The sequence below is a fragment of the Ekhidna sp. genome (assembly GCF_039960695.1).
Taxonomy (GTDB): domain Bacteria; phylum Bacteroidota; class Bacteroidia; order Cytophagales; family Cyclobacteriaceae; genus Ekhidna.
On the sequence record NZ_JBDVKP010000020.1, the window covers coordinates 576,711 to 634,381 of the forward strand.

Consider the following 57,671-nt stretch of genomic DNA (forward strand, 5'->3'; position numbering starts at 1 on the left):
CACGATCAAGCGATTGTGGAGGGGGATGTGGAGAAGTTGGTGGGGAGGTTGGAATAGAATTACCCATTTGATATATCATTTGAACGTAGCAACCTCTACCGACTGAATGTTCTATTCAGATGCAGTAAATTCATGATCCAATGAAAAAAAACCACTCGTCTAAAATTACTTAATATTTGGTGATATAGTTTGAATCTCATTTGGACTTGCTGTAGAAGTTGATGAGTGGGATGTCTACGGCAATTGTAAATCCCCACCGCCAGGTACTAGATTCTATTACACTTTCAATACCATTGGTTGAAATGCCGTTTGCATCTGTTATGGTTTGACTCACCTTAATACTCCTCAGCTGAGGCCCTCTTTGAGCTCCAACGCCAACAGATATAGGAATTTTCGGAATCCCATACATGATGTAGGCGCCAGGTGCCAGTATATTTTGCAGGGTAATTTCAGGAAGTTGATCCACTGTATAGGTTGCGGTTGCGGTTAATTCTTCATTCATTCCCATGGTTGCTGGATCATCAACTTGAATTGTTTCCGGACTGGATGTAACTGGGTTCTGAAACCGGTAACTGACGATTGCGCCTAAATCTATTAATGTAACAAATAAACTGATTGATCCTTCTCCTAAAAAATAACCCTTACTAACAGCAACACCTACTGGAGCAGTAATTCCCCTGGTCCATTCTTCTTCTTTTTCTTTTAAAATATCTGGTGTGTTGTGCAAAGTCTCCTCAGCATAGAAAGCTCCAACATATGCGTTCAATGAAATATTGGTTTTGGTCTTCTTTTTAATTGATGCGCTTCCCACGGGCAAGACAATTGCCTCAATAGCTTCATGAACATCCTCTGAACTTTCAGCCTGAGCGACAGTTGCCATAAATGAACCATACCTCAGGAAGGTGTTTTGAAAGTCGGGATTTCCTATTCCCATCTCTTCAAGAAAAACTCGAATATCCAATATGGCTGCAGAATAGTTTTCAGATGCAAAATCTTGATAAATGTTCCCTGCTAATCGGGCCTTTTTCATAAAATCATCTATACTGCTTGTATTATTAAGGGAAAGCCCTAACCCCGAAAGGCTTGCAGAGTTATCGATAAATGATATTAGGTTGTCATAAAAAGTATAGTAATCAGAAACTCTTGGCTTACCTCCGGATTTTTTGAGATTATTAAAGTTATCCACTACTGAATTGACTTTTGCAATATCACTGGCAAAGCTTTTAACATAAGCTTCGATGGGGGCAATACCAACGGTGGCGTAGTTGTCTAAAATTTCTCTGAAGGTCTGATCTGGGCCTGTTGTGAATTTGAAGGTAATAGTTGCGGAATCATCCGATTGATAGAGCAGTCCTAAGTATATTTTAAACGTTATTGGGTCCGCAACAAATTCTTTTAGCTCCTTTGCTGAGACCCAAACCTTGTTCTCATCTTCACTTAATAGACTCTGCGAGATAAAATTAGACAGTTTCACAACCGCCTTAAGATTCGAGAATTGGGGATCGGATAACCGATTAAAGTCAGTACTTTCCGAAATAATAGAAATGATTTCGGCTGGATTAGTTCCTTGTTTAAGCTCATCAACAAGTAAGAATGCTACTTTTAAAGAATAACCAGGATCACTTCTAAAAAAAGTTACATAATTTCCGATCCGGGTTTTACAGTTTGAATCGCTACAATCAGCATCTGTAAGCATTTCTAGTTTAGGAATGTTAATATGAAGAACTTCAATATCTTTAAGAAACGCCTCTCTCAGCGTATTTAAATAACCAGAAAATTCAAATGATTCTATAACGTTAAATGTTAGTGATGTACTTGGAAACAAAATTTTGAATTCGGGATACTTCTTAAAACTGTTGGAAAATTTTTCAAAAAAGGTAACACTAAGTTCTTGTTTGCTCCTTTGGACAAGAAAACTGGCGAGCCCATCTGCGAAATTTGTAACGTTTAAGCCGCCAATCGATTTTATAAATCCACCTGCTCCTGAAACCTGGGATGATGAGGCAGAACGATCCGGTGGAAGCCCAATAAACTTATTCAATCTTAGAGATCTTCGTATCTGAACATAATTGCTCCCATTCGAATATTTTTTCAGAATATCCGCCGCCTCTATGTGAGCTCCTATTGGAAATATTAGTTTTCCAACCGAGTCAATAGGATTAAGATTCCTAAGCTTAATGGCATCAATGTATGCATTTTGCCCAAAGCCTAATTGAGCTATAAACAGAAGTAAAAATGGTAGTTTACGCATGATTAAAGATGTCTTGAGGACTAATAATTTTATTTGTCGAATTTTTTGTGATCAATTTTATCAACTTTGAGTTATCTCTGCCATTCGATTTTTGCAAAGCTAGTGCCGCTATTCCAGCCACATATGCGGTAGCTTGACTTGAACCAGATTGATGTTTATACTTCTTGTTTAGAAAAGTTGACTTGATGTTGTCTCCTGGAGCAAAAACATCCGTTGCCGATTCTGCTACCGTATCGAGAAGGTGATTTCCATTCTTATCCAGACCTCCTACCACTAGTATTTCGCATTCCGAAGAATAACGAGCAGGAAAGTCTATTTCTAGATGATTTGAATCTATTTTGTTTCCAGCAGCACAGACCAATAGGATTTCATTTTCGATTGCAAGCATAACTGCTCTTTTAAGCTCGTTGCTTCCTAACTGAAACCCTTTACTAATTGAGATTATATCTACGTCTTTTGAAATCCCCCAATTAATCCCCTTTGCCAACAAATCAGGATGATCTCCCATGTCGCCTGTAATCTTTCCAAAGTATAAATCAATCTCTGGAGCTATCCCCAAAACTCCAATCCTATTGTGACTGGCCTTGATTATTCCAGTAACATGTGTACCATGACCTGTCATGTCCATCGTCCCATTAAAGCTATTAGAAACATCAATAATGTTCTCCGGATAAATATTCAGGTCCGGATGTGGAATGGAAAGACCTGTATCCAAAACGGCCAGTTTGATACCTGACCCTCTATAGCCACTTTTCCAAAATACATCAACATTAAAATCATTGAGCCACCAATATTCCTCTGAACCAATTCCATTTGAAGACTGGTTTGATTCAAACCCACCACTCCAGTACCAATCCCCGTTCTTATCCTTGTACCAGATACTATTACCATCTATATCTTCACCATCGTTTTTGGTTTCTATCACCTCTATAGAAAACCCTTTGTGCAGGGTTCCTTTCAGATTGGAATTCCCATTTCTCTTGGCTTCACCGGATCGGATGTGAACGTCTTTGGTGGCTTTTACTTTCATCATCCCACAGGTTTTGGTTTGCTAATCTGATTTTGCCCTTTCTTTTCTTCCTCGAGTGTTTTTCCAGCAGCCCGTAGTGCAGTGAGCTTGTTTAAAACACCAAACCAAAAAGGCGCACCTAATGAAATAGCAAAGCCTGTAATTATCCATCCTAAGATTGCGGTAAGCCACGCTCTAATTTCCGCCGCACTTATTGTTTTCACATACCAAAATGGAAAGTTCCAGCCGCCACTGTAACTATAATACTCGTTTGGAAATACATCCCATCCAATGCCAAGGAGATTGGTGGTGGGATCAATTTTATTTTTATAATAATCGTCTATTTTTTTCCTTAAGATAGAATCTTCCTCAGTATTCTTCAGCGTATCATTTGCTACATATTCAGTCGCATGATTAACCAATTTTTCCCTCAAATCTGGATTGTTGGATAGCGACTGATAAATCCTGACAGAGTCCACATTTAGGATAATAGCTATTGCTATGCTTACACCTAATGTTATCCTTTTTATATGTCTATTGAACCAGCCTTGACCTCTCTCTACGGTTTCGTTAAACCAGCCCTCCAGCTTTGCTCCAAATTCGTTGATATCTTCTTCGGTTTCTTTGGCAAAAGTCATAAGGACAGCTTTGGTTTCATTCCCCATCATTGGAAGTCCCTCAATAGCTTCAGAAATTGATTCTTTATCCAGTTTTGATAATTTCCCAAGTTTGCTAGAGTCTCCACCGGTTCGAATGATATCCAAGACAGTTTTGGCAAACTTGGCACTACTTATATAGGAAGGCTTCTTGCCATCCTTGCCTAGATACTTGATAAGAGGGAATTTGTAAAATACATCAGAAGGATTCTCAGATTCTGAATCCGATACATTCTCAAGTTTATCATCATCTAAGGCTCTGGCTATTATCTTTTTTAGATTTTCAGCTCTCAAGCTCATTTTCGAAGAGATGTACTCCACAACAAGAGTGACTAATGTGCTAAACAATAAATACACAAAAACAAGGCCTATGACAATCTCAAGTGTTTCTAATCCTGCCATTCTTACTCATTTAAAATAGATGTTATCAAATCCCTGGTTTTTGATCCGTAAACTCCATCGATTATGAGCCTTGCATTTGTTTGGAGTAACCTTATTGCATATTCTGTTTTTTTGCCAAATACCCCATCGACAGTGCCTACAGGATAGTTGATCATATTCAGGGCTTCTTGTAATTGTTTTACTGACTCACCAGTATCTCCCTTTTTCAAGGAACCATCGGGAAGTTCTACCAATTGTGAGGATTGCAGCTTTCGAAATCCAAGTACTGTCTCAGACCGATAGGCAGAAATACTCACTTGATTTCCCTGATTTCCACCAAGGCAATAAACTCTGGAACCATCTTTTGAATAACCCATAAAGAATCCAACATGGCCTTTCCAGCTTTCGGGTGATTCTCTCCAGAAAACTACCACATCCCCTGGCTCAGGGTTGGAAGTAGGAGTTCCAATATGCATCCATGATCGAGCATTTGCCTTTTTCGATCGTTTCAAATTACATTTCATAACCACCCAGCATACGAAAATGGAGCACCAGGGTGTTTCGTCATCATCTACCCAACCAAATCCTGATTCCTCAGCATATTTAAGAATCGTTTCATTATGTTCAGCTCCGGAAATCTCTTTAACTCCTAGTTGTCCAAATGCCAATTTCAATAAGTTGCTCATCTTAATTTAGTCTTAAGTTACATCCCCAACCACTCCTCAATCTTTCCCTTGTTCATTTCAAAAAGCTGCTGGCCAAATGATTTCAGGTTGGCCATATTCTCTGGCGTTGCACAGTCCATGTCCGGATCAATGTTGGTTTCCTTCAGGTCACCATCTATGCGTAGGTATTGATCTGGATTATCGATCGTGCCGTAAATTTTATTTAACTGGTAGTGCGTTACTTCAGATGCACCAGACATCATGATGTCTATCACGGGCTGCACCCATTCGGCCATGCCCCACTTTTTTGCTTTTTTATATGGATATGACTTGCGCGTGTACCCTGTGCCAATAGAAAGGATCTTCATATCTTTTGCAGTAGCTTCATCCCCATTCACTTCGAAGATATTTCGGCCTTCAGCATAGGCAACCAGGGCAGGATTATTCACGAATACACCACCATCTATCAACGTGAAGGCGCTACCTTTTTCTGACATGATCTGCTCACACTCGAAATAAGTAGGAGCAGCAGAAGTAGCTCGTGCTACATCTTTTACTTTGAAATTGTAGTCAGGATTCTTTTGAGCTTTGTGCTGACCAAAAAAATGACCCTTGCGATGGGTAATGTCATAGGAAGTAACGATACAAGGCTTGAGCAAATCTTTAAGCCAAGCGTTTCCAAAGTAATCTTGCAGCGCATCTTCGATTCCGTTTGCAGGATATTTTTCATCCAGAATGCCTCCAGCGGTTCGTACTTTATGAAAGAATGGAACATCGAAGATATCTTCTCCTCTTTTGAAATAAAGGCCAACAACTTCCTCTGAAGAAAACTTAGGTGTGTCTGGTGCGCTCGGATTTTCTAAAAGGAATGCACATGCTAGGATTCCCCCAGTGCTTGTACCTGCCACTAAGTCAAAGTCCTTGGCAACCTGAACGCCAAATTCATTTTCGATTTCTACCAGTATTTGACCAGGAATAATTCCGCGTATACCTCCTCCATCAATGGATAAGACTTTTTTTAGTGGTGACATTAAGGTCTTGATTTGGTGAACTTTCTAATAAAGGTCACCATCCCGTTTACTAAAAACAATACCTATTGCGGGGTATTCTAGGAGAATAAGAAGAATCTTATTGGATATTTTGAATAAAAGTGATTCCGTTTACTAAAATATTATCAAATGATAATGTTTTAGTGCTTATTAACCTTCACTTTTTTGTATCCAAAGAATGCTAATAATAGAGCCAATGCTACAAATGCTAGTCGGGATATTTTTTTCATAACTGTGGTGTTTTAAATGCTTTATAAAGTTCGGTAGTTCCGCCTCTGAATATCAATACCCTAAATGTGGTAATCTTTCTATATAGGTGCTTTTTTAACGAACCTATTCCCAGTTATATCGAAAGCTAGAAGTGTTGCTTTAGAAATAGATGAGCATTTTCAAAGCAAATGCCGCGAGCCGCTTTTTCTACTTCTTCACTACTTGTGAGGTGATATCGAGCACCGTCCAGGACATGCAAACCTTCTAGTTTACCAATCAAGTCTCTCTCAAAATCATCAAATAACAATGAGTTACCATAATCTTGAGTTGGATCTATATAGCCTTCAAAATCGGTTCCAAGAGTGAAGTAGCTCCAACATTTGGACTTCTGAGTGGAGTCAAGTTTCTCATCTTCCAGGATAACGTCAACCATCGTTTTTAGATTGTTCCAAATCAGATCAATGCTATTGACCTTGTCTTTTTTGTCACCGAGTATTCTCTGATCGAAACAAATCCCAATCAGCCCACTTGTCTTAGCAGCCCATATAACATCTTCACCGCAAGCGTTGATATTCCATGGATAGAATCCATCTTTCAGGTCACGATCATTTTCCTGATGTGAATAATCTATTGTTTCTTGTAGTGTGCTCCACCCGCTATAGGCAACATGGCTAAGTATTACTGGTATTGTATCTCCTTTATCCATTGCTGGTGTTACAATTCGATCGTAGTACCATTTGCGTGTTTGCGCAGCAGTATGTTTCAGATCAATAAGGATTCTGCGCCCTAACGATACGTCTTTTTCTAACATGGAATTAAGTCCAAGGAGTAATCTGATGGCTTGCTCACCTTCCGGTCTAATGTCGCCATTCATTCCGTCGGTCTGATCAGATAGTACGCGAAGTGCATCTGGTATACTGTGCGCGTGACCACCCAAATAGTTATTGAAATGATGTGCAAAGGTGATAAAGAACACAGGCTGAGGCCATTTTTTTAGTTCCATGATACGTTCCTCTACCTTCGAAAGGTTTGTGTCCGTCCCGAGTGCATGCATCCCTTCTATAGTCAGAACCATTGCAATTTCATTGTTTTCAAGTGTCGATTTCACCTCTGAGTAATCAGAACAGATCACATATTTGCCTGTTGCATCTAATGACTCAGAATATTTCTTTCGCATCTTTTTGGTACTCTTAAAGACTCGTTTAATTCCGGGAATATAAATTTCATTTCGAGTGGCTTGCTTGCTTTTGCTTGCCAAAAAGTCACGTTCTTTAATTAACTCTTCATAATAATCATACTTCTTGGAAATAAAGTACTTAATTCTACGAATGGGCATTCGCATAAGTAAAGATTGCAAAAAGGCCCTTGCTATCTTTAATATGGTTGGTGCGCCAGTGATAAAAGCGAACATCGTCTGAAACCATGTGATGGGGTTCAAAAAGCCCAAACCAGATGTTGCCAGCACATCCAGAATTCTGATTAATTTATTTTGATCTATTTGTCCCCCTTTATAAAACCCTTTTTCAAATGGATAAAGAGAGGCAAAGACCAACTTGGTTTCACCATTCCAGAGTTTTACGGGATCACATTGAGAATAGCTAAACGCTCGCTTTCCTTTTTCCTGTTTCTTGAAATTACTGAGAACTACATTCCAGGGATTGTATTTTTTTTGTTTCTTTTCGTATTTGGTATGACGCATCCAGTGAAAGGCACGAGAGTGCGGATGACAATGCAAGTCAGCGTATTTTTTCATGATAGTGAGTAAGATGAAGGGTTAAAGTTCATCATTCCCACCTTCAATCTCAATACCCTAAAGTTGGTAAGTTTTCTACCCAAAAATTTTCTTTGACTTTTTCTTTACTCGATATCCAAATGTGATCATGACAGGAGGATACAGCATGTAAATGAATCCTGCAAACCCAAAATTGAGCGCACCATGTCCGAAAGGGTGAAGAAACGCGATCATCGTAGAAAGAAAAGGGATTGAACTCATCAATAAATTTTGCCACAGGCTCACTCGAGTAGCGAAAATCTCATATTCATTCAGCTTAAGATCCTCTCTTCTGTTGTATGCATGTCTATATAGCCAGGTCATTGCCAGGAAAATGAATGTGGCACCAGCACCATAGGCTGTCATCAGCAAAGTCATATTATCACTATTCATGTTACCTCCAAAGTCATCCATGAAGTTGTCCGGCATTCCGAATATCAATCCTGAATAAAGCTCCACAAGAAAGCGAGCTAGAAACTTAAGCGGATATATATATATGAGCACCAGAAATAGCAAGAACGTATTTACTGTTACTGTTTTGGTGTTTTGAAGTCCATACCTCAGAAAAAACACATAGTGTTGATACCAGATTACTACTATTAAAACAATACATATAAAAGACGGTATGATATCATGAATAGACCTCCTAAGCTCGGTGAACGTTTCTGGAACCGTGGAAGACAACACAACTAATGTGAATGCCACTGCAAAAACTGCATCGCTAAAGGTCTCAATTCTGGTTTGATCCAACCCTCTGTATCGAAAGTTTGGATCTAGACCAACAAGCATGTCTTTCAAGTCCCTCATAATGTTACAATTAGGTACTCAATGATAACCATTCATCTACAAAATAGCCCCTTGGTAGAAAATAAAAAGGTCAGAACTGTGTCTGGCGTTTGTGATTCTACTGGAAACCAAACTCTCAAAAACTATATGAACTACAACAAAAAACTACTTGGAATGCTAGTCCTATCGCTAATCAGCTTTACCGGACTTGCGCAGTTAAGCACACCACCAGGAGGTGGAAGCCAACGAGCATATGTAAGACAACATGTTGGTGGTGTAGGCACAGTCGAAATTGATTATAGTAGCCCCGGCGCTAGAGGACGTACAATTTATGGCACTGTAGTGCCCTACGGATTTAACAATCTTGGATTTGGACTAAGTTCAGCAGACAATCCCTCACCATGGCGTGCCGGAGCTGACCAAAATACAACTTTCACTTTTTCACATGCTGTGAAAATTGGCGGTAAAGAGCTCCCTGCCGGAAAATATGGATTTTTCGTTGCGCCTGCTGAAGATGGCCCTTGGACAGTTATTTTTTCGAAAGACAACAACCATTGGGGAAGTTTCTTTTATCAGGAAGCTAACGATGCACTGAGAACTGAAGTAGAAGCGGAAGATGCAAGCTTTCATGAATGGCTTACTTACGAGTTTATAGACCGTCAGAATACCTCAACAACTGTTGCTTTGATTTGGGGTGATAAAAAGCTACCTGTTAAGATAGAGCTTGCAAATCCGATTGAGGCGCACATGAGTCAACTTAAAGCTGAGCTTAACAATCAGGCGGGATTCAGCTTCCAAAACTACGGCACCGCTGCAAGATACGCATCTAGTGTGGGTGAACACGAACAAGCCATTCAATGGGCCGACGCAGCTATTAATGCACCATTTTTCGGACAGAAAAACTGGGGGACAATGTCAACAAAAGGAGCTGTACTTACAGCGGCAGGCAGAGCAGATGAAGCACAAATTGTAATGGACGAAGCGATCAAACTCCCAGGAGCAAATGCTGGAGCAATCCATCAATACGGGCGCCAATTAATCGCTGCAGGGAAAGCAGAAAAAGCACTCGAGATTTTCAAGTATAATCAAAAAACCAATAATGGTGCATGGCCGACTAACTATGGATTAGCAAGAGGTTATTCTGCTGTCGGCAACTATAAGCAAGCACTTAAATACTTGAAACTTGCTAAAAATAATATCCCCGCTGGAGATACCCTTAATGGTCCAATCATAGACCAGAATATCGCTAAACTCGAAAAAGGGGAAGACATCAATTAATTATTAATGATCTGACACTAAGCCCACCTAGGTGGGCTTTTTTATTACTATTAAACTCCGATTACCTAATATTCGTAATAAACACTCTCACTAAAGTAAATATCCATGCGACGAACAATCTCAATTTTTACCCTCGTTCTCTTTGCATTGACCACTCTGGCCAAAGATCCGGGAATGAAAAAAGGTACTCCGAACATTGTCTCTCTTTCAGTTTTGGAGTTTAACGAAGACGGCATTTTGTTTATTGGTGACTCAAAAGGAGGAGCTATTTATGCTGTAGATCTTAACGATAAGCAAGCAAGCAGTAACCAGGAAGCCTTAAATATGATTGATCTCGAAGATCAACTTGCTGGCATGCTCGGAACTACGGTTGACAATATCATGATCCATGATATGGCAGTAAATCCGATCTCACAAAACATTTATCTAAGTGTCTCAAGAGGACGTGCCAAGTGGACATCCAGATGGGAAGCACCTAATGACTTGGTTGACGCAGACATCCTGATTAAAGTATCTCCATCTGGAAAAATGTCAGAGGCAAAGCTAGAAAACGTAGAATTTTCAAGCGTCTCTATTCCCAACCCAGTGGATGCAAGTGTAGAACACCGATGGAAAAAAGGAGCAAAGCTTAGATCAGACGCAATTACCGATATCGCTTTTGACGATGGGAAAGTATACATCTCCGGTCTCTCCAACGAAGAATTTCGAGCGGCTCTCTGGACTGCCTCATACCCCTTTAATGAAAATGTGAATGCCAATACTCTGGAGATTTTCCATGGTGCACATGGGAAATGGGAAACAGCCTCTCCAATCAGAGCCTTTCTACCTTATCAGCTCAATAATCAAAAACAATTACTTGCAGCATACCTCTGTACCCCATTGGTAACGATTGATGCTCAAAAACTTGAAGGTAGTAAACACGTAAAAGGCCGCACTGTAGCAGAATTTGGCTCAGGAAATTTCCCAATAGACATGGTCTTATATCAAAATAACGGCAAAGACTACATTTTAATGTCGAATAGCGCGTTGCCTCTTCTTCTCTTTGACCCAGAAAATGTGGCCAAATTCGAAGGCGAGATTACAGAAGAAGTACAAGGTTACCTTGCTGGCGTCGAATACACACCTCGTTCAGGAAGTGGAGTACAACAGCTTGCTGATTTCAACGCAAAATATATTCTAGCTACTCAGAGACTACCAAACGGTAAGCTTGTATTAACTTCACTATCAAAAGAGTGGCTTTATCCATGAAAAAAATAATACCTGAAGTTTTTAAAGGAGGCACTTATTGCCTCCTTTGTTTTTTGTTGGCAATTAATTTCGCTCATGCTCAAAGTTTCTTTTCAGCTCAGACTTTGCCGAAATCTGCCAACTACGGAACAATAACCACACGCCTGGTACCTGAAGACATTGTCGCATTGATTCAAAGACAAAACTTCACTTTTGAAGAATGGTCTTCCTTCTATCATGTGAAAACCAATCCAAACGGACCAGCCGTTCTGGGATCTTATAAAATCGTAGATAACCACCTCGCATTCTCACCAAAGTTTTTACCTGATTCCAAGGTTCAATACATCATTACGTTCTCCTATCCTAAACTTGCTGTATTGCTATCAAGTCAGCTTAGCGAACAGGCAGTCTATAGCGATATCGTATCTTTTGTGCCTCCCAAAACAACCAGACCTGAAATTACTTCAGTGATTCCAAATTTGGAGATTGTACCTGCGAACCTATTGAGATTCTACGTATATTTTTCAGCTCCAATGGGGTTAGAAAATCCTTATGACTTTATCACCATTGAGGATTCCAATGGAAAAGTACTGGTGGATCCATTTGTAATTGTTCCGGAAGGTCTTTGGAATATCGACAGAACCAGGTTGACATTGCTTCTTCATCCGGGACGGATCAAACAAGGTGTAGGGCCAAATATGACTGAAGGAGACATTTTAAGAGCCGGTAACGATTATACCTTAAAAATCAATTCCATATGGAAAGGCGCAAGTGGTGAGCCTCTGAAAGAAAGTTTTTCACGAGCGATCAACGCAACAAATCCACTTAGAAAAGCAATCAACGTGAATCTATGGGCACTAAAGGCGGAACAAAAGCAAATTGGAATACTAACAATCGTGACGGACCATCCTTTGGATCAACCGCTAGCAAAGAGGATGTTATACATTGTCAACAAGGAAGGTAAAATTCTTCCTTCACAGGTAGAGTTTACAAGTCCTGAAGAAGTTAAAATCCTATGGCGACCTGACGGATCTAAAGAATTAGAACTCCATATCGACCATAGATTAGAGGACGTTTGTGGCAATACTCCACTATATGCGTTTGATCTGGAAGAAGGAACAAGAAGTGAGCCAGCTGACGAAATCATGCTGACATTTTTTGTTAATTAGAAACCATTTTATAAAAACGTTTTTTGCTATAAAAAAATAAAATTAGTAATTTAATGATCTAAAGGGTAGAATTATTCACGTTCTCATAGAAGGAGATTACTCTTAATGATCACTGATAACATCAATTTTTCGGTTCATCTCGTTTTTGATAAGTTCAAATATTACGGGCAACTGATTTCAACCTTAATCAGTAAATATCAATGGTTTGTACTTTCACTGGTTTTGTGCTTGATTATCTTTTTTATAGATAAAGAATTGCCCTTGGGCATCGCCGGTGGCGTCCCCTATGTTTTCCCTTTAACCTTATGTTATTTCACAAAACAACGGAAAATTGTTTTTTTCACCTGTGTGTTTGCTATTCTACTAATTGGTCTTGGGTATTTACAATCACCAACCGCGGGAGTAGATATCTTTATTCCACTTATTAATAGATTTTTAGCCTCATTTACGATAGTCTTCATTGCATATTTTATTAACCACAGCATTGATAAAAATATGTTGATAGAACAATTGCGCAAGAGTGAAATTAAAATTTCCAAACTACATAAACTACCGCACGCCTTTGCCCATGTTCAAGTTCTGCGCAATAGTGAAAATGAGATTAGTGACTTATTCTATCTAAGTGTAAATGACGATTATGCTCAATATTTTGGATTCCACTCAAAGAGTCATATCGAAAACAAAAGATATACTGAAATATTCCAACTAAAAGAGTTAAAAAAACATTGGATTCAGCATTTTGATCAAGTGATAAATTCTGGAAGCAAGGAAAGTTTTCTTGAATATTCAAAGGAAAGTGAGCGATGGTTTGATATCCATTGTCTATCTCCAGCCAATGAAGAGCTCATAGTTCTTTTTCAGGATGTCACTGAATACAAAAGTCATGAAGCTAAAATCAACAAGCTGAATGAAAAACTGCAGACCTCTAACCGTGAGCTAGAAGCCTTTTCCTATTCTGTATCGCATGACTTGAGAGCCCCGCTAAGGGCAATCAATGGTTTTGCCAAAGCATTAGAATCTACTACAGCTTATAGTTCGGATAAGCAAACTCATCATTACATCAATAGGATAAATGAAAATGGAATGAGAATGGGCCAATTGATCGACGACTTATTACAATTTAGTCGGTTAAGCAGGGAATCAATTGTGCTGAAAGAAATTGACGTAACGTCTATGGTAAAAAATATTGTCGACACCTATCATAGTAAACAAAAAAAGAATATCTCAATTGGACGCCTTCCGGTTGTAAAAGGTGATTTAAATCTTTTACAGCAAGTTTTCATTAACTTAATTTCTAATGCCATAAAATTTTCCTCAAAAATTAAAACCCCTCAAATTGAAGTAACTGGAATTGAACTGGATGATAAAGTAACAATTATCATTTCAGATAATGGTGTGGGTTTCGATATGGCTCACAAAGACAAGCTCTTTAAGGTTTTTGAAAGGCTTCACCATCAAGATGATTTTAAAGGAACAGGCGTAGGTCTTGCGCTGTGCAAGAAGATTATAGATAAAATTGGTGGTGAAATTTGGGCAAAAAGCGACCTTGGTAAAGGAGCCAGTTTTTTTGTGCAATTAAAAAAATAGTTTATGAACCCTGTAAAAATTGTATTGATAGAAGACAATAAAGACGATGCCGAGCTAACCATGTTATCACTCAAATCAGCAAGTGTAAATAATGAAATTGAATGGTTAAGAGATGGAGAAGAAGCTATCCAATATTTAGATAAGCTTTCTACACAATCTCCATATAACCAAGATCATCCTCATTTAATACTTCTCGACTTGAAAATGCCAAAGATAGGTGGGCTGGAAGTTTTAAAGCATGCAAAAAAACACGACGCTATTCGTCACATTCCGGTAGTTGTCATGACTTCTTCAGCCGAGATGACAGACTTAGAAGAATGTTATAATTATGGTGCAAATAGCTATGTTGTAAAACCAATTCAATTTGATGACTTCACAAAAAAAATTACTGAAATTGGGCTCTATTGGACATTGACAAATATGTCCTTATCTCGATGAGAGAGAGTATTGTTTCATTGTGACTGTATAATTTGATCTCGTACTTCCTATCCCCATTAAGATCATCTTCAATCCCATTGTCTTGTTGATCAATTGATCCAAAGAAGTTGAAAAATAGAGCATAAAAAAAGGGAGCACCTTCGTACTCCCATAGCCGATCCCAATGTGCTGGTTGGATCGAACTTTCGATCCGACAAATGTCGAATCTAATCACCGCCTAATTTACTCGCCTGTAAATGTAGACAGCTAATATAACCAATAACTGACATTTTTCATTCTCTCAGCTAGATTTTATTCATTAAAAGTTTGTTGTCAACTTCATTAACAGAGATGGCCCATGTTGCGTTAATTTGCCAACAATGATGAAATCGTTAGCATGTATTCTTTTGCTCTCACAGCTCCTCGTCTTTGGTACACTAGACCGTATCAAAAAAGCGATGGAAAAGAAAGAATATTCAAAAGCATATGAGCTTATCTTGAAAGGCTATGAAAAAGAACCTACCAATCCCGGCGTGCCGTATCTTCATGCAAAGTTGCTCTTTGATAAATCTTACAATAAATATCATTTAGATAGCGCCAGGATAACTATCGAATTGGCCAAGGCAAAGTTTAACACTGCGCCAAAGGAGCTCAAAGAAGAAGTCATTGAAGAAGGAATCACTCTCGAAAAAATCAATCAACTTCATGAGCAAATAAGAGATAGCGCATTTAAAATTACACTAAATAAGCTCTCCATAAGTACGGCACATATCTTCCAGGAAAAGTTTCCCAATTCAATATATTCAGATCTCCTCAATTACAAAGTTGATAGCATCGAATTTCGGACGGCGCGAACATCGAACACAAAAAGTGACATGGTAAGGTTTATTGAAGCTCATCCTACTTCCATATTCAAACCTCAAGCAGATTCAATTTTAGATGGTATGCGATTTCGAGACTTAGAGGCCAAGGGTAGCCTAAAAGACTATTATTCTTTTCATAAAAAGTACCCTTTTTCCAGGCATAAAGTCACGGTCGAAGATTACATCTTGAGGAATTCTACAGCGGCCCATTTGAAAGAAAAGTATGTCGAATTCATAAACTTTGCTGAAACAGAATCCCTCAGGAAAAAGGCCGCAGATGTGCTCTATTACCTCTCTGAAAGTCAAGATTATACTTTTCATCCGAATCAAGATTCCCTTAACAAAATCATGCTGTTGGCACAAATAGAACTTTATCCTGTGATTCAAAATGGTTTTTTTGGATTTTATGACAGGCAAGGGAAATCGCAAATTGATCCATTGTATGCTGAGATCGCAACGGATTACAAATGCGAAATCACCAAGGATGATTGGGTCTTTGTTAAAGATGAAAACAGCGGACTGATTCTCACTAAGAATGGCAAAGTGGTTTTAAAAGGCATCGATGGATATCGTAGCGTGAGCAAAGATGTAGGTTTGGTAGAACGTGACAATGATTGGTATCTGTATCACAAAAGTGGGTTCAAAATTCTGGAAGGACCTGTAGAAGAAGCTGAGATAATTGACCATAAATGGGTGAAAGTGAAAAGTGGAAATAAGTGGGGGCTTTTCACTTTTATGGGCCTGCAAGTAGCAGAAATACTTTACGATGACATATTCAGAATGGAATCATTTTGGATATTCAAGAAAAATAATCTGCTGGCGGTTTATACAGAAGCACTGATTCTTTCTGAAATTGAAGACAGAGGAGTTTCTTTGGAATTCAAATTCGATGACATTGAATTAGTTGATAAGACCACACTTATTGGGTTTAAAGGAGAAAGAGAATGTCTGCTCGACTCCACACTCAATTTTCTCATCCCATGGGGAAATTATGAGATTTATCCTGACGAGGCTGGGTGGTATCTCAAATCCGCCATGGGTTATCGCTTGTACAATGAATCAAAAGAGGATTTAATGGATCGTCATTTTTCATACCTTGAATCCAATGATGGATGGCTCACACTGAAAACCGAACAAGATTGGATGCTACTGCCGCGAAAAGGAGCTCTTTTACCTACAAGAGCATACGATTCTATCAAATTAGTGAATGACCATGCTGCCGTTCTTGTAAAGGATCAAAAAATGGTACTTCAATTCATTTCGGGTGAAAAAATTGATTTAAGCGACAGACATATCCGAACCTTCCAAAATAGGCCTACATTTCTTAGTCTATCTTATGGAGAAACAATGTCCATCTATAATCAGAACGGCCAAATAGTCGTCTCAGGTAATTTTGAAAATGCCACATTCTCCGGTGACTCGCTGATCAAAGTTCAAATAAGAGGTAAGCAAGGATTACTGCATATGAATGGTGACTGGATTTTAAATCCCGTATTCAATACAATCGATGAAAAAGATGGACTGATCTTAACATTGATCGATGGAAAAATCGGTTGCTATGATCCCAAGATAAATGAGCTCATAAGCACTGAGTACGAAGCTCGCGTAGAACGTTTAAGGGATTATTACCTAGCAAAAAAAGGCGGTAAATATGGTGTCATTGATCATCTGAATAATGAGATTGTTTCATTTGAATATGATGAAATCAACTATTGGAATGATACGACTTACATGGTGAAAAAAGGAAGTGAGTTCTTCATAATTGATAAATATGAAGAACCGGTATATGAGGCTGTTGAAAGCCTACGTCTTTTAGTTAAAAACAATGATCACTCGGTTTATCGGTTCATAAAAAACGGTAAATATGGGTTGGTAAGTAATCGTCACGGAAAATTACTCGCACCAGAGTTCACAGATATCTTTAATATCGGCTCTGAAGAAGAACCGTTGATCTTTGCTGATCAGCACCTAGACAAGGCTGGATTTCATGTAGTCAGCTATGTAAGTGAAAAAGGTGATTTAGTTCTTTCGAAGGCATACACTCGAACGGAGTTTGATGGAATCTTATGCGATGAGTGATGAATATAACTTCATCACTTGCTTGATAACTGATTGTTTACCATCATTTACAATGGTATAATCAGCCAGCGGAATTTTTTTCTCATCACTCATTTGTTTGTCAATGATGGCGCGAACATCTTCACGTGAACGATAAGAATCTCGCCGAATTACACGCTGAATCCTCACTTCTAGCGGAGCAGTAACTAGAATGGTCTTATCAAGTGATTTGTACGAACCTGTTTCAAACAGGAGAGCTGCTTCTTTAAGTAAAATCGGCGCATCTTTATTTGCCTTTTTCCATTGTTCCACATCATTAGCAACTGTAGGATGTACTAGCTGATTTAATTGTTCAAGCATCGTTTGATCTTTGAAAGCAATCCCTGCAATATGCTGTCTATCAAGTCTCCCATTTTCATACGCTTCATCACCAAACAACCTTTTGATTGAGCTCACAAGCTGGCCATCATTCGTCATCAACCATTTCGCTCTATCGTCCGCATAATATGTAACAGCACCAAGTATTTCAAAAACTTTACAGACAGTAGACTTACCGGAGCCAATTCCTCCTGTGACTCCCACTATGAGAGGTTGGCTATTCATAGGTGATAGACAAGGAGTCGGGGATAGTTTCTACTTCAATTATATTTTCAGGATGATAGATGATAATTGCTGGTGCTGTCGAATCCGCCTTGTTAATCAGATTGTAATCAACAACTATTTTAAAGTCGGTAGAAAAATATTCTTCACGTAACTCTTGCTGTACGACAAATCGCACGGTAATATTTGGGTTAGTGACATAAACAGAAGAATCTGTAGGAAAATTTTGCAGTTCCGCAAGTGTCGCTAACTCCAGTTGGTCAAATCGATCAACTTCAAACTTCACATTTACTGTAGGTGGGTTTGATCTAATATCCCATCCTTCCGGAAGACCCATCTTAACAAATCGATCGAAGGATTTGTCAATTTCCTCCGCCTCTAATTTTATTACATATTCAGAGCTAAGCGTGTCAATAAAACTGGTAGGGCCAAAAATAGTAGCTGTATCCGGATTTAAGCTAATTGAAGAAATGATTCGATAATTTGCATCCATACTAACACTCAAAGAATCAATTTTGAGATTAACTTTTTTAGAGACCTTCCTGTCAATATCAATAAAAAGCGTATCTGTGAATAAGAAGTTAATTCGAAATTCATTGAGCTGATCTGTGATAATCGGCAAAATTGTTGGGCGTGTCAGATACCTGATAGCCGCTGGATTATCCAATTCGATAGTAATCGGATCACTCCCAAACCAAAATGAATCTCTGAAAAGATCCCAGCCTCCACCAGACACATCAATGTCTACATATTGTGGTAAGGGTTTAATTGCGATCAAACTATCCTGATCGTACACAAACTCAATGGGGTATTGAATACGATAGTTATAATCTTTTCCCAACGCACTAAAAAACCAAAAGGTAGTAGCTCCCAAAAATGAGAGTAGCACTACCTTCCAGTTTCCTAAAATTTTGGGCATGGCCATATTGTTGGCTTATTTTTTTTCTTTCTTCTCGCTATCCGTATTCAATCGCTTACTTGCTTCTAATGAAATAGATGCTTTCTCAACTAATAATTTAGTTCCTCTATCCACATCAACAAGGACTGTGGTATCAGATACTTCTACGATTTTACCGTGGATTCCACCTACGGTAACTACCATCTCACCTTTCTTAATTTCCAGAAGATACTTCTTTGTTTCCTTTTGCTTTCGTTGCTGAGGTCGAATGAAGAAGAAATAGAAAATGGCGATCATACCTATGATCGGTAAAAATGAGGTGAAGTCACTGCCGCCACCTGCTTGTAGTAAAACTGTGTTCATGTTATTATTTTGAAATAAAAAACCCCTGACATTCCGAAATGGAAATCAGGGGCAATGTTAATAAAATTTGATGTGCTAATTAGGGAATTATTCTCCCTCCTTTACCACATTCGCTTTAATTTGAACTCTTTGTGTGGTTGGCCATGTGTTTGTTGTAAGTGTTACAGTTTTATTCTGAACACCTGGCTTGTTTTTACTGTTGAATCTAACTTTAATTTGTCCAGTTTCTCCTACAGCGATTGGCGTCTTCGGCCATTCTGGTACCGTGCAACCACAAGTAGCACTTGCATTAGATATGATTAATGGAGCCTCTCCATTATTAACAAAAGAGAAAGTGTGTTCTACCACATCTCCATCTTTAATGGTTCCGAAATCGTGAAGTTTTTCTTCAAACTGGATTGACGGAAGTGGTCCTTCTGGCTTTTCTGCTGGTGCTGCTGGTGTTGGATTATTAACCGCAACAGGCTGAGCAGTAGGATTTGCTCTTGCGACACCACCTTTTCCTTCAAGTGCTGCTACTTTTCCTTCCAGCTTAGTAATTCTGGACTCTAATTCACTATTGCCACAGCCAACCATTCCAGCTGCCACAATCACTCCTAATAAGATTTTTGCTATTTTCATGTGTGTTATTGTTTAATTATCACATGGAATTCACATGATTTAATCATGCGCATTCACTACTCTACTATTTTAACAATTTGGAATACAAATCTAAGGAAGATATAGTTTCAATGTTCCTAATGAAATGTTAATGGGTGTTAGTTTTTCTTAATCTGGCTAATCAACCCGTTGACGTCATCCAAAAGACGTTCAGCTTTGTCTTTAGCATCTTTTACAATCTTTTCGCCTTGATTCTTAGCATCATTATTGAAAACCGCTTTTCCTTCTGCTACCTCATCCACAAAACCTTCAAGCTGTTTTTTCAATTTGTCTAATTGGAAAGTAAGCTTGTCTCGTGTGTTTGTTCCTTTGTCGGGCGCATAAAGGATGCCTAGTACGCCACCTGTCACCACGCCTAATAGAAATGCAAAAAAAGAACCCCCTGATCTGCTCATAATACTTGTATTTACTTGTTATCGATAAGGCCTCTACCGCTCTTACGAATTTTACCACTCGAAGTTAGCTCGTTTGATAGTACATCCAAAACACCGTTTATAAATTGTTTGCTTTTGGGCGTACTATATATCTTGGAGATTTCAATTGCTTCATTGATTGTTACTTTCACTGGTATACTTGGTGAATTCATCATTTCCACGAGAGCGATCTTCAGGATAACTCTATCAGTCAATGCAATGCGATCTACATCCCAATTCATTGTTTTGCTTTGAATGATCTCTTCCAAAAATTCATTCTGATTAATCGTATCCATAAATAATCGCTCCAAGAACTTAAAGTCTTCCTCACCATTCTTAGTCAACTCTGCTAATTCAAATTCCTCACCATCTTGTAATGCCTTGATGGTCTTTACTACCATACTTTTTACAATCGGCTGATTTTCCACCCATTGCAAATGATTGATTTCGAGGAAGGAGGCGATCGCTTCATTTTTGAAAACAACTCGCTTGAAAAGTTCTAAGACAATATCATTTTCTGGAAGATCAGCAAGTTTTTTGCCTCCAAAAAAGTGTTGAAGTGGTTCAGATGTTCTTATCTGGTCACGATACCATGATTTGATTTCCTGATGCTCATTGTCCCAGGAAGCACTGGATTTAGCCGCTTCTTTCTGGAGGAGTTCCGATTCTTTGAGCTGTCTTATAAGGTCATTCCCAATAAAAGGGTAGTCCTTTTTTTCCTTGGCTAAGTAAGCTTTATCTTCTTTTTCTTGGTCCAGCTTTTCTCGCTGTTCAATTTCAATAGGCAGTAAAAGAAGCTTGATGTAAGTATCCTGAAGTCTCTCAGCCTCTTTCATCATTTCATTCTTTCTAACTCTTGCTTCTTTCTGAATTAAGTTTTCATACTCGAGGAGTGCTTCATTGACATTGGTTATTACCTCTTCTTCAACTCCTTCTGCTTTGCCAACTTTACCCGCCAATATATTTTCATTGAAAAGCTTCACCGATTGTTTTTTACGCTCTTCAAAGAGGGCTTTGTCTGCAAAGTCATGCTTTGCAGGATCTAGTGAGTGCATTTCCTCCAGCTCATTTCTTTTCACCTCGCGCAGAGATTCCACAGCTGTGAAATGTCCGTACAATGCTTGCATTGCTTTTACCCTTAGTATCCTTCTATTTAGCATTTTATAATGGCTTGAGTATTCCTTATTTCAAAATTTTACAGTCTCCTCTTTTGGATGCTGAAGTTGTGGGATTAATCCTTATTCTCCAAGCTTTACCTTACCCACTTGATCGATTCTTCTAAGCGCTAGCTCCAAAGCTGCCTCATGTGATCCAATCTTATTTTCCTCTGCGTGGTTTAATACGTCTAAACAAACATCATAGATGTGTTCAGTAGACGCCATCACTCGATCTTTGTTGTAGTTGCCAAGGTACTCATGATATACATTGGCTATTCCGCCAGAGTTGATCAAGAAGTCTGGTGCGTATACAATTCCATGGTCGTTTAGCATTGCGCTATGCTTTTGCTCATCCGCCAACTGATTATTTGCAGCACCAGCTACTACAGCACATTTCAACTCTGAAATCGAATTGTCATTCAAAGTTGCTCCCATTGCGCAAGGCGCATAAATATCCATTTCCATTTGGAATACCTTGTTGGGATCTACAACAGAAACTTTTGAATGCTTCTCCGTAATAGCTTTGATTTTATCTTCGAAAATATCTGCTATGAAAACATTGGCATTTTCTTCAATAAGGTGATCTACCAGGTATTTACCAACCTGACCTGCACCTTGTACCAGAATGTTTTTTCCGCCTAATGAATCGAGTCCGTAAGCTTTCTTCGCGCCGGCTTTCATCCCCATATACACTCCATATGCGGTCATCGGACTCGGATCTCCGGAACCTCCCATATATTCCGGCTTACCTACCACATAAGGTGTCTCCATGCTCATATATTCAATATCACGCATGTTGATGTTCATGTCCTCAGCAGTATAATATTTTCCGTTTAGGCTATTGACAAACTTTCCGAAGCGGCGCATCAATGGCTCATTTTTTATTTTTCTTGCATCACCGATTATTACGGCTTTCCCTCCACCAATATTCAATCCAGCCAGTGCTGACTTGAAGGTCATCCCACGAGAAAGTCTGAGTACATCATTCAGTGCTTCCTCATCTGAGGCGTAATTCCACATGCGAGTACCGCCCATTGAGGGGCCAAGAACGGTGTTGTGAATTGCTATGATTGCTTTCAGTCCAGTTTGCTCATCTCTACAAAAGACCACTTGCTCATGATTAAGGCTTGCCATCTGATCGAACACGCTGTTCGATTTTACTTCGGGTTGTGTTTCTACCATTGTAATGAACTTTATTCTAATTTTAAACCTTCTTTCACCTGTGTGGTTGCACTGGAATAAAAGGGGCTGCAAAAATATCTCATTTTAACTAAAACACATTGGCTATCAAGCCTTTATAAAATTCTGTGAAAGACCTAGGCTACCTAAATAAATACCTACTTAAATATAAGTTTCACCTAATTTTCGGTGCCTTATTCATCATTATTGCAAATTTCTTTGCAATTGTGCCTGCTGTAATTGTTCGTTATGCTTTCGATATTTTGCAACGTAGCTATGGAATTTTCTCTTCTTTTGACGGTTTTGAACTTCAGTCTGAAACACTCGGCATCATTGGGTCGAGCATTATAATTCTTGCTGTATTAATACTCACAGCAGCTTTACTTCGAGGCGTTTTTCTCTTCTTCATGCGTCAAACCATCATTGTAATGTCCAGACACATTGAATACGATCTCAAGAATGAAATTTACGAGCACTATCAAACTTTGCCATTAAGTTTCTACCGGAAGAATAATACGGGTGATTTGATGGCAAGAATTTCTGAGGATGTGAGCAAAGTACGGATGTATATTGGTCCAGCAATCATGTATGGAATTAACCTTTTCACACTTTTCGCAATGGTAATTCCGTTCATGATTTCAATAAATCCTACACTCACACTCTATTCCTTGCTACCGCTTCCGATCCTTTCAGTAAGTATATATTTTGTGAGTAATATTATCAACAAGCGATCTACGGAAATACAGGAAAGCCTATCCGGTCTTTCTACCTATGTGCAAGAGGCTTTCTCTGGAATTCGAGTAATCAAAGCTTTTGTGAGGGAAGAAGAGGTGGCCTCTAACTTTGAAAATGAAAGTTTGGAGTACCGGGATCGATCATTAAAGCTCGCTTTTGTGCAGGCGCTTTTTATGCCATTGATCATGGCGCTTATCGGTTTGAGTGTGATTCTTACGGTTTGGGTTGGCTCCATTCAAGTATTTAATGGAGAGGTGAGTACAGGAAATATTGCTGAATTTATCATTTATGTAAACATGTTGACCTGGCCAGTAACGGCACTGGGCTGGATCACTTCCATCATTCAGCGAGCTGCAGCATCACAGCGAAGAATAAACGAATTCCTTGGTACAAAAACAGATATTGTGTCTGAAAAGAGTATTGTCAGAGAAATAGAAGGGCATATTGTTTTTGATGATGTGAGCTTCACTTATCCTGATTCGGGCATTAAAGCATTAAAAAATATCTCTTTTGAGGTTCGCCCAGGTGAATCCATCGCTATTGTGGGTACCACAGGATCGGGAAAGAGTACCATTGCCAACATGATGTCCAGACTCTATGATATAGATGATGGCAAAATTGAGATCGATGAAATAGGAGTGAAGGACTATGATATTTCTTCACTCAGAAGCCAGATAGGGTATGTCCCTCAAGATGTTTTTCTATTCTCTGATACAATAGAAAACAATATCTCCTTTGGAAATCGAAAGATGAGCAGAGAGGAAATTGAACGCGCTGCCGAAGATGCAGATGTTTTAGCTAACATCAAGGATTTTAAAGATGGCTTTCAGACTCGATTGGGAGAAAGAGGCATTACACTTTCAGGCGGTCAAAAACAGCGTGTTTCAATTGCGCGTGCAATTGCACGATCTCCAAAAATATTAATCCTGGATGATGCTTTGTCCGCTGTTGATACGAAGACTGAAAATGTGATCCTGAATGCTATGCAGCGCATCATGCAAGGCAGAACTTCAATTATTATCTCTCATCGGGTTTCTTCCGCCAAGCTTGCAGATAAAGTGGTAATGTTGGATGATGGTATTGTAGTTGAGCAAGGCACACATGACGAATTGCTTTCTAAAGGTGGTGCATACAAAGAGTTACACGATAAGCAGCTTGCCGGAGAAGAGGTGGTTTAATTACCTCGCCCAGTATTCAACACTAAAACTCTGATCCGGGTAGTAAAGCTCAAAGGAAAGCGGCTGCAAAACCTTACCTTCTTCAATAGCTTTTATTTGAACAATCTCTGCTATCTCTTCAGGAGTTGGACGAACTAGCACATGCTGAGTCATAAAAACCTTAAATATTTTATCCGTTTTAAATTCCTTGTATGAGTAACCAGCAGGAAGTCTTAAAACATCATTTATTTCTTCTACTGAGGCTCCGATAAAATAATGAATCGAATCTTGGCCTATTGTATCATTTTGAAAGAAAATAATAGTGAGCATCCCCTCCAACCTTCCTGAGTCTACTTCCGCTTTTGCTTCCTGCATTCTATTGCTAAACTCTGCATACCTGTATTTCTCAATATACTCTTTCCCTATCACTGTTCGATCTTTTCCTTCCATCACGTATACTTCGATTGGATCAAATCCGCCAAGCGTATAATAAGTACTCCATGCAATAATGATCAGGCAAAGAATAATGATGACTATATAGAGTTGTTTTGCTCGCTTCATGGCTCAAATATAGGTGGGAATTAAACTGCTTTTGCAACCTCCTTGTACTGCATTTGATGCAGCTGTGCATAGTAGCCATCTTTCTCCAAAAGCTCATCGTGATTCCCACGTTCCACAATCTCTCCTTTGTCCAGAACCAAAATTTGTTTCGCATTCTGAATGGTAGACAACCGATGAGCGATCACAATAGAAGTACGCCCGCTCATCATCTTCTGAATCGCCGATTGAATCAATTCCTCCGTTTCAGTATCTACGGATGATGTAGCCTCATCCAACACAATAATCTTCGGATCATAGACCATGGCTCGTACAAAAGAAATCAGTTGTCGCTGACCTACGGAGAGTGTGGCACCACGCTCCATCACATTGTAATCAAACCCTCCTGGAAGCTTTTCTATAAAAGGAAGGGCACCCACCATCTCAGCTGCTTTTCTCACTTTTTCTGTGGAAATATCCGGATTGCGAAGTGTGATGTTATTCAAAATAGAATCTGAAAATAAAAAGACATCTTGCAGAACCACTGCAATGTGATTTCTAAGATTAGACAAATTATACTCACGCACATCTGTTCCATCTACATAGATGTTACCTTTATTGATTTCATAAAAACGACTGAGCAGATTGATCACAGAAGATTTTCCTGCCCCTGTTGCTCCAACTAATGCGATCGTTTCTCCTTGATTAACCTCAAACGATATGTCTTTGAGAACGTAATCATCTTCGATATAGGCAAAGGATACATTTTCAAATTTCACATCGCCATTCACCTGACTGGGCTCAAAGGTGCCATTATCTTGAATATGATCACTATTGTCCAACAGATCCAGTATTCGATTGGAAGAGACAATGCCCATCTGAAGGGTATTGAAACGATCTGCTATCATACGGATTGGACGAAAAAACATTTGCAAGTACAAGATGAATGCAATCAGCATTCCGAACTCAACGTTGCCTTGCACAAGCTGGCCTCCTCCATACCAAACGATTAGTCCAATACCGGCTGCTTGAATGACCTCTGAAACAGGGAAGTAAATGGCATAGTAAAGGACTGAATTGATATTGGCTTTTCTATGCTCTTTGTTGATTTCCTTAAATTTTTCGAATTCACGCTTCTCACTGTTGAAAATTTGAACGATGTTCATTCCCGTAATGTGCTCTTGCACAAATGAGTTTAGGTTGGATACGGCAGCACGTACTTCATTAAACGCTACCTTGATTTTTTCTTTGAAAATATACGTGGCAAATAACAACACAGGAAGCAATGAAAGGCTTACAAGCGTCAGTGACCAATTCAGCCAAAACATAAAACCTAAAATCACAAGAAGCTGCATGACATCCGCAATGATCCCAGCAATCCCAGTACTAAAAACTTCAGCCAGGGTCTCGATATCAGAGACGTTTCTGGTAACCAATCTGCCGATAGGTGTCTTATCGAAAAAGGTCAGCTTTAAACTCTGGATATGCCTATAAAGCTTAATTCTAATGTCTTTGATGATGTTCTGTCCCAACCAGCCAGAATAAAAAGTATGTAGATATTGAACAATGGCTTGAACAACCAATAGACCGATCAAAATCATGATCATATCTACCAGGCCGGGATAATCACCCTGTGCTACATTGTTGTCAATTGCTTGCTGAATAATAAATGGGCGCAAAGGACCTGTTACGCTCAGTGCTATCGTGAGAAACACCAAGAAATAAAAAACTCCGATGTACGGTTTAGCGAAGACGAATAGTCTTTTCAGGACCGTCAGGTCTACTATGTTTCCGCTGGCCTTTTCTTTTTCCAATGTCTTAGTTTAAGTAGATGTCTTTGGGGTAAACCACTTCATGTAAATAAAGTCCCTCAGCTGGCACCGCTCTTCCGGCTTTGCTGCGATCATTGCTTTTCAGTATCTCTATGAAATCCTCTAAAGAGGTTTTCCCCAAGCCAACATCAATCAATGTTCCAACGACTGCTCTCACCATTCCGCGTAAAAACCGATTTGCTGAAATGACAAATAAGTGATTAGTGCTTTCCAACATCCATTTCGCCTCAAAAATTTCGCAGTTAAAATGATTCACCTCGGTATGAACCTTACTGAAGCACTCAAAGTTCTGCCAATCCTTAATTATTTCACAGGCTTTGTTGATTTGATCAACATCCAGCTCTGGTTTGAAGTGGTACGAATATCCATTTTTAAATGGATTCTTGTCCTGATGCAGATGGTAATGATACGTGCGAGAACTGGCCTCAAAGCGCGCGCTCACATCATCCTTCACGTGTGAAATTTTATTGACAGAAATGTCTTCATTAAGAAATGAATTAAGCTTGAACACCAGTTTTTCTGTAGCTAATTCATCTGCGTCGAAATGAGCAATTTGCTGTGTCGCATGAACTCCAGCATCCGTTCGGCCGCTCCCAACGATCGCAATTTCCTCTTGTAGAATTGTGGAAAGAGCTTTTTCTACCTCCTCCTGAATAGTTACACCATTGGGTTGAATCTGCCAGCCGTTGAAGTTGGTGCCTTTATAACTGATGTCCATGAAATATCTCACGGCGACAAATTTGCTCCTATTCTTCCGATTGAAGAACATTTAGGTTCATATTTGCCAAACATTTGACTGTTTGCCAATGACTTGATTAAAACGGCATGCAGAATAGAGATTTCATTTCATTCGATATGACAAGTTGAAAAATCGTACAAACATGCACAACTACAAGAGGTAGTTTTTTTGAGCCCAACATTGAAATAAAAGAAATATAAAATGCTTCAACGAATTCAGACCATCTTCATGACCATCGCTGCTATGGCGATGATTTTAATGTTGTTTTTTCCAATCTGGGAGAAATCCGATCAGCAGTTTGAAGCTGAGCTACGTGAGTATGCCATTATGGATGCATTTCAATTGCAATACAAGCAGATAGATCAAGAAGCCAATGAAGTTCTTCTTGGCACTCAAAATACTTTCTTGCTTTCTGTTGGTGCGATAACGGCAGCATTAGTGATGTTATTTTCGATCACGCGTTACAAAAACAGAATGACCCAAGTGAAGCTCAATGCACTGTTTTCGCTAATTACAGCCGGGACGCTTGTTGGGACCTATCTCTACATCAGCAAGGCCAATGGATTATTCGATCCCACAGTTCAGGGCACTTTCCTAGCAGGCTTCTACCTTCCTATTGTGGCTATGCTCAATAATTTCCTGGCGAATCGCTTCATCCGAAAAGACGAACAGTTGGTGCGGAGTGCGGATAGGATAAGATAATCCCTGCCAACCTGTCAGTTTTCCCTCTCTGGAATAGTATTTGATTTCATGGCATCTGAATAACAACAAAAATTGTAATCAGAAGATGGCAGAGAAAGGTACAATCTCGATACACACGGAAAATATATTTCCGATCATTAAAAAATTCCTCTATTCCGATCACGAGATCTTCCTTCGTGAGTTGGTTTCAAACGCAGTAGACGCAACGCAGAAAATCAAACAACTGGCTTCTCTTGGTGAATATTCAGGAGAGCTCGGTGACTTGACTGTCGAAGTGGCATTCAACAAAGACAAGAAAACCATTACGATTTCTGATAATGGAATCGGGATGACGGCTGATGAGATCAAGAAATATATCAATCAGATCGCATTCTCAGGAGCTACAGAGTTTGTAGAAAAGTACAAAGACAAAGCAGACAATCAGCAGATCATTGGGCACTTTGGTCTGGGATTCTATTCAGCCTTTATGGTAGCGAAGAAAGTGGAAATCAACACACTGTCGCATCAGGATGGGTCAGAACCTGCAAAGTGGGTTTGTACAGGCGAGACTGATTTTGAAATCAAAAAAGGATCTCGAAAAACACGAGGAACAGACATCATCTTACATGTAGCAGATGATTCTGAAGAGTTCCTTGATGAGCACAGACTGCAAGGCATCCTGGACAAGTATTCGAAGTTCTTACCCATCTCGATCAAGTTTGGTCAGAAGGACAAAAGCGTTGAAGACGGCAAAGACAAAGAAGGGAAACCAAAATACAAGACGGTCAAAGAGGACAACATAATCAACGATACTGATCCCATCTGGACCAAGTCTCCTAGTGACCTTAAAGATCAGGATTACCTGGATTTCTACAAGACATTGTATCCATTCAGTGAAGATCCACTTTTCTGGATTCACCTGAATGTCGACTATCCTTTCAACCTAACTGGAGTGCTCTACTTCCCTAAGTTGAAGAAGGATTTCGACTTGCAGAAAAACAAAATTCAGTTGTATTCTCGTCAGGTTTTTATCACGGATGAGGTGAAAGATATCGTACCTGAGTTCTTGCAGCTACTACATGGAGTGATTGACTCACCAGATATTCCATTAAACGTTTCCAGAAGCTACTTGCAGTCGGATTCGAATGTGAAGAAAATCAATGGGTACATCACCAAGAAGGTGGCGGATAAGCTTGCAGAGCTCTTCAAGAATGATAGAAAAGGATATGAAGAAAAGTGGGAAGACATTGGCGTATTTGTGAAGTACGGAATGATCTCTGAAGAGAAGTTTGATGAGAAAGCAAAGGATTTCGTTTTATTAAAAAACACTGAAAACAAGCATTTTACAATTGAAGAGTACAAGAAACACATTGAGACAAACCAGACCAATAAGGATGGAAATGTGGTTGCCCTATACACTTCAAACTCTGAGAAACAGCACGGATATATCGAAACAGCTAAAAAACGCAGCTATGATGTGATTGAGTTGACGGGGCCAATCGACAGTCACTTCATTAATCACCTGGAGCAGAAGAACGAGAAATTTCAGCTTCAGCGTGTAGATGCAGATGTAATCGACAAGTTGATAGATAAGGATGAGAAGAAAGAATCGGTACTTTCAGATAAAGAGCAAGAGTCTTTGAAGGAAATCTTTGACAAAGCGATCAATGACAAGAACAACAGTGTGACTGTTCAGCCAATGGCGACTGATGATCTTCCTGTTACAATCACTCTTCCAGAGTTCATTCGACGAATGAAAGACATGCAAGCGACCGGCGGCGGACCAATGATGTTTGGCGACATGCCAATGACTCTTTCAGTAGCGGTAAATGCTAACCACGCAATGACCAAGAAGATTCTCGAAGCAGACACGGATGAATCAAAGGAAACACTGGCTAAGCAAGCATATGATCTGGCGCTACTGGCTCAAGGTATGCTTCAAGGCAAGGACTTGACAGACTTTGTAAACAGAAGTGTAGAGCTGAGTTTGAGCTAAGTTTTTGCAAGACAGGAAATGATTTTAAAAACCCACTCTGTTGAGTGGGTTTTTTGTTACCAATTCAATTCACTTATCTGTATCCCGGAATCAATAACAAGAGTTATCTCATCTCCAATCAGCGCATCCATCAATCCAAAATCCAATCCAATATCACTTCTTTTAAAAGTAATTGGCAATGATGCAAGTATGCTATCTTCTTCCTGTAATTCTCCAGTAAGCTGAAAACCAATTCCTCGTAACTCGAGTTCGATGGTTATGGAGAACAATGCGCCTTTTCTGACCAGTCTTGCTTCAAATGGTATAACTGGGAAATTGTCAGCATCCAGATACTGCTCAGTGAGAATGGTTTCGTCTCGAGAATCATTGTTGGTATCTACGCTTCGCACATCAGCCTCACCAGAAATCCGCCATTCGTTATCTCCTACTTGCCGGATCTCACCAGTCAACTCATCAAACTTACCTTCCACCTTCAACACACCCATATGGGTAACTTCAAAAGTTATTTTAGCATTTTCAAGCGACGGATTTTGCACGAATCCAAAAGCAAGTAGGAGAAAAAGTTGAGTCATGCTTATTCAGCTATTCCAAGAATCACAAAATTGATCATGACCGTATTGTCAATAATCACCATACCATTTGGAAGCTTCATCTCTCTGCCCACATCAAACTCCGTCCGATCGACGGCAAGGTTTCCTATAATACCAACAGACTGCTTTTTCGTCGGAAGATCAATTGATGGCCCGAGAATAGACACCGGACATTCGATCTCCTTTTTAACCCCATGGATTTCCAATGTCCCTCTTGCCACGTAATTATCCTTATCACCAGTCAAAGACGTTAACTCAAATCGTATTACTGGAAATGCTGCGGCGTTTAAAAATGCTGCACTCTTCACCGCATCTTCGCCGGCATCATTGTTTGCTTCGTAGCTTTCCGTCTTTATGGTAATAGTCGCCTTGGTCTTTGACAAATCAGTCTCATCAAATATCACCACCCCACTTACATCGTTGAATCTGCCAACTACAGGAACTACCCCAAACCTGATCACTTTGGATTGAAATGAAGAATGTCCCGCATCTACGGTATAGGTCTGTGCTAATGATGGAATGGTTACTGTGAATAACAGAACAATGAGAATAGCCTTAAATCGAGTTTTCATAATTTTTTTGATTTAAGGTTACCTGACTTATTGATCAGATTCGACAATTCCAATCGGGATTGCCGAATTAAGCTGTACTTTTCATATACCGAGAAGGTGTTGTTCCTTCAAAACGTTTAAAAGCATTCACAAATGAGGTTTTATTATTAAACCCCGAATCGTATGCGATTTGCAGGAGAGTGTACTCCGGATTTTCTTGAATTCTTTGTTTGGCTTCCTGCACTCGATACGCATTTATCAGGTCGAAGAAAGTGGTATTGAGGTATTGATTGATCAACTGTGAAAGTTGATGTGTATTGAGCGCTAGTGGCTCCGCCAAATCCTGAAGCTTTAGTCCTTTCACAAGGTATAACTGCTTCGCTAAAATCACTTGATGTATTAGACCCTTATACTTATCTGCTTCTTCCGGTTTGAGTCCACTCTTCTCATATTTAAGGGAAGTCTCAGGTCGTTCCCACTTTACTCCGGCAAGTTTATACGAAACCAGGTAAATCAAAATAGCTGATGGCAGCACATATAAATAGTCCATGTGCCTGCGATAGATCTCAGTATAGAAAAGAAGTATTAGAAAACCCATTGCAAACACCCAAATAGTCAAGAGTCCAAACCACATGATTCGTAGCCAACGAATGTTCTCTTCATTGATTGCAGATTGCGCCTTTTCAAGTTGCTTCCGATAGTCAATAATTTTTTTTCGTGATCGTATGAGGAAATAAAGCAGATAAAGAAATTGAAAAATAAAAATGAATGAATAGGTATACTGAATCCAGTTGATCTCATCAGGACGCTTATCAAAAGGAGTCAGCATGCCATAATGTACCTGACGATAACTTAGAAGATCACCAAAAAAAATCGGGATCAGCAAGCTGAATATAACAAAAGGAAGAAACCAAAGCCGATAAGATTTTAAAGGTCTATTTCCAGTCACAACTAATAGATAGCCAAAGAATAGTGGACCAACCAACATCCATGAGCCAAATCGGGTGCCATAGAATACCATCACGCCAACATCGTATGGCCATCGTATGGAAAGAAATTCCAATTGCAGCCAAAGAAGAGCAGCCATCAAACCTAACAACCACTTTCCCTCTTGCACTTTATGATTCTTCTTAAGAATTATCAAATTGATCACAAAGAGACTATGTGCTATGCTTATAATTATGAGGATACTCCAAACATCCAGAGATTGCTGCATGCCATTAAGTTAATGAATCATGTTTTTACGACTTGTTCTAAAGGACAGAAAGTCTAACTACCACCCATCAAACCTCCCTTTTTTCTGCCTAATTGTTTGGTTAGTTTAGTCATTCCAAAATTTGATGAAAGCATGAAAAAGAACTTTACTTTACTGTTAACTCTTGTCTCATTTTTCACCTTTGCTCAGGTAGACATGACGTACTATCTGCCTTCGGGTGTTTCCTATAATCCGGATATTCCAACACCCAAGGAAGTGTTGGGTTATCACCCGGGCGAATGGCATGTGAGCCATGACCAACTGCTCTATTACATGCGTGAGGTTTCCGCGGCATCTGATCGCATGATTATGCAGGAAATTGGAAGAACTTATGAAGGAAGACCTTTAATTCATCTCACCATCTCGAACCCAGCCAATCTGGCTAATTTGGATCAGATAAAAGCAGATCATAAAAAATTGACCGATCCATCTACATCTGGCAACATGAATACAGAGGACATGCCAATTGTCATGTGGCTTGGATACTCCATTCATGGTAATGAAGCTAGCGGGTCAAATGCTTCTCTTTTAACAGCTTACTATCTCGCAGCGGCTATTGGTCAAGAGATCGATGAAATGCTTGAAAATTCGATCATCATTCTGGATCCATCCTACAATCCAGATGGACTCCACAGATTCTCCACGTGGGTGAATACACATCGCTCGCATATAATCAATCCTGATCCAAACGACAGAGAATACGATGAAGCCTGGCCGGGCGGGCGAACGAACCACTACTGGTTTGACCTCAACAGAGATTGGTTACCACTTGCTCATCCTGAATCACGAGCTCGAATTGCTAGATTTCATGAATGGAAACCGAACATCCTCACGGACCATCACGAGATGGGTACCAATTCAACTTTCTTTTTCCAACCGGGAATTCCTTCGAGAAAATTTCCTTGGACGCCAGATAAAAATGTTGATCTCACACACAAAATGGCAGCTTTCCATGCCAAATATTTGGATGAGATTGGGTCATTATACTACAGCGAAGAAAGTTTCGATGATTTCTACATAGGCAAAGGGTCAACCTATCCGGATGTAAATGGAAGTGTTGGAATCCTATTTGAACAAGCAAGCTCAAGGGGACATGCTCAGGAGAATGACTATGGAATTTTAACATTCCCGATGGCTGTAAGAAATCATTTTACAGCATCACTATCCACAATGGCCTCTGGAATGGCACATAGAAAAGAGTTTCTGGATTATCAAAAAACATTCTATCAAGGAGCATCCAATTTAGCATCTCGTGACGCGGTTAAAGCTTACGTTTTTGGTTCATCCAAAGATCCCATGAAGAACTACGAATTAGCTAAAATGCTTGTTCAACATAACATTGAAGTGTATCCGCTAGCTAAGAATATGAATAAAAATGGTAAGTCGTTTCAGGCAAACAACGCATATGTTGTACCTATGAACCAGCCACAATATCGATTGGCAAAAGCGATCTTCGAAACAAGAACTTCATTCAACGATAGTCTCTTCTATGATGTTTCTACCTGGACCATGCCACTCGCATTTAACTTGCCATACGTTGAACTCGGAAGTAAGGAAATGAGTGGTGCGATGGGCGAAAAAGTAATGAGTCCGGACATGCCAAAAGCAGAATTAGTTGGAAATAAAGGGGCATACGCATACGCCATCGAACCATATGGCTATCTGGCTCAGCGAGCCGCCAACCGATTGCTTAGCAAAAAAATTGTAGTGCAGATGCTGAATCAAACACATAATGATGGTACACGGACATTCCCCAGAGGTACCATGATTATTCCGGTGGGAGTACAGGAAAATAAACGACAATGGATTGAGCAGACTATTGATCAAATTGTAAAGGAAGATGCTGTCAATGTTTATGCTTTGAAAACAGGACTTGCCAAGTCGGGTGTGGATATTGGGAGCAGAAGCCACACAACCTTGGAAGAACCAAAAGTAGCTGTGCTTGTGGAAGGTGGCGTTAGCAGCTACGAAGCAGGCGAAGTTTGGCATTTGCTAGATCAGCGATATAAGATGAAGGTGACATTGCTTCCTGTGGATCGGTTAGGGCGTGACCTTTCTCGATATAACCGCATTATCATTCCAAATATGTGGGGTTCATTGAGTGATTCTCAAAAGAAGAACTTAAAAGACTGGATATCACAAGGTGGACTTGTCATTGCCTGGAAAAATGGTGGTAAGTGGCTTTCTGATTCTGAAATCACCAAAGTAAAATATGCATCCAACAGTGATGACGATGAGGATAAAAAAGAATCTTTCAAAACCTACGCTAATCTGGATGCAGAACGAGGTGCACAGGTAACTGGAGGTTCCATATTTGAAGCTAAAATTGATTTAACACACCCATTGGCATATGGAATGGAAAGTGACCGTATGGCGCTGTTTAGAAATCATAATCTGGTAATGGAAAAGTCTAAGAATTCCTACGCAAATCCATTTGTTTATTCAGAAAGCCCGCTACTTTCCGGATACGTGTCGGAAGAGAACCTTGAGCGATTTAAAAATTCACCGGCTGTGACTATATCTAATGTAGGTCGCGGAAAAGTGATTACTTTGGCGGATAATCCAAACTTTAGAGCATTCTGGTATGGTACCAATAAAATCTTTATGAATGCGTTGTTCTTTGGAGAAGCAATCAGCCGTGGTGCGGGTGAGTAAAATTTAACAATGACTGAATGAGAGTTCAGATAAAAATAGCAGCAACAGTTAGCCTCATTTTCGTGGGGCTTTCTGCATTTTCTCAAGATGGAGAGACTCTTGAAGATCTTTTTAAGGTTGATTATGACACTCCCCTCACACTTGATTTGGAAGAAAAAGAAGATGATGTTATAGAGCCCGTTAAAAAAAAGAAGAAAAAGGTAAAGCCAAATGTTTACTTTGGTTTGAAGACCAGAAAAGCGTTCACACGAACTATCCGTGGAAATGATGTGATACTTGATCTTTTTAATGTACTAAAAGAATACGAAGGTCCGCCAGAGTATGCTTCTGATTTCTATTGGTACGACTATAAGAAAAAGAAGATAATCAATTCACTTAAGGTGGATCAACGAAATGCTGGAGTGCTTCATGGGCCGTATGAGAAAAGGGTAGGTGATCAGATAATAGAACAAGGCTGGTATTATAAAGGTCTCAAGCATAGAAGATGGGTGCGATTCAATCGACACGATATCTTGCAGGATAAGTCATACTGGTGGAAAGGGTGGCCACAGGAGTCGAGACTCGCTTACTATGATTTCAAAAAAACAAAACTGAGAGAAGTCATTCCCGTGCATTACGGTGAAAAAGATGGCGAATATTGGGCCTTTCACGAAGATGGTTCTCTTGCTGTGCGTGGCGAATATAAGTTTGGACATAAAATAGGCTTATGGAGAGAATACTATGATGGAGGAAGAGTGAAACGAGAGGTGGTATATTCTGATGATCCCTTCAACTTTAAATTTAACCCGTACATCACTCGTGAATGGGACAGCAAGGGCACCCTCATTTATGATCGTACAAAGTTCCTTAGGGGACAGTATTAAAGTTTCATTTCCATTTGGACGTTGCAGCGATTGTAGGGTGAATCATATCCTTCAACATCCTTGAACCCTAACTTGTAGTACAGTGAAATAGCTGGCTGAAGTACACTATTGGTCTCAAGATAAACTTTTTCTGCACCTAATTCTTTCGCCTTTTCAATTGTGGCAAGCCCAATCTTCCAGCCAATTTTCTTTCCCTGAGCTTCCGGAGCAACAGCCATTTTAGCAAGTTCATATACTCCCCTTTTCAATGGGATCAGTGCACAAGTGCCAACTGGTTTATTCTCCATAAGAGCTATTACAATCGCTCCTCCTTTGTCGATAATGTAGCCTTGGGGATTGTCCAACATCTTGCGGTCAGAATCTTCCATTACAAAATACGTATTGATCCACGCCTCGTTCAGTTCTTTGAATGCTGTGGCATAGGTAGGTTGGTAGTTAACAATTTCAATCATCGTTGATAGCTATAGTATAGTCCGTAAACCATTACTATAACCGTAAGTAGAGCAATATTAATTCCCACCAGAAAAAACATTGTAAAAAAAACAATCACCCACCAAAGCGGGAATGCGAAAAGGCCAATCCCAAATTTTAATGAAGAATGAAACACGACATCATCAATCCCACTTATCACTTTTCTAATAATAAGGAGGGGTAAGGGATTTAATATCCATGCCAGGTGGTGTTTCTTTTTTTGCTTCTTGTCTTCAATAATGGTCTCAGTAATATCAATAGACTGTAATTCGTGAAAGGAAAGATCCTCATGTTTTTCCTGGAAAATAGCCTGAACTCTTAGATCATATTCTGGTGACATATCCGGAATTACCAATACTTCTTTCATTCCCGTACTGATGGCATTTCTTATTTCAATGAGTCCTTTTGCCGCATTTGTCTGATAGCTTTTTACATATTCCTTGACCGGAATAGGTTTGCCAAAATTGATGAGCACAGTAGAGTTAGCAGCCTGATGATTGAAATAATTTAAACCCACTGGAAGAACCATCATTTCAGTGTCAATTGCCTCTTGAGATTGAAGGGCTAATCGGGCTGCTCCTTTGGTTAGAGGCCGCAGATAATAGTCCTTGCCATGGTTACCCTCAGCAAATATTAATACAGAACCGTGATTGCCAAACAGGTTACGACAACTTTCAAATACCGCATCATTTAATGAGAGCTTAGAAAATCCGTCCCTAATACGGTATATCGGCATCATATTCATTAGCCGAAGTAACGGCTTGCTCCACCAGGTAAATACATCCTGTCTTGTAAGATAATGAAGTGGGATAGGTATAAACGCTCCAACCAAAATTGCATCTAAAAAAGCATTTTGGTGATTGGGGATAACTATAAGCGGGGTGTTTTTGGGGACATTCTCCTTTCCTTCTATTCTTATTTTATGAAAATAAGATCGAAGCATCAGTTTCATAAAAACTTTGAAGGATGAATAGAAGACATTCATTTTACACGAGTTCTTCTGTATTTATTAGGGTCAATTTAACCTTATCGATTCGATTCTCCTCCATGGTAAAGATCGTGATGATGAATGGTGGTATTTCAATTACTTCATTGACTTCAGGAATATCCTCATGGTAGGCAAATATCAGTCCTCCCAATGTATCGTACTCACCTTCTGGAAGCGATAGTTGATACTGGTCATTCAGATAATCAATCTCATGTCTCGCACTGAAGATGAAATTATGCTCATCAAGCTGTTGTTCGGTCAGGTATTCATCATCATGTTCATCTCTGATCTCACCAAAGATTTCTTCAATCACGTCCTCTATGCTAACCAGCCCTGAAGTGCCTCCGTATTCATCAACCACGAGCGCCAGGCTTTTTCGGTCAGTGATAAACTGAATAAGAAGTTCATTTGCAAGCATGGTCTCTGGAACGATAGGAATTTCAGCAAGGATTGATTTAATATCTTCAGGCTTCTTAAAAAGCTCAAGAACATGACAATATCCTATCACTTCATCGATTGATTCTTTGTAAACAAGGATCTTAGAATGACCGCTATCTACAAAATGCTTCTTTAGCTCTTCAATTGAATCATTTTCGTCCACAGCGATGATCTCTGTTCTCGGAATCATGCACTCCCGCACTTTTATTGTTTTGAACTCTATTGCATTGTTAAAAATTTTCGCATCGATTTCAGCCTCCTCTTCATCTTTTATATTGAGAATATTATTCTTGATGTAATTATTAAGATCAGTAAGTCCAAATACCGGCTTCTCATCAGAAAGACGATAACCAAACATCCATATAAATAATGCTGAAATTTTCACCACTAAGAAGACGACCGGAAACATCAATACATAGACAAGTCCCATAGGAAAAGCAAAAAGCCTAAGTGAGAAATCGGGATTTATCATAAAAAGACTCTTAGGTAGAAATTCGGCAGTCAACAAGACAAGAGCTGTCGATACAATCGATTGGACAATCAAGACTATAACGTCGGGTGCTGCGGGAAATAATGAAATAATGATTGGCTCCAACAACCCGGCCATAAATATACCATAGAGTACCAGAGCAATGTTATTACCTACTAGCATGGTGGCAAGGAACTGAGATTGATTGCGAGTGAAGAGTGCCAAAATACGTCCGGCAAATGTTCCTTTCTTCTTCAGAACCTCTATATGGAGCTTATCAGCAGATACGAATGCGATTTCCATTCCGGAAAAAAATGCCGAGAATAACAAACAGAGAAGTATGATCAAATAGGAGAGCGGATCATCCATGCTTTCGCTTCTTTTTCTTTTGATTTTTAGAGGATTTCAAAGCCTCTTTTTCTCGAGCTTGTCTCTGACCTTTGCGATATCCATATAAAAATAAGAGTGCTATACTAAACATAAAAATCCAGTATGACTCTGCAAGCCCCACAACAATGGCTTGATCTACTCCTATGATGAAGGTACAAAAGACCAGTACAAAGAGTATTATATCAAATAATCTCATTAGTTCTTTTGGGTCGGTCGAAGGGGAATATCTCTCTGTGCAGGACGTTTAGGATCATCTTCTAGGGTAAACGTTCCTCTTGGTTTTAAGATTCGATACTCGGTGAAATCCTGATTGGATTCCATTCCTTCACCTGTATGAACCTCCCCTTCTGAATTAATAGTAACAAATTTATCTGTATAAAATTTTTCTTCAGACTGGTTCCAAAAAAGCTCCTCGGTGTTTAATTCGTCCTGTTTTGAAATACTTTTTACTACAACATTCCCTTCTGCACGATATAGGTTATCCGCTTTGGTGAAGTAAACATAGTTTGCGGAAAAGTAACTAGTCACCTGACCTCTGCTATTATACCATTCGATATAAAATCCCTGTGGCCACTCGCGATCACCATTTTCAAAATTATTTTGAACAGCCGTTTCTAACTGCATTACCACCAATCCCGAATCACTCATTTGAGTAACGGCACTGTCCATAGAAGACAATGGACCTTCGTATAAAGGTTGGTCAATTAGGTCTTTACGTTGGTTGCATGCCAAAACAACCACCCAAAGGCTTAAAACTAAAAAGCGACCCGGAAGTACCTTCCAGGCCGCAGTTATAATTTTAATGAACGAATTCTTAGTTTGCTGGACGTCTCTCAAGAGCTACAGTTACATTTATCCAACATCCGATGGTGAGTGACTCCCCTTCTTGTTTTCCTTCATTGAAGATGTCCTCAATGGAAGGGAATTGTGCTTTTGCAGCAGCCATTCCGGAACTGTTTCCTGCTTTTCTGTACTCATTGTAAGCCGCAATAAATATTGCTCTGTCCTGTACTTGACTTTGCTCCTGTTTACAATCATCAAAGCTACCCATATAAAGATCTGCTATTAATTTGTAGGCATCTTTATATGATGGATCGAATGACAAAGCTCGTCTTGCGCTATTCCTTGCTGTAGACTTCTGCCCATTTTTCATTTGAATTCGAGCAATATTTACGTACATCTCAGCCTTCTCCCCATTATCATCAGTAAGACCTGCTGCTTCCTGAAAGTACTCAATTGCCTTCGCATCGTTTCCGTCTTGTCCATTTTTCTGGGCCATGAATTTAGCCACTCCAAAGGTTGGTTCATTGTCTTGAACAATACCTGCTGCTTTGAGAGCCAATGGACTATCGAGACACTTACCTTTCAGCATGAGGCCAAAAATTTTCTTCGCCATATTAAGGTCATTGCCTTCATCCAATTTTGGTCCAAGTTTTTCTTCAACAAACGTGCAGCTAATCTCTACTCCTGTTGCGGTAAGAAGCTTATCGACATTTCCCATCATGTTGTCATACTTCTTCTTGTTGTCACCAGAAACACGACTTTTTTGTTTTTCCAAAGCATCAGAAATTGCCGAATAAATTTCAATTACTTGCTCGTCACTTAGATCGCCACCTGAAAATCGATACTTATATACAACATTCATATAAGCCACCAAATTTCCAGAGTTCATATTAGCACCATTAAGCTCAAAAGCTTCTGAATACACTTCGTACAAATAAGGGTACTTCTCTTTGGTTTTGCTGTAGAATCCGTACGCATAAATGGATTTTCTATCCATGATATCAGCCTTATCTTCTGGGTAGTACTCTATTCTTTTATCATGAAGCTCTAACCCTCGCTGAATGTAAGATTCTTTTTTTGCAGCATCTTTTTCCTTTTTACCCAGTGCTTGATAGATTTTAGCGCCATTGATATAAATGGAAGGGTTAAGATCAGGAGTATTCTCTAAAAGCCATTCTAGTGGCGGAACTGCAGATTTGAAATTCTTTGCATTCTTCGCATCTGTGTAGAGTACGTTTTTTTCTTTGGCAATATCTATCTGCTCTCCCCAGTTCCATCCATTTTGCGCGTTTGCCCCAACTGCTAGTGTTAGAAAAAAAGCTGCTCCGAGTATTTTATTAATCGTCTTCATAACTCACTATTTGCTAGTCATACTTTCTTTTAATGAACCATCTATCATTTATTGTTGCCCCTATAACAACCTTATAGTAGGTTTCCTTAATTAATCCGTTCGTTGATTCTCCAAGCTGTCCCCATTTAAAGGCTAAGTCCAAACTTGAAAAGCCACTTACTGGTAAAGAGGCACCAAAATTAATACCAAAATCAATAAGTGCCTGATTATTTACGATGTATGGAAGTTTGTGGTAGTTAAACCCCGCCGAATATTTGGCGCGCTTCCAGTAGCTATTCACGTTATCATAGTCAGGTGTCCACTCTGCGCCCAAGGCAAATTTTACTGAATTGTTGTATTCCTGGGCATCACTGCCGGCACTGTTCCAGCCATGTGACTCAATGTCAAATCCTATTTTGTAATTGTTTAGTTTTTCATATGACATGCCGTAGCCAAAAGTGGTTGGTAAGTCAAACTGAATATCTTCAGTACCCACAGTCACTGTTTCAATTCTTCTACCTGTGTTTGTCAATCTAATCAATGAAAGTTCGGATGAGCCATTCAATGAACTACTTGGCGAATAAGTAGCGCCAAAATTTAGAAATCGATCTTCCGAGAGCTGATGTCTATATCCAAGTCCAAATAAGAAGTTTATATCAGAATAAGATTCTAACTCTTGGTAAGACACGTTACTTACCGGTACATCCTCGCCAGATATGGAAATGGTTGAGGTTTTCTCGATCGACCCGAACGTGTAATTTGCTCTTACACCTACGTATAGTTTTTTCTTTATGCTAAAGCCATTGGCCCAGAAAAAGTTAGTAAGCCCCCCGTCGCCTCGATTGTTTGATAGTTGACTTACTGTTTCGCCAGTATCTGGTATGGTGCCTTCCGAAAAGGTATTATAGCTCACCGAGCTATATGGTAAAATCCCAAAAGAAGAGGACCACTTGCCCGGCATTATTGGAAATGCAAAACCAAGAAATCTCAATCCTCCATCTGTATCTGTACCAGAAACATCATCTCCAGAAAATCGTCTTCGATCCACTTCCAGACCTAGCTGAAATGTGCTGAACGTATTATAAATGAGGTTTGCTGGGTTTTGTGTATTGATATGCCAAATGGTAGGTGTTCCAATCCCAATCTCACCCATGCCTATGTTATTAGGCATCCCCTGATGGTTCAAGCTACCCAGCCCCTGAAACGAATAAATCGATTGAGCATGGACGAACTGTACTAACAATAAACAGGTAATTCCTGTTAAAATCCTTTTCATGTGTGTTTCCAACTTTTCAACGGCCACATGGAATGCCTTTTTTCTGGACTAAACATCAAAACTTGCTCAATCCCTTAAACTAACTCAACAAGAGTTCATTTTTGACTCAAAAAGACATTTCACTGATACTTCCAAATTCTGTATAGACCCTTCTGCACAATTTTTGAGCCAGCAAAGATGTGGGCTTTTAGTTTGGATTCAAAGAAATGAGCGTCTCCACCAGTCAATATCGTGTTAAGACTTGTGAAATCCTTCTCTAATGTCCGTATAACGCCATTTAATTCGTGAACAATACCCCAAAATGATCCACTAAAAAGACATTCTTTTGTTGATTTACCCAACTCGGCTGAATCTATGCCTTGCCATTCTTCTGAAATATCTGGAAGTTGATCGGTGTAATTGAACATTGCTTTCATTCGCATTTTAAGACCGGGTGATATAATTCCTCCTCTAAAAACACCTGAGCTATCAATTAAATCAGTTGTTATGCAGGTGCCCAAATCAATCACTAAATTGTGGGTTTCAGGAAAAAGCTCGTTGGCGCCTACAGCTGCTGCAATGCGGTCGGCACCGAGTGTTTCAGGGGTATTATAGTCTAGTGTTATCGGAAGAGGTGATTGATGGGTTAAAACGTGAGCCCGATGCCCAATTAAGGTTCCTGAAGCTATTTCCTTCACTGATGATACCATCAGTGGAATGTCTTTATAGTTGGTCAGAATTTCTTCCAAATTCTTCCAGGTAACAGTATCGAGAAATTCACCTTTCACAACCTCCGTAGTTTTAATTGAACTATTGCCAATATCCACCAATATTACTTCTAACTTTTCGCTCATGGTTTCACAAAGGAAAGACAAATCATTTTATTCAGTAGTTGGAGTAATGGCTGGATCTTCTATGGATGGACTGGATCTTGCTCATGCGTTATTCACAGAGACAAATAATGGATGGGAATATCAACTAAAAAATTGTGAAGTCATAAGCTATCCAAGTGACCTCTTAGACCGTCTAAAAAGATCACCAACTCAGAAGAAAAAAAATCAGGAGCTTTTAGATATCGACTTTGGAAAGTGGATAGCCCGTTGTGTCAATAATTTTAAAAAGAATCTTCCGGCTATTGATATTTTGGCAGTACACGGACACACTGTTATTCACAAGCCATCCGAAAACATTAGTTGGCAACTGGGAGATGGAACCACAATTGCCTTAGAAACAGGAATTACCACGATCACGGAATTTCGATCATTTGATGTCCAAAACGGAGGGCAAGGCGCTCCGTTGGTTCCTTTTGGAGACTTCACTTTGTTCAATGAATACGATGCTTGTCTAAACCTTGGAGGGATTGCAAACATCTCCTTGAAGGCGAATCACACTGCCTGGGACATCTGCCCATGCAACCAGGTGCTGAACTACTTTGCTGAGAAATTGGGAGAACCGTATGACAAGAATGGCGATTTTGGTAAGTCAGGAAAATTTGATGAAGCTTTTTATTCAAGGATATCAACTCTTCCATTCTTTTCACTTTCACCTCCCAAATCATTACCAAATAATTTTATAGACTTAGAAATATTGAGAGCTGTTGAGCCTAAAGACGGGCTTTACACTTATTGCCAAGTAATTGCTGAGCAAATACAAAGGAGCATGTCAGGCTCGACTGGATCAAAATTATTAATTACAGGTGGGGGTGCTTTTAATTCCTTTCTGATCAATGGAATAAGAAGTCAACTCAATGACTGGGAAGTGTATGTGCCAGATACCAAGCTAGTGGTCTTCAAAGAATCATTGGTCTTTGCTTTTTTGGCTCTTAAACGGATGAGAAATGAAATAAACACACTCTCTTCAGTGACAGGTGCAAGTAAAGACACATCATCAGGTGTGATACATCTTCCTTAATGATTAGATTTGCGCCCTCAAAATATTGAAGCACGACAGATGAAAGAACTCCTTAAAAAATTTGAAGATAAAACCCCTGAAATTGTTTTTGAATGGTCTGATGCCGAAACTGAGGCTAAAGGCTGGGTAGTAATCAATTCGCTGAGAGGTGGAGCTGCCGGTGGTGGCACGAGAATGAGAGTAGGTTTGGACAAAAGAGAGGTTGAATCTCTAGCTAAAACCATGGAAATCAAATTCACTGTTTCAGGGCCACAAATAGGTGGTGCAAAATCAGGAATCAACTTTGATCCAAATGATCCAAGGAAAGAGGGCGTGCTTAAAAGATGGTATCATGCAGTATATCCCTTGCTAAAGAATTATTACGGCACCGGCGGGGATTTGAACGTAGATGAAATTCATGAAGTGATTCCGATAACTGAAGATTTCGGTTTATGGCATCCTCAGGAAGGCATTGTAAATGGTCATTTCAATCCGCATAAACCAAAAAAAATACATATGTTGGGCCGTTTAAGGCAAGGTGTATCTAAGGTCTTGGAAGATCAGGAATACATACCCAACTCTCCAAAAAAATATGTAGTGGCCGATATGATTACTGGATACGGCGTAGCTGAAGCGGTACGCCACTATTATCAAATATGGGGAGGAAATATTGGTGAGAAAAGAGCGATTATTCAGGGATGGGGCAATGTTGGATCGACAGCAGCTTTATACCTGGCTAAATATGGTGTTAAAGTAGTTGGAATTATTGACCGAGTTGGTGGTTTAATGAATCCGGATGGATTTACACTTGATGAAATCAAAAAATTGTTCCATGATAAAGAAGGAAATAAATTGGTAGCTGAAAACTTGATTCCTTTTGACAAAATCAATAATGATGTTTGGGCTATGGGGGCTGAGATATTCATACCTGCTGCCGCTTCAAGACTTGTTTCTAAAGATCAGGCAGACTCAATGATCAATAATGATCTAGAAGTAGTTTCATGTGGAGCCAATGTGCCATTTAGTGATGACGAGATTTTTTACGGTCCTATCGCAGAATTTGTTGACAAGAAAGTGTCATTACTACCGGACTTTATTGCCAATTGTGGAATGGCCAGAACTTTTGCATTTCTCATGGATCCTGACAATGATGATGTCTTGACTGACGCCGACATTTTCAATGATTGCTCAAACACAATCGGAGATGCTCTCAAAGCTGTTTACAATGAAAATAATACCCGGGTAAACATTGCTGAGACCGCCTTTACTATTTCGTTAAATAAGCTTGTTTGATTATAAGTAGGTTTGTTTTTGTCTGAGCTAATGATATCTTTAGTATAAATCAGTATCGCCTAATGATTGGGAGAATTCTTGTTGCCATCCTATTAATGACCGTCATCGTCGTGGCTCATGCCAGCGATACGCCTATGCAGGAACAACAGGAAACACATCAGACAATGGATCATGATGTGTCTGAAGATGGTCATTCCTCAGAAAAGCCAGCACTTTGGAGTGTCTTTCCTTTTGTGCTTCTACTGATAATGATTGCGACCGGCCCACTATTTTATCCACATTTCTGGCACAAAAGCTATCCAGTCATTTCAATCATTTTAGCTTTTCTAGTATGCACCTATTATTTATTCTTCCTACACAATGAGCACAGTCCCGTACACTCAGCTGCAGAATACATACAGTTTATCGCTTTGTTGACCGGGCTATTTGTTGCATCAGGAGGTATTTTAATTATTGTTGATAAGGACGCTAAACCTTTGACCAATCTTTTGATTTTGGCCATTGGTGCAGTAATTGCCAATATAATAGGTACAACTGGTGCGTCAATGCTCTTAATTCGTCCTTTTATTCGTTTAAACAAAAACCGAATTAAGCCCTATCACATTGTATTTTTCATATTCATTGTGAGTAATGTAGGTGGCTCACTGACACCTATCGGAGATCCTCCATTGTTTTTAGGCTTTTTGAAAGGTATTCCCTTTGAGTGGACGGTGATTCACAACTTAGTGCCATGGGCTATTGCCTGCATATTATTATTAGTCTTTTTCTATCTCTTTGATATTCGAAATAAAACTAACTACGCATTGATGCGTGGAGAAGAAGAGGAAGAAGTGCCACCAACAGGAGCCATCTCCCTGAAAGGCAAAAGAAATTTTCTTTGGCTAGCTGTCGTAGTAGCTGCAGTATTCCTTGATCCAAATGTTTTTGATTGGGTGCCGGGTATTGAATATGAAGGTCAAAAATTTTCATACTTACGGGAAATTATCATGCTGTTAGCGGCATTCGGTTCATATCAATTTTCCGACTTACAAGCCATGCAAGGCAATGAATTTAGTTTTGAACCAATACGTGAAGTTGCGTTTCTTTTCATTGGCATTTTTTTTACAATGATGCCTGCATTAGAACTTGTGAGTGAGTTTGCTCAATCCCCTAAAGGTGAGGCGCTGATAGGACCAAGCACCTTGTATTGGGGCACTGGGATACTTAGCGGATTCCTGGACAATGCACCTACATATGTTAATTTTCTAACTGCCTCGATGGCAAGTGTTGGTGCCGATGTAAACAAAATTCAGGAGGTAATCGCCTTTGCTAATAATGAATACAAGGATTCATTGCTGGACTTAATGGCAATTTCACTCGGAGCTGTATTTTTTGGAGCATTTACCTATATAGGTAATGGCCCAAACTTTATGGTTAAGTCAATTGCTGAGCAAGTAGGTATCAAAATGCCTTCTTTCTTTTCATACATCATTAAATATTCTATTCCTATCCTGTTACCCGTCCTGATCATTATTTGGTTGATCTTCTTCATGGGACACTGAATGTGACGGACTTGGATTGTTCCTATATCCAATAAATTTTTCTTTATTTGCCCTTTATTACTTAATTTGATTAACCCTCATTGTTTAATAATCGCCTTATAATGCTGCTTAACATATTTGGAGGACAGAATGAAGGAATACTCTTTGGAGTATTCGGGGCTATTATTGTTCTTTTCCTGATCGTTGATCTTGGGATTTTTCATAAAAAACATCAAAAAGTTTCTCAAAAAGAGGCGCTACAGCAATCCATCTTTTGGGTCCTTGTTTCTGTAGGATATGGCACATTGATCTATTTCTATGGGGAAGGACCTGCTGCAACGCTGGAGTTCTTCTCTGCTTACGTTACTGAGAAGGCACTATCCATAGACAATATTTTTGTTATTCTGTTAATTCTGAGATATTTCAATGTAAAAGAAGAATACTATCATAATATTTTATTTTGGGGGATATTAGGAGCAATTGTCTTCCGAGCAATTTTTATTTTCGTTGGAGCTTTACTCATCGCTGAATTCCACTGGATTCTGTACGTCTTTGGTGTATTCCTTGTTTATTCGGGAATTAAACTTTTTAGTGAAGAAGACGATATGGAGATTGAGCCCGAAAAGAACCCTTTGCTCAAAGCTGCCAAAAAAGTTCTTCCAATGAGTACTTCCGACAAAGGTGGTAAGTTTTGGCTTCGAGAAAAGGGTAAGCTCCTCTTTACGCCGCTCTTTTTGGTGATCATTCTTATAGAGTCAACAGATTTAATTTTTGCCGTTGACTCAATCCCTGCTGCATTTGCGATTACACAAAATGAATTTGTAATCTACACTTCGAACATTTTTGCAGTAATGGGGCTGAGAGCAATGTTCTTCTTACTAGCCAATGTCCTTGACAAGTTCTACCTCCTACAAAAGGGGCTATCGATTGTTTTAATATTTATTGGAGCAAAGATGCTGGCAGAAATCATAGATGTTCACATACCAATCTACCTTTCGTTCGGTATAATTATCGGCGCTCTGGTACTTGCTATTGTGCTATCGTTAATGTTTCCAAAAGCTGAAGAACCTGAAACTGTTGAAGAAGAAGTATCAGAATAATTATTTCTCTAGGCTCCTTAAGGATTCCATTACTTTATCTCTAAGGCTTTCTTTGTACTTCTGAAGATTATCAGCGATTTTATTATCGGTAGATCCAACGATCTCAGCTGCCAGTATTCCCGCATTTTTTGCACCATCAAGAGCTACAGTAGCTACTGGAATTCCTGCAGGCATTTGGAGGATCGATAGAATTGAATCCCATCCATCGATTGAGTTACTTGATTTAACAGGAACTCCAATAACCGGAAGAGTCGTGAGAGAAGCAACCATACCTGGAAGATGAGCTGCACCTCCTGCGCCTGCAATTATGACCTGCAACCCTTTCCCTCTGGCTCCCTCAGCATATTCGAGCATTCTATGTGGAGTTCTGTGTGCAGAAACGACAGTAAGCTCATAAGACACTCCCAATTCCTCCAGAACATCTGCTGCTTGTTGCATGACAGGAAGGTCTGATTTACTTCCCATTATTATTCCAACTTTTGCTGCCATTATGCTTTTACTTTTAGTGTTTCTTTTACTTTGCGTGCCTTCGTTTTCAGGTCATCGATAGAATGATCTGTAATTGTTACATGTCCCATTTTTCGGAACGGTTTGGTCAGTTTCTTACCATAAAGATGCACATAAACTCCATGCATTGCCATGCATTGTTCCATACCTTCATATTGAGCATTACCGCTGAATCCATCCTCACCCAAAAGATTGACCATCGCCGCTGGTGTAATGAGCTCTGTAGAACCAAGTGGCATATTCAAAACAGCTCTAAGATGTTGTTCAAACTGTGAGGTTCTATTCGCTTCAATTGTATGATGTCCAGAATTGTGAGTCCTCGGCGCAACTTCATTTACCAGTATTCCACCGTCTTTTGCCAAGAACATTTCTACTGCAAGGAGACCCACCATATCAAGTTTCTCAATTACATCCTTCGCAAGATCATAGGCTTTCTTTTCGGCTTCAATTGAAATCTGTGCCGGTGCAAAAAGAAACTCGACCAGATTATGTTCTGGGTGATACGACAGCTCCACCACAGGAAAACAAGTCATCTCACCGTTCTGATTTCGAGCAACAACTACGCTTAGTTCCTTTTCAAAATCAACTAGTTTTTCAAGCAAACCAGGCTTATCGAAGGCTTTATCCAAATCTGCTTCAGTCTTAATCATTTGCACACCTCTACCATCATACCCTTCTGTGCCTAACTTATTAACTGCAGGAAGCATCCCCTTGAAGTTTGCAACATCTGCCGCATTTTCTGTCAGCACAAAATCAGATGTAGGAATGCGATTGGCTTTATAAAATGTTTTTTGATTTCGCTTATCCTGAATGAGCTCAATAATCTCCGGTTGAGGATACACACTTACGCCCTCAGACTGTAGTCTTTTAAGTGCTGCTACACTTACATTCTCGATTTCGATGGTGATTAAGTCAAAGCTTTTTCCCCAGTCATAAACCAACTGCTCGTCTGTCAATTTTCCAATCGTGAAATCTTTCACCAGATGCGCGCATGGCGCATTTTCATCTGGATCTAAAATTGAAATATCCAGATTATAGTTAATCGCCGATTGGATCATCATGCGTCCGAGCTGTCCACCACCCAGTACACCAATTTTTAGGTCAGTTATGTCTTTTGAAGGCATGAAGCAAAGATAATCCAGTCCTGTCATCTCAGGTCAAAATTTATAATGAAGTATCTTTAGCTATGAACAAGGGAAAGAAGCACGCTAAGAAGGATCAAAAGAAAGAACTCAAAGAAGAGGCTGAGCTTAAAGAAGAAAAAGGAGGCTTCCCAGAAGATATCGATTTCAAGAGATTTTTAGGATGTGGAGGGTAAATACTTCTTCTGGATAATCCACTCTGCGACGAAAAGATTTGGCACCCAACAAAACCACGAAATAGCCTGATAGGCCTCATCTGCTGGTACTCCCCATATTGCCATCAATGGCATAAATATTCTCAGAGTGACTGCTCCAAGCGTAACGGCAAAGCTTCGAATCATCCATCGCTCATGAGCATTGATATCTCGACGCTTGATTGATTTGAATGCCATGAATGTAAAACCAAACCAGCTAATCGCCATCATCCCGAAACCGAGTACATTATTAAATCCTCCGTTGGCATACATGGCCATATAGAAGGCTCCCGGCGAGCTTACTAATACAATTGCAATGACATATGTGTACCCAAGCCGCCGATGTGTATTCAAGTGTTTAGCTCTGAAGTTTTTCAAAAACTGTGTCCAACCAATGCTTAATGCTATAGCTCCACCTATGAAATGCATATGGAAGGCTATTCGCCACGTCATAAAGTCCGAAATTCCATTGGTTTTAAATGAGTAGAAATCTTCTCTGAAAAGGTGTGAAAGTGCATATAGTGAAACTCCTATGCATAGAAATCCATAAAATCCGTTTCGTAGCTTAATTACAGGTCTGGTTTTCATAAGGGTTCAATTATTCGGATATAAAGACACGCTTTACACGGTTACTCACATTAGTTAAAATTTCATAAGGTATCGTATGTGCCCATTCAGCAAGGTCTCGAATACTTGGATTAGATCCAAAAACAGTCACCTCGTCTCCTTCTTTAATGTCAGCATCCGTGACATCAATCATGGTCATATCCATACAAATGTTTCCTACAGTTGGGCAGAGAACTCCACCAATGTTCACTTTTGCATTTCCATTGCCAAAAATCCGTGAATAGCCATCTTCGTATCCAATAGGAATGATGGCAACCTGGCTATCCCTCCCGAGCTTCCCTTTCCTGGAATAACCAACAGTTTCTCCAGCTTTTAAACTTTGAATCTGAGAAACGATTGTTTTTAAGTTGCTGGCATGCCTCAAGCTTAACTTACCAACTGGATCGAATCCGTGAAGTCCTATCCCGAGTCTCACCATATCAAAATGGTATTGTGGCCACCTGACCATCCCTGGAGAGTTACAAGCATGCTTGATTGGTTGGTATCCTAATGCAGCGGCAATCTTGTTATATGCTTCTTCAAAAAATTTTGCCTGGTTAACTGTGAATTTATCTTCGGCGGCCTCATCAGAGCTTGAGAAGTGCGTAAAGATCCCCTCCACTTTTACTTCAGGATGAGACTTCAAAGTTTGAATTAAATCATCTAATTCTTTATGATCAAAACCCAGTCGATGCATTCCAGTATCAATCTTTAAGTGAACCTTAGGGTGCTTTTTTGTATCCTTTAACATTCTATTAAAATGTGAAAGACTAAAAATCTCTGCTTGTAAAGCAAATCTTTCGAACTGATCAAAGCTTTCGATATAAGGATTCATAATCATAATAGGAATGGTAATGCCATTCTTTCGCAACTGAATTGCCTCATCCACATAGGCAACTCCCAGAAGATCTACTCGCTGATGCTGCAGGAAGTTTGCCACCTCTAAAAGACCACTGCCATACGCATTGGCTTTAACCATCACCATTAACTTGGTTTCTGGTTTTATCAGCGCTCGGTATTGATTTAAATTGTGTTGTAGGGCTTCGAAGTTGACTTCTAAAACTGTACTGTGGCTTTTCTCCTCGAGGCGATTCACAACTCGTTCTAATTCAAAATTTCTAGCTCCTTTTACAATTACCATTTCTTCCTGAAACTCCGGAAGATTATCCAGTAAATCAGAGGTACTATTATAAAAAGTGGCGGGAAGTGAAAAAGCTTGTGAGTTAGCAGAAATCCTAGGACCAACGCCAATAAATCGTGAGATATTTCTACCTTTTAGAACATCCGCAATGTTTTGGTAAAGATGATCATCTGATTTGCCAGAATGGATGATATCCGAAAGAATAAGTGTTCTTCTTTCATTTTGTTTGTGAGACTCCAGATAGTCAAGAGCTACCCTAAGACCAACTTCATCATTGTTATACGAATCATCCAAAATGTAGCAGCCGTTGATTCCTTTTTTTAGTTCCAGTCTCATTGGAACGCCCTCAACAAGATCGATCCCTTTCTGTATTTGTTGTTCAGAAAGTCCCAATTCCAAAGCTCCAATTATGCAATGAGTAAGGTTTTCTAGTTGGGTTTGGCTGGTAAATTTTGAGTTAAAAGACACTGTGCCTACATTAATTTTGTCTTCTTCCCATTGCACATCATAGTCTGCATTTTCGCTTCCCCAGGATATTATCTTATTTCCAAGAGACTTCTGTATAGATTCAAAATATGACGTTCCTTTTTGACAAATTACAGAGGTGGCGTCTTTAAAGAGGTGAAGTTTTTCTGCAAGTTTCTCTTCAATAGAGTCGAAACCACCGTCGTGCGCTTCTCCTAAATTGGTAAATATGCCGATTGTTGGTCGTATCATTTTCTGAAGGTTTTCCATTTCCCCTCTTTTGGAAATGCCTGCTTCAAATACACCAACTTCATGATTCGCTCGAATCTCTAGCAATGAAATGGGAACACCCACTTGAGAATTATAACTCTTGGGACTTTTAACAACATAAAATTTTTCAGATAGAATACTAGATAACCACTCTTTTACAGTAGTCTTCCCATTGCTCCCTGTAATTCCAACAATTGGGATGTCGAACTGCTTTCTATAATCCTCAGCTATACTTTGGAATGCCTTAAGTGTGTCTTCCACTATCAAAACATTACCCTCTGCACCATCAATCTGGTGATCTAAAATGAAATTCTTAACTCCTTTTGCCTTAGCATTACCTATATAATCATGCCCGTCTCTTTTCCCTTTGATGGCAACAAAAACTTCCATAGGATGGCCAGTCAATGTTCTAGAATCAACAGAGAAATGATTGACTTCTACATCGCTGGTAAGGTGTACGTTACCACGGGTTATTTTCTGGAGATGTGAGAAAAGCATCTTCTAAATTATCAATTCCATCTCATATTGATTGACCTCATTTTGAAATCCGCACTGGGTAAGAAATGTATCAAATCCAAATTCATCCTCAGGAATATTCATAATAGTAAGCGGTTTCTTAGCAAGTGATTGAGCTCGCCCCAGTAGTGCCTCACCGACGCCTGATTGTCTATGAATCCGATCAACAGCCAATTGTGAGATTCGTCCAAGGTGCGGTTGAAAAATAAGATATCCCGAAGGATTATGATCTTTTTCAGAAATCAACACTTTTTCAGTTCCTCTTCTTAAATGCTCTGAGCTATCAATAAATGACGGCTCAAAATCTGTATAGCTAAAATTCACATCTTCAATGGAGGCTTCTCTCACATTTACCTCCGAAAAGGATTCAAAAGTCTTGTTCATTTTATAGCACTTTAATCGTCGCTTAAAAGTGAATCCTATTTTCTCGTAGAGAGAAATGGCATTCTTATTTGTTTCCACCACTTCAAGTAATATTCTAGCAAGAAATTTTTGTTGAATTTTTGGAATCAAAAATTCATAGATCTTTTCCGCTGTTTTTTGGTTTCGAAACCCTGGAAGGACGCCCGTACCACCATTGTATGCTGTCGGAATTCCCTGGTAGATCCCAGAGCTGTGTAGTATGAATCCTGTCATTTCATTCCCGTCATAGCTTCCTGCTGAAATCTCTCTGTTTAATAGCAGTTTTTTGTGAAGTCGATATCTAAATTCTTCAATGCTCGGCTGGAAAGAAACCTGATTGTTGGTAAAGGCTATCTTAAATGTTTTATAGAGTGGATCAAAATCCTCATCCAATAACAGGCGTATATCCATAAGAATAAATTTTAATCAAGGAACTAACCAAACCCTATTTTATCTTATTACTTCGGTATTATTAAAATTACGCTTATCTGATCAAAAGGAAAACAAACATATGCAGCTTGACTTAGAGGAATGTATTGATCTAGAGATCGTTAAAACAGAGAAAAGGAGGTTGGAAATCTTCCTTGGAGTATTATTTTTCGCTCTATTGTTACTTTTCTTGAATATCACATTCTTTCCTACTACAATCTCAGAAGTCTTCCTGGATGAGAGAAGCATGAAGCTTGGCGTTTATATGTCTATAGGCTTTATTATACTTTTATTCCTTTCACGCTTGATGGTTGGTAAAATTGCACATTGCGAAAAGCCGTTGCCAGCCTGGTATAAGTATTATTCAATCGCTATAGATTCAATCATTCCCTTTATCTGGCTTTTTTATATTATCAGATGGGAAGAGAATGCAGTCTTTCTTGATTCGCCACTTATTTTCATCTTCTTCCCAATAATTATTGTCTCGGCGCTGCACCTAAGCTTTTGGCTAAGTTTTCTTAATGGGTTGATAATAGCTACGATATATGCTCTAATTACTTTGTGGACATTTGACAGCTATGATACTTCCTACCAGCTTCCTTCAATTGTTTTTTATACAAAAGCAAGCATGTTTTTAATTGCTGGGGTATGTGCGGGACTTGTGGCCAAAGAACTAAATAAAAGATTGACAATTTCAATAAGAACTCAAGAAGAACGAGATCAAATGGAATCGTTATTTAGCCAGCAAGTTTCGAAAGAAGTAGTGCAGGCACTCACTGAGGCAGGAGGAGCAAGCTTCAAGATTAAAGCTTCTGTGTTATTTCTAGATATACGTGACTTCACAAGTCGTGTCCAAAGTCTCTCACCGGAAGATGTAAATGCCTTTCAAAATAGATTCTTTGGACCAATCATGGACTGTATCCATGAGAACAGTGGCATGATCAATCAGCTAATGGGGGATGGACTAATGGCCTCCTTTGCATCTGAAGAAGGTGACGCTCCTGAAAGTGCCTTTAAGGCGGCAAGAGATATTTTATCTAGAGTGAGCCAAATGAATAAATCCGAATGGGCGGAGGAGATTAAAGTCGGAATAGGCATCCACAATGGTGAAATCATTGCTGGGAATATTGGTAACAGCACCCGCCAACAGTTTTCTATTTCTGGTATTCCAGTAATTACAGCCGCCCGCTTAGAGCAGCTAACTAAAGAATACAATTGTACTTGGTTGGTTTCTTCGCATTTTTACAACGAAATAAAACACCTTGCAAAAAATGGCAGCTCCCTTGGAGAGGTTAAGCTTAAGGGAATAGATCAGGAATTGGAAATAATAAAATTAGCATGAAGTGAAGCTCTTTGATCGTGACCTAAGTTGGCTGTCCTTCAATTACAGAGTCTTAATGGAAGCAATGGATCAGAGTGTCCCTCTTCTGGAAAGGCTAAGGTTTATTGCCATTTATTCTTCCAATTTAGATGAGTTCTTTAGGGTTCGAGTTGCCAACATCCGAAACATTCAGCTGATAGATAAAAAGAAAATCAACAAACGAATTGATTTTAATGCCCAAACATTGCTGGAAGAAATTCATAGTGAGATAAGCCATCAACTAGATGAGTATGGTGCAGCGCTTAAAAAAATTATTGAAGAACTCCGAGAAAAGAATCATGTGATTTGCATGCACACTGATGAGATTCCTAAGCAATTAAATGCTCAGCTTTTGCATTACTTCAAAACGAAGGTATCAGCTTTTCTGCGACCAATTGAGGTCACGAACCATCAGCCACTTTTTTTAGATAATCAAGCGATCTATCTGGCAGTGGAACTGAAACTTGGGAAGGTGGAAATCGTCAATATTCCAACACAGCATCTGAGCCGTTTTTCATCTTTCAAGATTGGGGACAGAACTTATTACATTTTTCTTGATGACATTATTCGGCTTCATCTAGATATTTTATTCCCTAAAAGGGATATCATATCTGCCCACTCGATCAAGCTAAACAAAGATTCTGATCTCCAAATAGATGATGAGTTTGCTGGTAATCTTGTGAAGAAAATAGAGAAACAAATTCAAAAAAGAAATCTGGGAATTCCCTCGCGATTTCTTTTTGATATCAATATGAGCAATGAGCTAATTTCAAAGCTTGCAAAAAAGCTTGAGCTCATGCCAGAAGATATGATTACGGGTGGCAGGTATCACAATTTGAATGATCTTTTTCAAATTGACATCAAAAATACTGACTGCATTTATCCATCAATGCAGACAGTTTCAGTGCCGCAATTAGAATCCAGTAGATCTATTTTTGAGAGTATCGAAAAGCAAGATAGGCTGCTTCACTTTCCCTATCAATCTTACGATTATGTGTTGCAATTCTTCAATGAAGCAGCTACAGATCCCGATGTGAGAGAAATTAATGTAACATTCTATCGCATGGCGAAGAGATCCATTATCGCAGAAGCGCTAATAAGTGCGGCAAGAAATGGAAAGAAAGTAGCTGTTTTTATGGAAGTTAAGGCTCGCTTTGATGAAGAAAATAATCTGGAATGGGCCAGAAAAATGAGAGCTGCAGGCGTTAAAATAATTTATAGCCTACCTGGACTTAAGGTCCACGCAAAAGTGGCACTTGTGAAGAAATCCGATAAAATGTACGGTTTTTTTGGTACCGGAAACCTGAATGAAAAAACTTCAGAAATCTACTGTGATCATGGTTTGCTATCCACGAATGAAGAAATGACAAAAGAACTTTCTGAAGTTTTTCAGCATCTTCTCACACGCTACACGCCTCCTCCTTTCAACCAGTTAATTGTATCTCAGTTTGGTGCAATCGAAGCATTTATTTCCAAGATTGATCGGGAAATCCAGCATTCAGAAGCGGGACGGGAGGCTCGGCTGATCATTAAAATAAATAACCTGCAAGAATCAAGGCTGATCGAGAAATTATATGAGGCCGCTGACAAAGGGGTCGATGTAAAACTCATCGTGAGAAGCATTTGTTGTCTCATTCCTAAAGAAAACCTAAGGGTTAAGCGAATAGTTGATCGCTACCTTGAGCATGGTCGAGTTTTTTATTTCCACAATGATGGGGCTCAGGAAGTTTACTTAGGATCTTCAGATTGGATGAATAGAAATCTACACCGAAGAATTGAGGTCTGCTTTCCTATACTGGAAGATCGCATGAAGCAAGAAATCCTAACCATTCTTAAGTTTCAGTGGCAAGATGATGTCAAAGGCGTTTGGCTATCACAGCAAATTGAAAATGTGCGACCCGTGAACGAAAAAAACATTCGCGCACAAACCAGCACCTTCGAATATCTTAGAGATCAGTATGGGTAAGGAGATTTAAAGAAGAGTTCAGCTGCGATAAATCCAAGTATCGCCAGTACAAATCCGAACATGAAAATGGTATAGCTCATTCTTAGTAGCCTATACTTTTTACCAAGTACCGCTCCCAGGAAATAGATGTCTTTTATCATGCTTCCGTAGAGATAATCAGCGTCTTTTAGCATCTCCTTCATTCCCCATTGAAAATCTTCCAGCTTCATGCGATGAAAATTTCCAAAGAATAAAAGATTAGCCTTTTTGTTGATGATATCCTCATGCTCAAATTTTCCTTTCGTGACATTGGGGCGAGTTGCCAAAACCGCAAATACAATGGTTGTTAGGCAAACCAGAGTCAGCATTATAGCCGGTATTGTCATGTGAGGATACTCTTCAAGTTTTCGAATAAGTACCGACACCAAAACCGATAAGATGATTGAGTTGATGGATATCATAATGTTCGCCTTATTATCGGCAATCGCACTAAGCTCCATGTGGTTTTTAGAAGTTGTACGAAACATCG

The 57,671-nt window shown here is 39.4% G+C and carries 53 protein-coding genes (2 of these 53 cut by a window edge); 19 read left to right on the forward strand and 34 right to left on the reverse strand.

The window, feature by feature from the left end; all coding sequences use genetic code 11:
- Positions 1 to 57 carry the 3' portion of a TIGR00730 family Rossman fold protein gene (locus tag ABJG98_RS18850; RefSeq protein WP_348281110.1) on the forward strand. Its footprint begins 477 nt before the window's first position, so 57 of the gene's 534 nt are visible here — the last part of the coding sequence; the start codon falls outside the window, past its left edge; its stop codon occupies positions 55 to 57.
- A 139-nt stretch (positions 58 to 196) separates the two neighbouring features.
- Here ABJG98_RS18850 and ABJG98_RS18855 read toward each other — a convergent pair whose 3' ends face one another.
- The 7 genes from ABJG98_RS18855 to ABJG98_RS18885 all read right to left on the reverse strand — a co-directional run bounded on the left by ABJG98_RS18855 (position 197) and on the right by ABJG98_RS18885 (position 8,799).
- Positions 197 to 2,251: a hypothetical protein gene (locus tag ABJG98_RS18855; RefSeq protein ID WP_348281111.1), complete on the reverse strand. Its 2,055-nt coding sequence runs from the start codon at positions 2,249 to 2,251 to the stop codon at positions 197 to 199.
- A complete protein-coding gene (locus ABJG98_RS18860; protein ID WP_348281112.1) occupies positions 2,244 to 3,284 on the reverse strand; it encodes a S8 family serine peptidase in 1,041 nt (346 codons plus the stop codon). The genes ABJG98_RS18855 and ABJG98_RS18860 overlap by 8 nt, the downstream gene beginning before the upstream one ends.
- A complete protein-coding gene (locus ABJG98_RS18865; protein ID WP_348281113.1) occupies positions 3,281 to 4,318 on the reverse strand; it encodes a hypothetical protein in 1,038 nt (345 codons plus the stop codon). The genes ABJG98_RS18860 and ABJG98_RS18865 overlap by 4 nt, the downstream gene beginning before the upstream one ends.
- A gap of 2 nt (positions 4,319 to 4,320) precedes the next feature.
- Positions 4,321 to 4,983: a TIGR02594 family protein gene (locus ABJG98_RS18870; protein WP_348281114.1), complete on the reverse strand. Its 663-nt coding sequence runs from the start codon at positions 4,981 to 4,983 to the stop codon at positions 4,321 to 4,323.
- Between the two features lie 17 nt (positions 4,984 to 5,000).
- The gene (locus ABJG98_RS18875; RefSeq protein ID WP_348281115.1) at positions 5,001 to 5,993 is read right to left on the reverse strand and encodes a CBASS cGAMP-activated phospholipase; all 993 of its coding nucleotides are present in this window, start codon (positions 5,991 to 5,993) and stop codon (positions 5,001 to 5,003) included.
- Positions 5,994 to 6,366: 373 nt separating this feature from the next.
- A complete protein-coding gene (locus tag ABJG98_RS18880; RefSeq protein ID WP_348281116.1) occupies positions 6,367 to 7,974 on the reverse strand; it encodes a hypothetical protein in 1,608 nt (535 codons plus the stop codon).
- A gap of 75 nt (positions 7,975 to 8,049) precedes the next feature.
- Entirely contained in the window at positions 8,050 to 8,799 is a 750-nt protein-coding gene (locus tag ABJG98_RS18885) for a TMEM175 family protein (protein WP_348281117.1), read from the reverse strand.
- Positions 8,800 to 8,820: 21 nt separating this feature from the next.
- Between ABJG98_RS18885 and ABJG98_RS18890 the strand changes: the two genes are divergently transcribed.
- The 6 genes from ABJG98_RS18890 (at position 8,821) to ABJG98_RS18915 (ending at position 17,398) form a co-directional block, all read left to right on the forward strand.
- Entirely contained in the window at positions 8,821 to 10,056 is a 1,236-nt protein-coding gene (locus tag ABJG98_RS18890) for a DUF2911 domain-containing protein (protein ID WP_348281118.1), read from the forward strand.
- Between the two features lie 105 nt (positions 10,057 to 10,161).
- Positions 10,162 to 11,304 carry a hypothetical protein gene (locus ABJG98_RS18895; protein ID WP_348281119.1) on the forward strand — a complete coding sequence of 381 codons (1,143 nt, stop codon included), beginning with the start codon at positions 10,162 to 10,164 and terminating at the stop codon, positions 11,302 to 11,304.
- Entirely contained in the window at positions 11,301 to 12,452 is a 1,152-nt protein-coding gene (locus ABJG98_RS18900; protein WP_348281120.1) for a hypothetical protein, read from the forward strand. The genes ABJG98_RS18895 and ABJG98_RS18900 overlap by 4 nt, the downstream gene beginning before the upstream one ends.
- A gap of 495 nt (positions 12,453 to 12,947) precedes the next feature.
- A complete protein-coding gene (locus tag ABJG98_RS18905; RefSeq protein WP_348281121.1) occupies positions 12,948 to 14,039 on the forward strand; it encodes an ATP-binding protein in 1,092 nt (363 codons plus the stop codon).
- Positions 14,040 to 14,042: 3 nt separating this feature from the next.
- The gene (locus ABJG98_RS18910; RefSeq protein ID WP_348281122.1) at positions 14,043 to 14,477 is read left to right on the forward strand and encodes a response regulator; all 435 of its coding nucleotides are present in this window, start codon (positions 14,043 to 14,045) and stop codon (positions 14,475 to 14,477) included.
- 359 nt (positions 14,478 to 14,836) lie between these two features.
- A complete protein-coding gene (locus ABJG98_RS18915; protein ID WP_348281123.1) occupies positions 14,837 to 17,398 on the forward strand; it encodes a WG repeat-containing protein in 2,562 nt (853 codons plus the stop codon).
- On the opposite strand, the gene coaE is transcribed toward ABJG98_RS18915, so the two are convergent.
- The 7 genes from coaE to ABJG98_RS18950 all read right to left on the reverse strand — a co-directional run bounded on the left by coaE (position 17,384) and on the right by ABJG98_RS18950 (position 22,650).
- Entirely contained in the window at positions 17,384 to 17,980 is a 597-nt protein-coding gene (coaE, locus tag ABJG98_RS18920; protein ID WP_348281124.1) for a dephospho-CoA kinase, read from the reverse strand. The two genes, ABJG98_RS18915 and coaE, sit on opposite strands and share 15 nt — an antisense overlap.
- Entirely contained in the window at positions 17,973 to 18,896 is a 924-nt protein-coding gene (locus ABJG98_RS18925) for a hypothetical protein (RefSeq protein ID WP_348281125.1), read from the reverse strand. Before ABJG98_RS18925 ends, coaE begins: the two co-directional genes overlap by 8 nt.
- A 15-nt stretch (positions 18,897 to 18,911) precedes the next feature.
- A complete protein-coding gene (yajC, locus tag ABJG98_RS18930) occupies positions 18,912 to 19,238 on the reverse strand; it encodes a preprotein translocase subunit YajC (RefSeq protein ID WP_348281126.1) in 327 nt (108 codons plus the stop codon).
- An 87-nt stretch (positions 19,239 to 19,325) separates the two neighbouring features.
- Positions 19,326 to 19,859 carry a DUF1573 domain-containing protein gene (locus ABJG98_RS18935; protein ID WP_348281127.1) on the reverse strand — a complete coding sequence of 178 codons (534 nt, stop codon included), beginning with the start codon at positions 19,857 to 19,859 and terminating at the stop codon, positions 19,326 to 19,328.
- A 137-nt stretch (positions 19,860 to 19,996) separates the two neighbouring features.
- A complete protein-coding gene (locus ABJG98_RS18940; protein ID WP_348281128.1) occupies positions 19,997 to 20,293 on the reverse strand; it encodes a YtxH domain-containing protein in 297 nt (98 codons plus the stop codon).
- Positions 20,294 to 20,304: 11 nt separating this feature from the next.
- The gene (gene nusB / locus ABJG98_RS18945; RefSeq protein WP_348281129.1) at positions 20,305 to 21,438 is read right to left on the reverse strand and encodes a transcription antitermination factor NusB; all 1,134 of its coding nucleotides are present in this window, start codon (positions 21,436 to 21,438) and stop codon (positions 20,305 to 20,307) included.
- 111 nt (positions 21,439 to 21,549) lie between these two features.
- Positions 21,550 to 22,650, reverse strand: coding sequence for a Glu/Leu/Phe/Val dehydrogenase dimerization domain-containing protein (locus ABJG98_RS18950; protein ID WP_348281130.1), 1,101 nt, complete (start codon positions 22,648 to 22,650; stop codon positions 21,550 to 21,552).
- Positions 22,651 to 22,775: 125 nt separating this feature from the next.
- Between ABJG98_RS18950 and ABJG98_RS18955 the strand changes: the two genes are divergently transcribed.
- On the forward strand, positions 22,776 to 24,560 hold the full coding sequence (locus ABJG98_RS18955) for an ABC transporter ATP-binding protein (protein WP_348281131.1): 1,785 nt from the start codon (positions 22,776 to 22,778) through the stop codon (positions 24,558 to 24,560).
- Here the strand turns inward: ABJG98_RS18955 and ABJG98_RS18960 are convergent, their stop codons facing one another.
- Genes ABJG98_RS18960 through truA form a run of 3 tightly spaced genes read right to left on the reverse strand, consistent with a single transcriptional unit; the run spans position 24,561 to position 27,626 of the window.
- On the reverse strand, positions 24,561 to 25,100 hold the full coding sequence (locus tag ABJG98_RS18960; protein WP_348281132.1) for a hypothetical protein: 540 nt from the start codon (positions 25,098 to 25,100) through the stop codon (positions 24,561 to 24,563). It lies immediately after the preceding gene.
- 20 nt (positions 25,101 to 25,120) lie between these two features.
- The gene (locus ABJG98_RS18965) at positions 25,121 to 26,890 is read right to left on the reverse strand and encodes an ABC transporter ATP-binding protein (RefSeq protein WP_348281133.1); all 1,770 of its coding nucleotides are present in this window, start codon (positions 26,888 to 26,890) and stop codon (positions 25,121 to 25,123) included.
- A gap of 4 nt (positions 26,891 to 26,894) precedes the next feature.
- Positions 26,895 to 27,626 carry a tRNA pseudouridine(38-40) synthase TruA gene (gene truA, locus ABJG98_RS18970; protein WP_348281134.1) on the reverse strand — a complete coding sequence of 244 codons (732 nt, stop codon included), beginning with the start codon at positions 27,624 to 27,626 and terminating at the stop codon, positions 26,895 to 26,897.
- Positions 27,627 to 27,848: 222 nt separating this feature from the next.
- On the opposite strand from truA, the gene ABJG98_RS18975 reads away from it, so the two are divergent.
- Together ABJG98_RS18975 and htpG are read left to right on the forward strand one after the other, a co-directional pair.
- A complete protein-coding gene (locus tag ABJG98_RS18975; protein ID WP_348281135.1) occupies positions 27,849 to 28,349 on the forward strand; it encodes a DUF4293 domain-containing protein in 501 nt (166 codons plus the stop codon).
- An 85-nt stretch (positions 28,350 to 28,434) separates the two neighbouring features.
- Positions 28,435 to 30,324: a molecular chaperone HtpG gene (htpG, locus tag ABJG98_RS18980; protein WP_348281136.1), complete on the forward strand. Its 1,890-nt coding sequence runs from the start codon at positions 28,435 to 28,437 to the stop codon at positions 30,322 to 30,324.
- A 56-nt stretch (positions 30,325 to 30,380) separates the two neighbouring features.
- Here the strand turns inward: htpG and ABJG98_RS18985 are convergent, their stop codons facing one another.
- The 3 genes from ABJG98_RS18985 to ABJG98_RS18995 all read right to left on the reverse strand — a co-directional run bounded on the left by ABJG98_RS18985 (position 30,381) and on the right by ABJG98_RS18995 (position 32,681).
- Positions 30,381 to 30,896: a YceI family protein gene (locus ABJG98_RS18985; RefSeq protein ID WP_348281137.1), complete on the reverse strand. Its 516-nt coding sequence runs from the start codon at positions 30,894 to 30,896 to the stop codon at positions 30,381 to 30,383.
- A 2-nt stretch (positions 30,897 to 30,898) separates the two neighbouring features.
- Positions 30,899 to 31,486: a YceI family protein gene (locus tag ABJG98_RS18990; protein ID WP_348281138.1), complete on the reverse strand. Its 588-nt coding sequence runs from the start codon at positions 31,484 to 31,486 to the stop codon at positions 30,899 to 30,901.
- 67 nt (positions 31,487 to 31,553) lie between these two features.
- Positions 31,554 to 32,681 carry a helix-turn-helix domain-containing protein gene (locus ABJG98_RS18995; protein ID WP_348281139.1) on the reverse strand — a complete coding sequence of 376 codons (1,128 nt, stop codon included), beginning with the start codon at positions 32,679 to 32,681 and terminating at the stop codon, positions 31,554 to 31,556.
- 132 nt (positions 32,682 to 32,813) lie between these two features.
- Here ABJG98_RS18995 and ABJG98_RS19000 point away from each other — a divergent pair, with 132 nt between their 5' ends.
- Both ABJG98_RS19000 and ABJG98_RS19005 read left to right on the forward strand, forming a co-directional pair.
- Entirely contained in the window at positions 32,814 to 35,375 is a 2,562-nt protein-coding gene (locus tag ABJG98_RS19000; protein WP_348281140.1) for a M14 family metallopeptidase, read from the forward strand.
- A 17-nt stretch (positions 35,376 to 35,392) separates the two neighbouring features.
- Positions 35,393 to 36,238 carry a hypothetical protein gene (locus ABJG98_RS19005; protein WP_348281141.1) on the forward strand — a complete coding sequence of 282 codons (846 nt, stop codon included), beginning with the start codon at positions 35,393 to 35,395 and terminating at the stop codon, positions 36,236 to 36,238.
- Here the strand turns inward: ABJG98_RS19005 and ABJG98_RS19010 are convergent.
- The 8 genes from ABJG98_RS19010 to ABJG98_RS19045 all read right to left on the reverse strand — a co-directional run bounded on the left by ABJG98_RS19010 (position 36,235) and on the right by ABJG98_RS19045 (position 43,216).
- Positions 36,235 to 36,690, reverse strand: a complete 456-nt coding sequence (locus ABJG98_RS19010; protein ID WP_348281142.1) for a GNAT family N-acetyltransferase — start codon at positions 36,688 to 36,690, stop codon at positions 36,235 to 36,237. The genes ABJG98_RS19005 and ABJG98_RS19010 overlap by 4 nt on opposite strands.
- Positions 36,687 to 37,652 (reverse strand): 1-acyl-sn-glycerol-3-phosphate acyltransferase, encoded by a 966-nt coding sequence (locus ABJG98_RS19015; RefSeq protein ID WP_348281143.1) that lies wholly within the window; start codon positions 37,650 to 37,652, stop codon positions 36,687 to 36,689. Before ABJG98_RS19015 ends, ABJG98_RS19010 begins: the two co-directional genes overlap by 4 nt.
- Before the next feature lie 43 nt (positions 37,653 to 37,695).
- The gene (locus ABJG98_RS19020) at positions 37,696 to 38,973 is read right to left on the reverse strand and encodes a hemolysin family protein (protein ID WP_348281144.1); all 1,278 of its coding nucleotides are present in this window, start codon (positions 38,971 to 38,973) and stop codon (positions 37,696 to 37,698) included.
- Positions 38,966 to 39,190: a hypothetical protein gene (locus ABJG98_RS19025; protein ID WP_348281145.1), complete on the reverse strand. Its 225-nt coding sequence runs from the start codon at positions 39,188 to 39,190 to the stop codon at positions 38,966 to 38,968. The genes ABJG98_RS19020 and ABJG98_RS19025 overlap by 8 nt, the downstream gene beginning before the upstream one ends.
- The gene (gene lptC / locus ABJG98_RS19030) at positions 39,190 to 39,831 is read right to left on the reverse strand and encodes an LPS export ABC transporter periplasmic protein LptC (protein WP_348281146.1); all 642 of its coding nucleotides are present in this window, start codon (positions 39,829 to 39,831) and stop codon (positions 39,190 to 39,192) included. Before lptC ends, ABJG98_RS19025 begins: the two co-directional genes overlap by 1 nt.
- On the reverse strand, positions 39,809 to 41,128 hold the full coding sequence (locus tag ABJG98_RS19035; protein ID WP_348281147.1) for a hypothetical protein: 1,320 nt from the start codon (positions 41,126 to 41,128) through the stop codon (positions 39,809 to 39,811). The genes lptC and ABJG98_RS19035 overlap by 23 nt, the downstream gene beginning before the upstream one ends.
- Positions 41,129 to 41,141: 13 nt before the next feature.
- A complete protein-coding gene (locus tag ABJG98_RS19040; RefSeq protein WP_348281148.1) occupies positions 41,142 to 42,383 on the reverse strand; it encodes a hypothetical protein in 1,242 nt (413 codons plus the stop codon).
- Positions 42,384 to 42,502: 119 nt separating this feature from the next.
- On the reverse strand, positions 42,503 to 43,216 hold the full coding sequence (locus ABJG98_RS19045) for a type III pantothenate kinase (RefSeq protein ID WP_348281149.1): 714 nt from the start codon (positions 43,214 to 43,216) through the stop codon (positions 42,503 to 42,505).
- Between ABJG98_RS19045 and ABJG98_RS19050 the strand changes: the two genes are divergently transcribed.
- The 4 genes from ABJG98_RS19050 (at position 43,215) to ABJG98_RS19065 (ending at position 48,165) form a co-directional block, all read left to right on the forward strand.
- The gene (locus tag ABJG98_RS19050) at positions 43,215 to 44,273 is read left to right on the forward strand and encodes an anhydro-N-acetylmuramic acid kinase (RefSeq protein ID WP_348281150.1); all 1,059 of its coding nucleotides are present in this window, start codon (positions 43,215 to 43,217) and stop codon (positions 44,271 to 44,273) included. The two genes, ABJG98_RS19045 and ABJG98_RS19050, sit on opposite strands and share 2 nt — an antisense overlap.
- Positions 44,274 to 44,312: 39 nt before the next feature.
- Positions 44,313 to 45,545 carry a Glu/Leu/Phe/Val dehydrogenase dimerization domain-containing protein gene (locus tag ABJG98_RS19055; protein WP_348281151.1) on the forward strand — a complete coding sequence of 411 codons (1,233 nt, stop codon included), beginning with the start codon at positions 44,313 to 44,315 and terminating at the stop codon, positions 45,543 to 45,545.
- Between the two features lie 62 nt (positions 45,546 to 45,607).
- On the forward strand, positions 45,608 to 47,086 hold the full coding sequence (locus ABJG98_RS19060) for a sodium:proton antiporter (RefSeq protein ID WP_348281152.1): 1,479 nt from the start codon (positions 45,608 to 45,610) through the stop codon (positions 47,084 to 47,086).
- Between the two features lie 101 nt (positions 47,087 to 47,187).
- On the forward strand, positions 47,188 to 48,165 hold the full coding sequence (locus tag ABJG98_RS19065; protein ID WP_348281153.1) for a TerC family protein: 978 nt from the start codon (positions 47,188 to 47,190) through the stop codon (positions 48,163 to 48,165).
- Here ABJG98_RS19065 and purE read toward each other — a convergent pair whose 3' ends face one another.
- A complete protein-coding gene (gene purE / locus ABJG98_RS19070; RefSeq protein WP_348281154.1) occupies positions 48,166 to 48,654 on the reverse strand; it encodes a 5-(carboxyamino)imidazole ribonucleotide mutase in 489 nt (162 codons plus the stop codon).
- Entirely contained in the window at positions 48,654 to 49,823 is a 1,170-nt protein-coding gene (locus tag ABJG98_RS19075; RefSeq protein ID WP_348281155.1) for a 5-(carboxyamino)imidazole ribonucleotide synthase, read from the reverse strand. Before ABJG98_RS19075 ends, purE begins: the two co-directional genes overlap by 1 nt.
- A gap of 35 nt (positions 49,824 to 49,858) precedes the next feature.
- On the opposite strand from ABJG98_RS19075, the gene ABJG98_RS19080 reads away from it, so the two are divergent.
- A complete protein-coding gene (locus tag ABJG98_RS19080) occupies positions 49,859 to 49,990 on the forward strand; it encodes a hypothetical protein (RefSeq protein WP_348281156.1) in 132 nt (43 codons plus the stop codon).
- On the opposite strand, the gene ABJG98_RS19085 is transcribed toward ABJG98_RS19080, so the two are convergent.
- From ABJG98_RS19085 to ABJG98_RS19095, 3 genes are read right to left on the reverse strand one after another with little or no spacing between them, the layout of a single operon-like run.
- Complete coding sequence (locus ABJG98_RS19085; RefSeq protein ID WP_348281157.1) at positions 49,973 to 50,596, reverse strand: DUF2306 domain-containing protein; 624 nt, start codon at positions 50,594 to 50,596, stop codon at positions 49,973 to 49,975. The genes ABJG98_RS19080 and ABJG98_RS19085 overlap by 18 nt on opposite strands.
- Before the next feature lie 10 nt (positions 50,597 to 50,606).
- Positions 50,607 to 52,988 (reverse strand): bifunctional UDP-N-acetylmuramoyl-tripeptide:D-alanyl-D-alanine ligase/alanine racemase, encoded by a 2,382-nt coding sequence (locus tag ABJG98_RS19090; protein ID WP_348281158.1) that lies wholly within the window; start codon positions 52,986 to 52,988, stop codon positions 50,607 to 50,609.
- 3 nt (positions 52,989 to 52,991) lie between these two features.
- On the reverse strand, positions 52,992 to 53,819 hold the full coding sequence (locus ABJG98_RS19095) for a GNAT family N-acetyltransferase (RefSeq protein WP_348281159.1): 828 nt from the start codon (positions 53,817 to 53,819) through the stop codon (positions 52,992 to 52,994).
- Positions 53,820 to 53,919: 100 nt separating this feature from the next.
- On the opposite strand from ABJG98_RS19095, the gene ABJG98_RS19100 reads away from it, so the two are divergent.
- Together ABJG98_RS19100 and ppk1 are read left to right on the forward strand one after the other, a co-directional pair.
- Positions 53,920 to 55,179, forward strand: a complete 1,260-nt coding sequence (locus tag ABJG98_RS19100) for an adenylate/guanylate cyclase domain-containing protein (RefSeq protein ID WP_348281160.1) — start codon at positions 53,920 to 53,922, stop codon at positions 55,177 to 55,179.
- Position 55,180: 1 nt separating this feature from the next.
- On the forward strand, positions 55,181 to 57,163 hold the full coding sequence (ppk1, locus tag ABJG98_RS19105) for a polyphosphate kinase 1 (protein ID WP_348281161.1): 1,983 nt from the start codon (positions 55,181 to 55,183) through the stop codon (positions 57,161 to 57,163).
- Here the strand turns inward: ppk1 and ABJG98_RS19110 are convergent.
- On the reverse strand, positions 57,151 to 57,671 hold the 3' portion of the coding sequence (locus tag ABJG98_RS19110; RefSeq protein WP_348281162.1) for a Pycsar system effector family protein. It continues 103 nt past the right edge of the window; the window shows 521 of its 624 coding nt (coding positions 104–624); its start codon lies off the right edge, out of view; its stop codon occupies positions 57,151 to 57,153. The two genes, ppk1 and ABJG98_RS19110, sit on opposite strands and share 13 nt — an antisense overlap.

Excerpts from the sequence above, each read along its gene's own strand:
- ABJG98_RS18855 (WP_348281111.1), bottom strand. The coding sequence starts at position 2,251 with ATGCGTAAACTACCATTTTTACTTCTGTTTATAGCTCAATTAGGCTTT.
- ABJG98_RS18860 (WP_348281112.1), bottom strand. The coding sequence starts at position 3,284 with ATGATGAAAGTAAAAGCCACCAAAGACGTTCACATCCGATCCGGTGAA.
- ABJG98_RS18865 (WP_348281113.1), bottom strand. The coding sequence starts at position 4,318 with ATGGCAGGATTAGAAACACTTGAGATTGTCATAGGCCTTGTTTTTGTG.
- ABJG98_RS18870 (WP_348281114.1), bottom strand. The coding sequence starts at position 4,983 with ATGAGCAACTTATTGAAATTGGCATTTGGACAACTAGGAGTTAAAGAG.
- ABJG98_RS18875 (WP_348281115.1), bottom strand. The coding sequence starts at position 5,993 with ATGTCACCACTAAAAAAAGTCTTATCCATTGATGGAGGAGGTATACGC.
- ABJG98_RS18880 (WP_348281116.1), bottom strand. The coding sequence starts at position 7,974 with ATGAAAAAATACGCTGACTTGCATTGTCATCCGCACTCTCGTGCCTTT.
- ABJG98_RS18885 (WP_348281117.1), bottom strand. The coding sequence starts at position 8,799 with ATGAGGGACTTGAAAGACATGCTTGTTGGTCTAGATCCAAACTTTCGA.
- ABJG98_RS18890 (WP_348281118.1), top strand. The coding sequence starts at position 8,821 with ATGATAACCATTCATCTACAAAATAGCCCCTTGGTAGAAAATAAAAAG.
- ABJG98_RS18895 (WP_348281119.1), top strand. The coding sequence starts at position 10,162 with ATGCGACGAACAATCTCAATTTTTACCCTCGTTCTCTTTGCATTGACC.
- ABJG98_RS18900 (WP_348281120.1), top strand. The coding sequence starts at position 11,301 with ATGAAAAAAATAATACCTGAAGTTTTTAAAGGAGGCACTTATTGCCTC.
- ABJG98_RS18905 (WP_348281121.1), top strand. The coding sequence starts at position 12,948 with ATGTTGATAGAACAATTGCGCAAGAGTGAAATTAAAATTTCCAAACTA.
- ABJG98_RS18910 (WP_348281122.1), top strand. The coding sequence starts at position 14,043 with ATGAACCCTGTAAAAATTGTATTGATAGAAGACAATAAAGACGATGCC.
- ABJG98_RS18915 (WP_348281123.1), top strand. The coding sequence starts at position 14,837 with ATGATGAAATCGTTAGCATGTATTCTTTTGCTCTCACAGCTCCTCGTC.
- coaE (WP_348281124.1), bottom strand. The coding sequence starts at position 17,980 with ATGAATAGCCAACCTCTCATAGTGGGAGTCACAGGAGGAATTGGCTCC.
- ABJG98_RS18925 (WP_348281125.1), bottom strand. The coding sequence starts at position 18,896 with ATGCCCAAAATTTTAGGAAACTGGAAGGTAGTGCTACTCTCATTTTTG.
- yajC (WP_348281126.1), bottom strand. The coding sequence starts at position 19,238 with ATGAACACAGTTTTACTACAAGCAGGTGGCGGCAGTGACTTCACCTCA.
- ABJG98_RS18935 (WP_348281127.1), bottom strand. The coding sequence starts at position 19,859 with ATGAAAATAGCAAAAATCTTATTAGGAGTGATTGTGGCAGCTGGAATG.
- ABJG98_RS18940 (WP_348281128.1), bottom strand. The coding sequence starts at position 20,293 with ATGAGCAGATCAGGGGGTTCTTTTTTTGCATTTCTATTAGGCGTGGTG.
- nusB (WP_348281129.1), bottom strand. The coding sequence starts at position 21,438 with ATGCAAGCATTGTACGGACATTTCACAGCTGTGGAATCTCTGCGCGAG.
- ABJG98_RS18950 (WP_348281130.1), bottom strand. The coding sequence starts at position 22,650 with ATGGTAGAAACACAACCCGAAGTAAAATCGAACAGCGTGTTCGATCAG.
- ABJG98_RS18960 (WP_348281132.1), bottom strand. The coding sequence starts at position 25,100 with ATGAAGCGAGCAAAACAACTCTATATAGTCATCATTATTCTTTGCCTG.
- truA (WP_348281134.1), bottom strand. The coding sequence starts at position 27,626 with ATGGACATCAGTTATAAAGGCACCAACTTCAACGGCTGGCAGATTCAA.
- ABJG98_RS18975 (WP_348281135.1), top strand. The coding sequence starts at position 27,849 with ATGCTTCAACGAATTCAGACCATCTTCATGACCATCGCTGCTATGGCG.
- htpG (WP_348281136.1), top strand. The coding sequence starts at position 28,435 with ATGGCAGAGAAAGGTACAATCTCGATACACACGGAAAATATATTTCCG.
- ABJG98_RS18985 (WP_348281137.1), bottom strand. The coding sequence starts at position 30,896 with ATGACTCAACTTTTTCTCCTACTTGCTTTTGGATTCGTGCAAAATCCG.
- ABJG98_RS18990 (WP_348281138.1), bottom strand. The coding sequence starts at position 31,486 with ATGAAAACTCGATTTAAGGCTATTCTCATTGTTCTGTTATTCACAGTA.
- ABJG98_RS18995 (WP_348281139.1), bottom strand. The coding sequence starts at position 32,681 with ATGCAGCAATCTCTGGATGTTTGGAGTATCCTCATAATTATAAGCATA.
- ABJG98_RS19000 (WP_348281140.1), top strand. The coding sequence starts at position 32,814 with ATGAAAAAGAACTTTACTTTACTGTTAACTCTTGTCTCATTTTTCACC.
- ABJG98_RS19005 (WP_348281141.1), top strand. The coding sequence starts at position 35,393 with ATGAGAGTTCAGATAAAAATAGCAGCAACAGTTAGCCTCATTTTCGTG.
- ABJG98_RS19010 (WP_348281142.1), bottom strand. The coding sequence starts at position 36,690 with ATGATTGAAATTGTTAACTACCAACCTACCTATGCCACAGCATTCAAA.
- ABJG98_RS19015 (WP_348281143.1), bottom strand. The coding sequence starts at position 37,652 with ATGCTTCGATCTTATTTTCATAAAATAAGAATAGAAGGAAAGGAGAAT.
- ABJG98_RS19020 (WP_348281144.1), bottom strand. The coding sequence starts at position 38,973 with ATGGATGATCCGCTCTCCTATTTGATCATACTTCTCTGTTTGTTATTC.
- ABJG98_RS19025 (WP_348281145.1), bottom strand. The coding sequence starts at position 39,190 with ATGAGATTATTTGATATAATACTCTTTGTACTGGTCTTTTGTACCTTC.
- ABJG98_RS19035 (WP_348281147.1), bottom strand. The coding sequence starts at position 41,128 with ATGAAGACGATTAATAAAATACTCGGAGCAGCTTTTTTTCTAACACTA.
- ABJG98_RS19040 (WP_348281148.1), bottom strand. The coding sequence starts at position 42,383 with ATGAAAAGGATTTTAACAGGAATTACCTGTTTATTGTTAGTACAGTTC.
- ABJG98_RS19050 (WP_348281150.1), top strand. The coding sequence starts at position 43,215 with ATGGTTTCACAAAGGAAAGACAAATCATTTTATTCAGTAGTTGGAGTA.
- ABJG98_RS19045 (WP_348281149.1), bottom strand. The coding sequence starts at position 43,216 with ATGAGCGAAAAGTTAGAAGTAATATTGGTGGATATTGGCAATAGTTCA.
- ABJG98_RS19055 (WP_348281151.1), top strand. The coding sequence starts at position 44,313 with ATGAAAGAACTCCTTAAAAAATTTGAAGATAAAACCCCTGAAATTGTT.
- ABJG98_RS19060 (WP_348281152.1), top strand. The coding sequence starts at position 45,608 with ATGATTGGGAGAATTCTTGTTGCCATCCTATTAATGACCGTCATCGTC.
- ABJG98_RS19065 (WP_348281153.1), top strand. The coding sequence starts at position 47,188 with ATGCTGCTTAACATATTTGGAGGACAGAATGAAGGAATACTCTTTGGA.
- purE (WP_348281154.1), bottom strand. The coding sequence starts at position 48,654 with ATGGCAGCAAAAGTTGGAATAATAATGGGAAGTAAATCAGACCTTCCT.
- ABJG98_RS19075 (WP_348281155.1), bottom strand. The coding sequence starts at position 49,823 with ATGACAGGACTGGATTATCTTTGCTTCATGCCTTCAAAAGACATAACT.
- ABJG98_RS19080 (WP_348281156.1), top strand. The coding sequence starts at position 49,859 with ATGAACAAGGGAAAGAAGCACGCTAAGAAGGATCAAAAGAAAGAACTC.
- ABJG98_RS19085 (WP_348281157.1), bottom strand. The coding sequence starts at position 50,596 with ATGAAAACCAGACCTGTAATTAAGCTACGAAACGGATTTTATGGATTT.
- ABJG98_RS19090 (WP_348281158.1), bottom strand. The coding sequence starts at position 52,988 with ATGCTTTTCTCACATCTCCAGAAAATAACCCGTGGTAACGTACACCTT.
- ABJG98_RS19095 (WP_348281159.1), bottom strand. The coding sequence starts at position 53,819 with ATGGATATACGCCTGTTATTGGATGAGGATTTTGATCCACTCTATAAA.
- ABJG98_RS19100 (WP_348281160.1), top strand. The coding sequence starts at position 53,920 with ATGCAGCTTGACTTAGAGGAATGTATTGATCTAGAGATCGTTAAAACA.